Annotated in this window: 44 protein-coding genes, 2 tRNA genes and 4 pseudogenes (1 of these 50 cut by a window edge); 32 read left to right on the top strand and 18 right to left on the bottom strand. The window is 41.5% G+C overall.

The window, feature by feature from the left end; genetic code table 11:
* Together oapA and epmB are read right to left on the bottom strand one after the other, a co-directional pair.
* Positions 1 to 20: the 5' end (the start) of an opacity-associated protein OapA gene (oapA, locus tag CFY87_RS03000; RefSeq protein WP_236757329.1), read on the bottom strand. 1306 nt of this gene lie to the left of the window's left edge; the window shows 20 of its 1326 coding nt (coding positions 1–20); the start codon lies at positions 18 to 20; its stop codon lies off the left edge, out of view.
* A 91-nt stretch (positions 21 to 111) separates the two neighbouring features.
* Positions 112 to 1125 carry an EF-P beta-lysylation protein EpmB gene (gene epmB / locus CFY87_RS02995; RefSeq protein WP_094945812.1) on the bottom strand — a complete coding sequence of 338 codons (1014 nt, stop codon included), beginning with the start codon at positions 1123 to 1125 and terminating at the stop codon, positions 112 to 114.
* Positions 1126 to 1158: 33 nt separating this feature from the next.
* On the opposite strand from epmB, the gene efp reads away from it, so the two are divergent.
* The 5 genes from efp to uhpC all read left to right on the top strand — a co-directional run bounded on the left by efp (position 1159) and on the right by uhpC (position 6810).
* On the top strand, positions 1159 to 1725 hold the full coding sequence (gene efp / locus CFY87_RS02990) for an elongation factor P (RefSeq protein ID WP_094945811.1): 567 nt from the start codon (positions 1159 to 1161) through the stop codon (positions 1723 to 1725).
* A 219-nt stretch (positions 1726 to 1944) separates the two neighbouring features.
* Positions 1945 to 3324: a hexose-6-phosphate:phosphate antiporter gene (gene uhpT, locus CFY87_RS02980; RefSeq protein ID WP_094945809.1), complete on the top strand. Its 1380-nt coding sequence runs from the start codon at positions 1945 to 1947 to the stop codon at positions 3322 to 3324.
* 91 nt (positions 3325 to 3415) lie between these two features.
* The gene (locus tag CFY87_RS02975; RefSeq protein ID WP_094945808.1) at positions 3416 to 4021 is read left to right on the top strand and encodes a response regulator; all 606 of its coding nucleotides are present in this window, start codon (positions 3416 to 3418) and stop codon (positions 4019 to 4021) included.
* Positions 4022 to 4032: 11 nt separating this feature from the next.
* Positions 4033 to 5538, top strand: a complete 1506-nt coding sequence (uhpB, locus tag CFY87_RS02970) for a signal transduction histidine-protein kinase/phosphatase UhpB (RefSeq protein WP_094945807.1) — start codon at positions 4033 to 4035, stop codon at positions 5536 to 5538.
* A gap of 3 nt (positions 5539 to 5541) precedes the next feature.
* Positions 5542 to 6810 (top strand): MFS transporter, encoded by a 1269-nt coding sequence (gene uhpC / locus CFY87_RS02965; protein ID WP_094945806.1) that lies wholly within the window; start codon positions 5542 to 5544, stop codon positions 6808 to 6810.
* A gap of 12 nt (positions 6811 to 6822) precedes the next feature.
* Here the strand turns inward: uhpC and CFY87_RS02960 are convergent, their stop codons facing one another.
* Complete coding sequence (locus CFY87_RS02960; protein WP_094945805.1) at positions 6823 to 7329, bottom strand: DUF2301 domain-containing membrane protein; 507 nt, start codon at positions 7327 to 7329, stop codon at positions 6823 to 6825.
* Positions 7330 to 7454: 125 nt separating this feature from the next.
* Here CFY87_RS02960 and CFY87_RS02955 point away from each other — a divergent pair, with 125 nt between their 5' ends.
* Positions 7455 to 7793 (top strand): carboxymuconolactone decarboxylase family protein, encoded by a 339-nt coding sequence (locus CFY87_RS02955; protein ID WP_094945804.1) that lies wholly within the window; start codon positions 7455 to 7457, stop codon positions 7791 to 7793.
* A gap of 51 nt (positions 7794 to 7844) precedes the next feature.
* On the opposite strand, the gene lpxH is transcribed toward CFY87_RS02955, so the two are convergent.
* Positions 7845 to 8558, bottom strand: a complete 714-nt coding sequence (lpxH, locus tag CFY87_RS02950; protein WP_094945803.1) for a UDP-2,3-diacylglucosamine diphosphatase — start codon at positions 8556 to 8558, stop codon at positions 7845 to 7847.
* 108 nt (positions 8559 to 8666) lie between these two features.
* Here lpxH and CFY87_RS02945 point away from each other — a divergent pair, with 108 nt between their 5' ends.
* On the top strand, positions 8667 to 9392 hold the full coding sequence (locus CFY87_RS02945; protein ID WP_094945802.1) for a 1-acylglycerol-3-phosphate O-acyltransferase: 726 nt from the start codon (positions 8667 to 8669) through the stop codon (positions 9390 to 9392).
* Between the two features lie 27 nt (positions 9393 to 9419).
* Positions 9420 to 10830, top strand: a pseudogene (locus tag CFY87_RS02940) (multicopper oxidase domain-containing protein).
* A 109-nt stretch (positions 10831 to 10939) separates the two neighbouring features.
* Here CFY87_RS02940 and CFY87_RS02935 read toward each other — a convergent pair.
* Positions 10940 to 11029 (bottom strand) — tRNA-Ser (locus tag CFY87_RS02935).
* A 172-nt stretch (positions 11030 to 11201) separates the two neighbouring features.
* On the opposite strand from CFY87_RS02935, the pseudogene dauA reads away from it, so the two are divergent.
* Positions 11202 to 12287: pseudogene (gene dauA / locus CFY87_RS02930) on the top strand (C4-dicarboxylic acid transporter DauA); the annotation flags it as partial.
* Positions 12288 to 12429: 142 nt separating this feature from the next.
* A tRNA-Ser gene (locus tag CFY87_RS02925) sits at positions 12430 to 12519 on the top strand.
* Between the two features lie 183 nt (positions 12520 to 12702).
* On the opposite strand, the gene infA is transcribed toward CFY87_RS02925, so the two are convergent.
* On the bottom strand, positions 12703 to 12921 hold the full coding sequence (infA, locus tag CFY87_RS02920) for a translation initiation factor IF-1 (RefSeq protein ID WP_013746899.1): 219 nt from the start codon (positions 12919 to 12921) through the stop codon (positions 12703 to 12705).
* A 540-nt stretch (positions 12922 to 13461) separates the two neighbouring features.
* Here infA and CFY87_RS12095 point away from each other — a divergent pair.
* Both CFY87_RS12095 and rfbB read left to right on the top strand, forming a co-directional pair.
* Positions 13462 to 14240 (top strand): annotated as a pseudogene (locus CFY87_RS12095) (sugar transferase); the annotation flags it as partial.
* Positions 14176 to 15231: a dTDP-glucose 4,6-dehydratase gene (rfbB, locus tag CFY87_RS02910; RefSeq protein WP_094945801.1), complete on the top strand. Its 1056-nt coding sequence runs from the start codon at positions 14176 to 14178 to the stop codon at positions 15229 to 15231. The pseudogene CFY87_RS12095 and the gene rfbB, both read left to right, overlap by 65 nt.
* A gap of 34 nt (positions 15232 to 15265) precedes the next feature.
* Here the strand turns inward: rfbB and CFY87_RS02905 are convergent, their stop codons facing one another.
* Positions 15266 to 15955 carry a hypothetical protein gene (locus CFY87_RS02905; RefSeq protein WP_094945800.1) on the bottom strand — a complete coding sequence of 230 codons (690 nt, stop codon included), beginning with the start codon at positions 15953 to 15955 and terminating at the stop codon, positions 15266 to 15268.
* Between the two features lie 155 nt (positions 15956 to 16110).
* Here CFY87_RS02905 and pepB point away from each other — a divergent pair, with 155 nt between their 5' ends.
* The 10 genes from pepB (at position 16111) to hflC (ending at position 25999) form a co-directional block, all read left to right on the top strand.
* Positions 16111 to 17409, top strand: coding sequence for an aminopeptidase PepB (gene pepB / locus CFY87_RS02900; protein ID WP_094945799.1), 1299 nt, complete (start codon positions 16111 to 16113; stop codon positions 17407 to 17409).
* Between the two features lie 12 nt (positions 17410 to 17421).
* Entirely contained in the window at positions 17422 to 17847 is a 426-nt protein-coding gene (gene ndk, locus CFY87_RS02895; protein WP_094945798.1) for a nucleoside-diphosphate kinase, read from the top strand.
* Positions 17848 to 18154: 307 nt separating this feature from the next.
* On the top strand, positions 18155 to 19306 hold the full coding sequence (metK, locus tag CFY87_RS02890) for a methionine adenosyltransferase (RefSeq protein WP_094945797.1): 1152 nt from the start codon (positions 18155 to 18157) through the stop codon (positions 19304 to 19306).
* Between the two features lie 74 nt (positions 19307 to 19380).
* Positions 19381 to 19887: a SprT family zinc-dependent metalloprotease gene (locus CFY87_RS02885; RefSeq protein ID WP_236757328.1), complete on the top strand. Its 507-nt coding sequence runs from the start codon at positions 19381 to 19383 to the stop codon at positions 19885 to 19887.
* Between the two features lie 59 nt (positions 19888 to 19946).
* Entirely contained in the window at positions 19947 to 20540 is a 594-nt protein-coding gene (locus CFY87_RS02880; RefSeq protein WP_094945795.1) for an opacity family porin, read from the top strand.
* Between the two features lie 167 nt (positions 20541 to 20707).
* Positions 20708 to 22588 carry a molecular chaperone HtpG gene (gene htpG / locus CFY87_RS02875; protein WP_094945794.1) on the top strand — a complete coding sequence of 627 codons (1881 nt, stop codon included), beginning with the start codon at positions 20708 to 20710 and terminating at the stop codon, positions 22586 to 22588.
* Between the two features lie 79 nt (positions 22589 to 22667).
* Positions 22668 to 22928: a DUF5339 family protein gene (locus CFY87_RS02870; RefSeq protein WP_094945793.1), complete on the top strand. Its 261-nt coding sequence runs from the start codon at positions 22668 to 22670 to the stop codon at positions 22926 to 22928.
* 94 nt (positions 22929 to 23022) lie between these two features.
* Positions 23023 to 23775 carry a 4'-phosphopantetheinyl transferase family protein gene (locus CFY87_RS02865; protein ID WP_094945792.1) on the top strand — a complete coding sequence of 251 codons (753 nt, stop codon included), beginning with the start codon at positions 23023 to 23025 and terminating at the stop codon, positions 23773 to 23775.
* Between the two features lie 86 nt (positions 23776 to 23861).
* On the top strand, positions 23862 to 25115 hold the full coding sequence (hflK, locus tag CFY87_RS02860) for an FtsH protease activity modulator HflK (protein ID WP_094945791.1): 1254 nt from the start codon (positions 23862 to 23864) through the stop codon (positions 25113 to 25115).
* Entirely contained in the window at positions 25115 to 25999 is an 885-nt protein-coding gene (hflC, locus tag CFY87_RS02855; protein WP_094945790.1) for a protease modulator HflC, read from the top strand. The genes hflK and hflC overlap by 1 nt, the downstream gene beginning before the upstream one ends.
* 74 nt (positions 26000 to 26073) lie before the next feature.
* Here hflC and CFY87_RS02850 read toward each other — a convergent pair whose 3' ends face one another.
* The 4 genes from CFY87_RS02850 to CFY87_RS02835 all read right to left on the bottom strand — a co-directional run bounded on the left by CFY87_RS02850 (position 26074) and on the right by CFY87_RS02835 (position 30762).
* The gene (locus CFY87_RS02850; protein ID WP_094945789.1) at positions 26074 to 26349 is read right to left on the bottom strand and encodes a hypothetical protein; all 276 of its coding nucleotides are present in this window, start codon (positions 26347 to 26349) and stop codon (positions 26074 to 26076) included.
* Between the two features lie 92 nt (positions 26350 to 26441).
* Positions 26442 to 27497 (bottom strand): ferric ABC transporter ATP-binding protein, encoded by a 1056-nt coding sequence (gene fbpC, locus CFY87_RS02845; RefSeq protein WP_094945788.1) that lies wholly within the window; start codon positions 27495 to 27497, stop codon positions 26442 to 26444.
* A 107-nt stretch (positions 27498 to 27604) separates the two neighbouring features.
* The gene (locus tag CFY87_RS02840) at positions 27605 to 29662 is read right to left on the bottom strand and encodes an ABC transporter permease (protein ID WP_169711604.1); all 2058 of its coding nucleotides are present in this window, start codon (positions 29660 to 29662) and stop codon (positions 27605 to 27607) included.
* A 59-nt stretch (positions 29663 to 29721) separates the two neighbouring features.
* Positions 29722 to 30762 carry an ABC transporter substrate-binding protein gene (locus CFY87_RS02835; RefSeq protein WP_094945787.1) on the bottom strand — a complete coding sequence of 347 codons (1041 nt, stop codon included), beginning with the start codon at positions 30760 to 30762 and terminating at the stop codon, positions 29722 to 29724.
* A 202-nt stretch (positions 30763 to 30964) separates the two neighbouring features.
* Here CFY87_RS02835 and udk point away from each other — a divergent pair, with 202 nt between their 5' ends.
* From udk to CFY87_RS02795, 8 genes and pseudogenes are all read left to right on the top strand, one after another.
* Entirely contained in the window at positions 30965 to 31609 is a 645-nt protein-coding gene (gene udk, locus CFY87_RS02830; RefSeq protein WP_094945786.1) for a uridine kinase, read from the top strand.
* A gap of 8 nt (positions 31610 to 31617) precedes the next feature.
* Entirely contained in the window at positions 31618 to 32202 is a 585-nt protein-coding gene (gene dcd / locus CFY87_RS02825) for a dCTP deaminase (protein WP_094945785.1), read from the top strand.
* 13 nt (positions 32203 to 32215) lie between these two features.
* Positions 32216 to 33535, top strand: coding sequence for a hypothetical protein (locus CFY87_RS02820; protein WP_094945784.1), 1320 nt, complete (start codon positions 32216 to 32218; stop codon positions 33533 to 33535).
* A 79-nt stretch (positions 33536 to 33614) separates the two neighbouring features.
* Positions 33615 to 34805 (top strand): sugar transporter, encoded by a 1191-nt coding sequence (locus CFY87_RS02815; protein WP_094945783.1) that lies wholly within the window; start codon positions 33615 to 33617, stop codon positions 34803 to 34805.
* 293 nt (positions 34806 to 35098) lie between these two features.
* On the top strand, positions 35099 to 36691 hold the full coding sequence (locus CFY87_RS02810) for an L-lactate permease (RefSeq protein WP_094945782.1): 1593 nt from the start codon (positions 35099 to 35101) through the stop codon (positions 36689 to 36691).
* A 78-nt stretch (positions 36692 to 36769) separates the two neighbouring features.
* Positions 36770 to 37502, top strand: a pseudogene (locus CFY87_RS02805) ((Fe-S)-binding protein).
* A gap of 1 nt (position 37503) precedes the next feature.
* A complete protein-coding gene (locus CFY87_RS02800; protein ID WP_094945781.1) occupies positions 37504 to 38916 on the top strand; it encodes a LutB/LldF family L-lactate oxidation iron-sulfur protein in 1413 nt (470 codons plus the stop codon).
* Positions 38916 to 39629 (top strand): LutC/YkgG family protein, encoded by a 714-nt coding sequence (locus CFY87_RS02795; RefSeq protein WP_094945780.1) that lies wholly within the window; start codon positions 38916 to 38918, stop codon positions 39627 to 39629. The genes CFY87_RS02800 and CFY87_RS02795 overlap by 1 nt, the downstream gene beginning before the upstream one ends.
* 461 nt (positions 39630 to 40090) lie before the next feature.
* Here CFY87_RS02795 and CFY87_RS02790 read toward each other — a convergent pair whose 3' ends face one another.
* Both CFY87_RS02790 and CFY87_RS02785 read right to left on the bottom strand, forming a co-directional pair.
* A complete protein-coding gene (locus tag CFY87_RS02790) occupies positions 40091 to 41590 on the bottom strand; it encodes a YadA C-terminal domain-containing protein (protein ID WP_094945779.1) in 1500 nt (499 codons plus the stop codon).
* A 14-nt stretch (positions 41591 to 41604) separates the two neighbouring features.
* A complete protein-coding gene (locus CFY87_RS02785; protein ID WP_094945778.1) occupies positions 41605 to 47871 on the bottom strand; it encodes an ESPR-type extended signal peptide-containing protein in 6267 nt (2088 codons plus the stop codon).
* 283 nt (positions 47872 to 48154) lie between these two features.
* Here CFY87_RS02785 and CFY87_RS02780 point away from each other — a divergent pair, with 283 nt between their 5' ends.
* Positions 48155 to 49324: a phosphoglycerate kinase gene (locus tag CFY87_RS02780; protein WP_094945777.1), complete on the top strand. Its 1170-nt coding sequence runs from the start codon at positions 48155 to 48157 to the stop codon at positions 49322 to 49324.
* A gap of 91 nt (positions 49325 to 49415) precedes the next feature.
* Positions 49416 to 50495, top strand: coding sequence for a class II fructose-bisphosphate aldolase (gene fbaA, locus CFY87_RS02775; protein WP_094945776.1), 1080 nt, complete (start codon positions 49416 to 49418; stop codon positions 50493 to 50495).
* Between the two features lie 94 nt (positions 50496 to 50589).
* Here the strand turns inward: fbaA and CFY87_RS02770 are convergent, their stop codons facing one another.
* The 5 genes from CFY87_RS02770 to CFY87_RS02750 form a co-directional block, all read right to left on the bottom strand.
* Entirely contained in the window at positions 50590 to 50823 is a 234-nt protein-coding gene (locus CFY87_RS02770) for a zinc ribbon domain-containing protein (RefSeq protein WP_094945775.1), read from the bottom strand.
* A gap of 150 nt (positions 50824 to 50973) precedes the next feature.
* Entirely contained in the window at positions 50974 to 53796 is a 2823-nt protein-coding gene (locus CFY87_RS02765; RefSeq protein ID WP_094945774.1) for a lactoferrin/transferrin family TonB-dependent receptor, read from the bottom strand.
* A 194-nt stretch (positions 53797 to 53990) separates the two neighbouring features.
* On the bottom strand, positions 53991 to 55595 hold the full coding sequence (locus tag CFY87_RS02760) for a transferrin-binding protein-like solute binding protein (protein WP_094945773.1): 1605 nt from the start codon (positions 55593 to 55595) through the stop codon (positions 53991 to 53993).
* 94 nt (positions 55596 to 55689) lie between these two features.
* Positions 55690 to 55929: a hypothetical protein gene (locus CFY87_RS02755; protein WP_094945772.1), complete on the bottom strand. Its 240-nt coding sequence runs from the start codon at positions 55927 to 55929 to the stop codon at positions 55690 to 55692.
* 203 nt (positions 55930 to 56132) lie between these two features.
* Positions 56133 to 57590 (bottom strand): porin family protein, encoded by a 1458-nt coding sequence (locus CFY87_RS02750; RefSeq protein ID WP_094945771.1) that lies wholly within the window; start codon positions 57588 to 57590, stop codon positions 56133 to 56135.
* Between the last annotated feature and the right edge of the window lie 81 nt (positions 57591 to 57671).

Here is a 57671-nt window from a genome sequence, read left to right as displayed (position 1 = left end):
TTATTGTTTTCTGTTGTCACGGTGATTACCTTAATGCTAACGAGTAAATAGGAGGCACATGAAAAGTGCGGTCAATATTTTTTCTATTCTAAAGGATATTTTGCAAATTTCCTATGCTGTGTACAACGTTTTATTCGTTTCATGAGCAATTTCACGCGCCAGTTTTGGCACGAGATAACCCGAAGTGATACTTTGTAATTTTTTGTAAATTTTTAATGCTTGCTCATCGGTTTGGTAAAAATGGCCGGCGCCTTCCACTTTATCCAGTAAATGCAAATAATAAGGCAAGATGCCGATAGCAAATAATTTATCGCTAAGTTGCTTTAAAATATCCGCGTCATCATTAATGTCTTTCAATAAAACCGATTGATTTAACAAGACGACATCGGCTTGTTTTAGCGCTTGCATGGCTTGTGCTAAACGTGCGTCAATTTCATTGGGGTGATTAATATGCGTGACCAAAATCATTTGCAGCCGACTTTCTGCCAGTAATTGACATAATGCGGGCGTAATGCGCTGCGGAATGACAATTGGCAAGCGGGTATGTAGGCGTAAGCGTTGTAAGTGCGGTATATTTTCCAGTTGTTTTATGAGCCAATCCAACTCATGATCTTTTGCCATCAAGGGATCGCCGCCGGAGAAAATTACTTCTTCAATTTCCTCATGTTGACGAATATAATTCAACGCTAAACGCCAATTTTCTTTATTGCCTTTGTTTTGTGCGTAAGGAAAATGACGGCGGAAACAGTAGCGACAATTGATGGCGCAACTATTTTTTACCATAAATAGCAAACGGTTATGATACTTGTGCAAAATATTTGGCGCTGCAGTATGCTGTTCATCTAAGGGATCTTTGCTAAAGCCCTCCATGGTTAAAAATTCTTGTCGCGCGCTCATGGCTTGCAGGAAAAGCGGATCGTGCGGATTGCCTTTTTCCATTTTTTCCACAAAAGGCAGCGGCACGCGCAAAGGAAATAAACGACGCGCCTCAATATCTTGTTGAAAGTCCGCTAAGGGCAATTCGAGGTAATTTAATAAGGTTTTTGGATCGGAAATCGCCGTTGCGAGCAAATCGATCCAATTTTGCTCTTCTCTAATCGGGATATTTTGGGTTAAAATACACACTTTTATAAAACGTACTCTTATTTTGAGGATAATATGGCTACATATACTACCAGTGATTTCAAACCGGGTCTAAAATTTATGCAAGATGGTGAGCCTTGCGTGATCGTTGAAAATGAATTTGTGAAACCGGGTAAAGGACAGGCTTTTACGCGTACACGCATTCGTAAATTAATTTCAGGTAAAGTATTGGATGTGAACTTTAAATCAGGCACCTCCGTTGAAGCGGCAGACGTGATGGATCTAAACTTAACCTATTCTTACAAAGATGATGCATTTTGGTATTTTATGCATCCGGAAACCTTTGAGCAATATTCTGCTGATGCAAAAGCGATTGGTGATGCAGAAAAATGGTTATTGGATCAAGCAGATTGTATCGTGACATTATGGAATGGCGCGCCGATTTCTGTAACCCCGCCAAACTTTGTAGAATTAGAAATCATCGAAACGGATCCGGGTTTGAAAGGTGATACCGCCGGTACCGGCGGTAAACCGGCAACATTAAGCACCGGTGCGGTAGTAAAAGTTCCACTTTTCGTACAAATCGGCGAAGTGATCAAAGTGGATACCCGTTCAGGCGAATACGTATCACGCGTAAAATAATGTTTATTGCCTCTTAAGCGACAGCAAAAATGCCGACCGACGAGTCGGTATTTTTCCGTCTGTTATTATTAAAATGTGATCTTTATCACAAAATTGTTGCTATCTCCCGCATTTTAGGAATATTTCCTATCTTTCCTACGCCATTCTCTCAAGGCGATTTTTCCCGCATTGATTACCATAAGCTCATCTTTTTTGAATTAAGAAAAATCGAGGAAAATGATGTTTAAATTTTTAGAAGAAGTCAGACGCCCTGTCTTAGATCTTCCTGTAGAAGAAAGACGCAAAATGTGGTTCAAACCGTTTATGAAATCCTATTTGGTAGTGTTTATCGGTTATATGGCAATGTATTTGATCCGTAAAAACTTTAATATCGCACAAAACGATATGATTGAAACCTACGGCTTGACTAAAACTGATTTGGGGTTAATCGGTTTAGGTTTTTCTATCACCTATGGGATTGGTAAAACGGTGGTTTCTTATTATGCGGATGGTAAAAATACGAAGCAATTTGTTCCGTTTATGTTGATTTTATCCGCGCTTTGTATGCTGGGCTTTAGCGCCAGTATGGGCGGTGGCGGCGTGGCGTTATTTTTGATGATCGCGTTTTATGCCTTAAGCGGCTTTTTCCAAAGTACCGGCGGTTCATCCAGTTATTCCACCATCACCAAATGGACACCCCGCAAAAAACGCGGCACGTTCTTAGGTTTTTGGAATTTATCGCATAACGTAGGCGGTGCTGCGGCAGCGGGGGTAGCTTTATTTGGTGCCAACGTATTGTTTGACGGTCATGTAATCGGAATGTTTATTTTCCCGTCAATTATCGCGTTAATCGTCGGTTTTGTGGGATTGCGCTACGGTTCAGATTCTCCGGAAGCTTACGGTTTGGGTAAAGCGGAAGAATTATTCGGAGAAGAAGTGAGCGAAGAAGATCGCGAAGCGGAAGAAAATCAATTAAGCAAATGGCAAATTTTTGTGCAATATGTGCTACGCAATAAAGTGATTTGGTTACTTTGTTTTGCTAATATTTTCCTCTATATCGTACGTATCGGTATCGACCAATGGTCGCCGGTGTATGCATATCAAGAGTTGGGTTTCTCTAAAGATGCGGCGATTTCCGGTTTTGCCTTGTTTGAAGTGGGCGCTTTGGCGGGAACCTTCTTGTGGGGATATTTATCTGACTTAGCCAATGGACGTCGCGGTTTAACAGCTTGTATTTCATTGATTTTAATCGTGTTTACTTTAGAGTTCTATCAACACGCTACCAATGAATATATGTATCTTGGCGCTTTGTTTGTCCTTGGTTTCTTGGTATTCGGTCCACAATTGCTTATCGGCGTTGCGGCAGTGGGTTTCGTACCGAAAAAGGCCATTGCAGTAGCTGATGGCGTAAAAGGCACCTTTGCTTACTTAATCGGCGATAGTTTTGCAAAATTAGGTTTAGGGATGATCGCTGACGGAACTCCAATTTTCGGTTTGACCGGTTGGTCCGGTACCTTTGCGGCATTAGATGCTTCTGCGGTGATTTGTATGGCATTATTAGGGTTTGTTGCCATTGCGGAAGAAAAGAAAATCCGTAAAAATAAAAAAGCAGTAAAATAAGAGAATGATGGGAAAAGTGCGGTAATTTTTTACCGCACTTTTTTTTACTGATAGAATACGCCATTGTCAAAAATAAACATAGGATAATGAAATGATCAACGTGGTATTAATTGACGATCATATGATCGTGCGTTCCGGTTTTGCACAATTGCTTGCTTTAGAAGAAGATATTCAAGTTATCGGCGAATTTGGTTGTGCCAAAGAAACGCGCCAGAATTTACCTCGTTTAAAACCGAATGTTTGCATTATTGATATTTCCATGCCTGATGAAAGCGGATTGGAATTATTAAAAGATATTCCCTCCGGCATTCATTGTATTATGTTAAGCGTCAATGATTCTGAATTAACCGTGAAAAAAGCCTTAGAATTAGGCGCCAAAGGTTATTTAAGTAAACGTTGCAGCCCGGACGAATTAATTCAAGCAGTTAGAACCGTTTATGCCGGCGGGGTTTATTTAATGCCGGAATTAACCGCCAAATTAGTCTCCTCACGGCAAAGTCATCCGGTTGAACAGTTAACTAAGCGAGAGCGGGAAATTTGCGAATTATTAATTTTGGGATTGGATGCTAAAAAAATTGGCGAAAAATTAAATTTAAGTTTTAAAACTGTACACGTACATCGTGCCAATGCCATGAGCAAATTAAATGTGAAAAATAATGTGGAACTGGCAAATTTATTAAATCAACAACGAACCTAAAATTTACGTACATGAAGTCCATTTTTACCGCTTTTTATGCTTGGTTTTTGATCGTTTGTACCTATTTTTGTTTATGGGTGATTTCCGATTATTTATTGCCGGACGTGCTGTTGGGATTATTATTTTTACCCTTTGCTTTACGTTGCGGAATTGTGTTGCATACGCCGCTTAAATATTGGATTGTAAGCTATGGAGCGGAGTGGTGTGTTTTAATTTTGTTGGGACTGTCTTTCCCTGAAAATGATTATTTCCAATTATTTTTATTAAGTGCGGTCAGTTTTCCGTTAATTTATGCGGTTTATCTGTATTATTATGGTTCGCAGTGGAAAATACTTTTGCTGCAATTAGGCTTAATTATTATTTTAAGCCTAACAAACAGTTTAATTATTTTTTCCTCGGCATCTTCCTTTGCTTTTTTAGTCAGTTTCAGCAGCGGTATTTTAATTATTCCTGCATGTTATTTAATCAATGATTTTTTATTTTGCCGAAAATGGTTACCGTTAACTGCCACTTTAGTGAAAAAGCCCGTCACACTTAGAACAAAACATATTTTTCTTTATATTGTGCTTTTTATTTTAAATATTTATATTCAAACGACTTTACCGGAAACCTTTTACCGTTTTGCCTTATTTTGTTTGGCAATTCCCATTATTTTATTGGCGTTTCAATATGGCTGGCAGGGGGCGTTTTTAGGAACGCTACTAAATAGCATTGCACTTATCAGTACCACTCACCAATTTTCCAACGTGGCCTTAACCGATTTATTATTATCCATTTCATCCCAAACCATCACCGGTATTTTTCTTGGGCTTGCTATCCAACATCAACGCGATTTAAATCGCAGTTTATCGGTAGAATTAAATCGTAACAAAATGTTGACACGTCAATTAGTCAATACCGAAGAAACCGTTCGTCAAGAAATTTCCCGTGAATTACATGATGAAATTGGGCAGAATATTACCGCCATTCGTACACAAGCGAGTATCTTAAAACGCTTGGAAAATCTTCCGCAGCACGAAAAAATTGCCGATACTATCGAACAATTGTCCTTAAATATTTATGACACCACCAAAGGTTTATTAAATCGAATTCGCCCGCGTTTATTAGACGATTTGGATTTGCATCAAGCCTTACAAAATTTATTTATTGAACTGAATTTTGAAACACAAGGAATTCAAACCGCACTTTATTGGCAAAACGAGAAAAATATTCCTTTAGATCATATTTTAGAAATTACTATTTATCGCCTATGCCAAGAAAGTTTAAATAATATTATGAAATACGCTGCGGCAACAGAAGTGAATATTATCATTACCATTGCACAAGAAGTTTCGCTTTATATTGAAGATAACGGAGTTGGATTTGATATGAAAAAAAGCCTAAACGGATTGGGTATTCGCGGTATGCAAGAGCGAGTGAACAGTTTATGTGGCACTTTTAATATTACTTCAACGGAAATTGATCAGGATCCCGTGCATCATGGAACCGTCATTCGTGTGAATTTACCTCGGATATAACCTATGAAAAATCATGAAAATATTGACCGCACTTATCGCTACTGGCGATTGCATATCATGCTTGCTATGTATGTAGGCTACGCCGGTTTTTATCTTACTCGCAAAAGTTTTAATTATGCGGTGCCGGCGTTAATTACCGATTTGGGCATTGATAAAAATGATATCGGCATGATGGCAACTTTATTTTATATTACCTATGGTTTGTCGAAATTTTTCTCCGGACTTTTTTCCGATCGAGCTAATCCACGGCATTTTATGGCATGGGGTTTACTTATTACCGGCGTGATCAATATTCTTTTTGGGCTATCCGACTCAATCGTGATGTTTACCTTGTTATGGATCATTAACGCTTGGTTCCAAGGTTGGGGTTGGCCGGCATGTTCAAAATTATTGACCACTTGGTATTCGCGTAACGAACGTGGACTATGGTGGTCTATTTGGAACACCGCGCATAACGTCGGCGGCGCATTAATTCCGCTAATTATCGGTTATGTTACCTTGCATTATGGCTGGCGTTACGGATTCGGCATTGCCGGCGTGATAACGATTGTGATCAGCCTCTTTTTATTTTTACGCCTGCGAAATACACCGGAATCCATGGGCTTGCCAAGTGTGGGTAAATGGCGTAATGATTCCTTGGAATTGGCGCAGGAAAAAGAGGGGCACCATTTAAGTTGGCGCAAAATTTTGCAGCAATATGTATTTTTAAATAAGTATATTTGGTTGTTAGCACTAAGTTATTGCTTGGTTTATATCGTACGCACCGCCATTAACGACTGGGGCAATATTTATTTAACCGAAAATTATCACTACAATCTGGTTTCCGCCAATAGTGCGCTGTCGCTGTTTGAAATCGGCGGGTTTATCGGTTCCTTGGCGGCGGGTTGGGGATCGGATAAATTATCTTCCAGCAATCGCGGTCCTATGGCGTTATTGTTTGCGATCGGTATTTTCTTTTCGATTTTGGCGCTGTGGTTAATGAGCAAAGAAAATCTGATTTTGCAAGGCAGCGTGTTTTTCGCGATCGGTTTTTTTGTTTTTGGCCCGCAAATGCTAATCGGCATGGCAGCAGCGGAATGTGCCCACAAAAAAACGCCGGGATCGGCGACCGGTTTCGTCGGTTTATTCGCCTATTTAGGCGCTGCGATTGCCGGCTATCCTTTAGCATTGGTGATGGAAGCATTTCATTGGAGCGGCTTTTTTATTGTGATCTCGGCAGCTGCATTTGGTATCGCTTTATTATTGCTGCCTTTTTTAAAAGCACAAAATTAAGGGGATGCGACACTAAATTTCATATTTGGATTTATCGCCAATGTCAAAATGCAGTGGCATACGCCATTTTTGGATAGCTAAGATAGCAAATAGAAGCGCACTGATGGCGGATAACAATTGGCTTAACCGGCACACTTCAAACTGCAAAGCGAACCATAATCCGGCTAAAAAGAGCGGTTGAAAATTTAAACAAAATACGCGAAAGCAGAAATATTCTTTAAAGGCTAATCCGCCGAGGGTAAAAAATGCGGCGCCGAGCGCCAGTTCCAGCTGCCCGAAAAGCGCACAAAGTAATGCTACCCAGCTTGCCATTTGCAGCAGTAAGCGAAAGCGTTTGAGATAAATGTGCAACGATGAAGCGCATAATACCGCTGCGAGCAATATTCCGTTTAGCGCGATGCCCGGTCGGTAGGGTAAAAGCGCGGTCATTATTGCTGCTAAAATAAAGCCGCAACGATAGAGAATGACCGTAAGGTAATCCCAGAAATCCATGGGTGAACGAATATGCGGATCAGCCATCTTTTCTCCTTGTGGGTAAAACCATTTTAAAATTGACCGCACTTTTGGCTTGCATAGTCAACGGGCTGAACGTATCATAACAAGCAACAGACTTAATGATCAACAATCTTATCTTGGAGAATAATATGTTTGCAGATTGGAAAAATGATGTGGCGCACGTAAAACAATCATTTGGTGAGTTAGGGAAAAAATATCCGAAAATGTTACAAGCTTACGGAGCGTTAGATGCAGCGGCAGCGGAAGGCAATGTTTTGGATGCTAAAACGCGCGAACTTATCGCTTTGGCAGTCGCGGTGACCACGCGTTGCGAAAGCTGTATCGGTGTTCATGCCTCGGCAGCAGTCAAAGCCGGAGCGACGGAAGAAGAAGTTGCAGCCGCATTAGCCACGGCAATTGCGCTCAATGCCGGTGCGGCTTATACTTATTCGTTACGTGCCTTAGAAGCTTTTAACGAACAAAAATAATCGTTACATTTAAGCGAGATAAAAAGTGGGTGAATGCCCACTTTTTTGTATTTAAGCGTTCGGCACAAAGCGTAGACCGTTTTCGCTTACTTCCAATATGGAGGCGGTTTTACCCCAATCGCCCAGTACGATGCGTGTAAAATGCGGTGGAATTTTGTGGATATTTTGGCGATGCGTATGCCCGTGAATTAAAAGGTTGACGTCAAATTGCGTAAAAATTTGGCGTACAAAATCGGGATTGACGTCCATAATTTCATCAGATTTGCGTTGTTTATCTTGCCGGCTTTTATGGCGAATTTTTTGAGCAATTTTTAACCGCACTTTTAACGGTAAGCACAAAAAGAGCCATTGTCGCCAAGGTTGGTGGACTTTTTGGCGAAAACGTTGATAGGCAATATCATCAGTACAGAGCGTATCGCCATGACACAGCAGGGTTTTTTTTCCGTATAAATCCAGCACGTGGTAGGTCGATAGCAAGATCAAGCCGCATGCTTTTGCAAAGCGTTTGCCCACTAAAAAATCGCGATTGCCATGAATAAAATAGCAAGGAATATGTTTTTCCGTCAGCTGTTTTATTTGATCTTTAACTTGCGCTATAAGTGGTGACTTTTCATCATCACCAATCCAAAAATCAAATAAATCGCCTAAAATATAAACCGCCTCAGCGTCGGGGGCTTGCTGTTGCATAAAATCGATAAATAAGCGGGTTAAGTGCGGTTGATTTTCGCTTAAATGTAAATCGGCAATAAAATAAGTTTTTTTCATAAGATTAAATACGTTATTTTTGTTTAGATTATCATTTTTTAATGGGATTTATACACAAATTTGCTGATTTTCGCTATACTTGAGCAAAATTTTTTAAGGTATTGATCTATGCTAAAGTTGATTCGAATTATTCTTGTGGTGTTTTGTTGCATCATGATTTGTTTGGTGGGAACGATTTATTCCCTTATTCGCTTTAAAAACGCCAGTAATGTCGGTGTGGTCGCCGGTTGGTTTGGGCGTTTGTATCCGTTATTCGGTCTGCAAGTGGAAAGACGTTTTCCCGCTGAAGCGGACAAGGTCGGGCGCTGCATTTATATTGGAAATCACCAAAATAATTACGATATGGTAACCATTTCCGCTATGGTGATGCCGAGAACCGTGAGCGTGGGTAAAAAAAGTCTGATTTGGATCCCGTTTTTCGGCATTTTATATTGGGCGAGCGGGAATATTTTTCTCGATCGTGACAATCGCACTAAGGCGCATGGTACCATGAATCAATTGGCAGAACGCATTAATGCGGATAATTTGTCGGTGTGGATGTTTCCGGAGGGAACGCGTAGCCGAGGACGCGGGCTGCTGCCATTTAAAACAGGGGCGTTTTATGCGGCAATTATGGCGGGCGTGCCGGTGGTGCCGGTGGTGTGTTCTTCTACTCACAATCAAGTTGATTTGAATCGTTGGCATAATGGTAAAGTGATTTGTGAAATGTTGCCACCGATTGATACCTCCAATTACAGCAAAGAAAACGTGCGCGAATTAGCCGAGTATTGTCATCAAGTCATGCTGCAACATTTGGCAAAATTGGATGCCGAATTACAGCAACCTCAGGCATAATTAAAAGACGGATAAAAAGGAAAATAAATGAATCAATTTTCACGTCGTCAATTATTAAAAACAGCCTTTGTAGCCGGTGGGGTTTCCGCTCTGCCAACACCACTATTGGCAACAGGCAGAATGCCGCTCAGCTTTCCGCCGCTAGTTGAAATTCGACGTGGTAAGCCGATTGTATTAAGCGCTGAAACGACGCAGGTCAAATTAGATGGCGATCATTATGCCGAAGTTTGGGGCTTTAACGGGAATTATTTAGGACCGACCATAAAAATTCGTAGCGGCGAGTTTGCTAAACTCAATTATCGCAATGGCATACCGCAAATTTTATCGCTAAATATTCAAGGACTGCAAGCCGGCGGCGAATTATTGGGCGGTATTGGACGTCATTTCAAAATGGGCGAAACTTGGGCGCCGATTGTTCCGATTAATCAACCGGCGGCGACCTGTTGGTATCATGCTTGCACTCTTGCCAGCTCGGCATATCAAACCTATCGTGGATTGCTTGGGTTATGGATTATTGAAGATGAGGAAAGTCGCAAATCATCATTGCCGAAAAAATATGGCGTAGACGATATTCCGTTAATTTTGCAAGATGGTCAACTCAATGCTGACGGTGTGCAATTATTTCGCCAAAATCAACCGCACTTTTTAGGTAATCGTTTATTTGTCAACGGGCAACAAGCGCCTTATCTGACCGTGCCGCGCAGTTGGGTGCGGTTGCGTATTTTGAATGCGTCTTTATCGCGAAGCTATCATTTACATTTTGATGATGACCGCGAATTTTTGTTGTTGGCAAAAGATCAAGGTTTTCTCCCGCAAGAGCAAACACGAACTTCCATTTTTGTTGCTCCAAGCGAGCGTGTCGAGTTATTGGTGAATTTAAATGATGGAAATAATGCCACCTTAATTAGTGGCAAAAAGCGCGGTCTATTGGATAAGTTTACGCAATTTTTTTGAAAGTAGTGATGCGCTGATGGACAATACCGTATTGGAATTGCGCCCGGAAGGCATGGCGGCGGCATTTTCCGCAAAACCGGCGTTTCAGTCCAATACCTCAGCGCCGACAGTTTTGGCTGCCAAAGGGCAAAAAGAGCGACAATTTTATATTGATGTTTCCAATGGAACCATCAATCAACAACGCCTTGATCCTCGTCGTATTGATGTGAATGCGGCGGTAAACTCAACGGAACGTTGGATTTTAACCGCCAGCCAAGCTACCGGTTTTAAAGTACAAGGCGCACGTTTTGTGATTGAAAGTATCAATGATCACCCCTTGGATCCGATCGAACAGGTGTGGAAAGATAGTTTGTGGATTGAGGGAAAAGTACAAATTTTGATTAATTTCCCAAATCTTTCTTCTAATAATTACCCTTTATTTTTCGGCTCGTCCGATTTGATGTTGGCGGATAAAGGTTGTCTTGGTGTACTCGTAGTACAATGACAGTGATACAATAGCAAATGTGTGGGCGAATTAAATTAATATAAAAGTGCGGTCAAAATTTGCAAAAATTTTTAGAGAAAAATGGAAGCAAGCTGTACGATAATTTGAATGGCGGTGAGAAAGGGATTCGAACCCTTGATGCACTTTCGCACATACACGCTTTCCAGGCGTGCTCCTTCAACCACTCGGACATCTCACCGTTGAAGACAGTGCGAAAATATAAAGAGTTATGGGCAAATCGTCAAGTCTTTTTTTATTTTCTTGCGTTAGAACATAATTTTTAACCAATATTTCCGCTAAAATAAGTTCCTATGAGTTTTTTGTCCAAATTTGGATTGTGATATGTTAAAAAATGGTTTTTGACTAAAAATATGTTTCTTGCTGTCACACCTTTTAGTGCGTTGAAAGAGGTTTTTCGTGAAGGCTATGGGCGTAAACATTTGGGGCGCGATATAATCGCCGGCTTGACGGTTGGCGTTATCGCTATTCCGTTATCCATGGCGTTGGCGATTGCCAGCGGTGTCGCGCCGCAACATGGCTTGTACACCGCTATTGTGGCGGGGATTGTCATTGCGTTGAGCGGCGGCTCTCGTTTTAATATTTCCGGTCCGACAGCGGCTTTTGTGGTGATCCTATATCCGGTGACGCAACAATTCGGTTTAAGCGGATTATTGATGGCAACCTTGTTGTCCGGGCTGATTTTAGTTTTAATGGCGCTCTTTCGGCTGGGGCGTTTGATTGAGTATATTCCGTTGCCGGTTACCCTTGGATTTACGTGCGGTATTGGGATTGTGATTGCGACCTTGCAAATTAAAGATTTCCTTGGTTTGGAAATAGCTGAAATGCCGGCATCTTATGTGGAAAAAGTTCAAGCTATTTTGACCGCACTTCCGAGTATCAATTGGGCGGATACGGTAGTTGGTGTGGTGACTTTAGTGGTGTTAACCCAGTGGTACCGATTGCGCTTATCGTTGCCGGGACATTTGCCGGCGGTGATGGTCGCTACATTGTTGTCTTTGTTATTGATTTATTTGGGATATGATGTGGCGACAATTGGATCAGCGTTTCAATATACGTTAAGTGATGGCTCTACAGGATTTGGAATTCCAAATACATTGCCGGAGTTTGTGCTGCCTTGGAATATTCCGAATGCACAAGGCGAGGTCATTTCATGGAATTTTACTACCTTACAAGCCTTGTTGCCGGCGGCGTTTTCAATGGCGATGTTGGGAGCGATTGAGTCGCTGTTATGTGCAGTGATTTTGGATAATATGACCGATACTAAGCATCATTCCAACAATGAATTGTTGGCGCAAGGTCTAGGCAATATTGCCGCACCGTTTTTGGGCGGTATTACAGCGACTGCCGCTATTGCGCGCTCGGCGGCGAACGTGAAATCCGGAGCGGTTTCGCCGATCTCAAGTGTAGTACACGCCTTTTTTTTTTTTTTTTTCCTATCCCCTGTGTGCCTTGCCTCCCACGACTAAATTGATAAGTTGTAATCAATTATATAAAAATTCTTAATTTATTCACTAAAAGAGAATAATTTTTCTTGACTTGTATGTATAAAGTTCTTATCATTCACCTCGCTTAAATCACGGAGGAATGGTCGAGTGGTTGAAGGCACCGGTCTTGAAAACCGGCGAGGGTTTACGCCCTCCGTGAGTTCGAATCTCACTTCCTCCGCCATCAAATTCTGTATTAAGTCGTAAGTCGATGATTATATAATCACTTACGACTTTTTTATTATCTTAAATTTGACCGGAGTAGAGAAATTTTTTACGCTTCCAATGTCCTGAGTATAAAAAAACTGATGTTGCAATATAACAATATCAGTTCTCAAGATTGCAATGTTGTTGACCGGATTGTCTATTAGCGACTACGGAAAACGATACGTCCTTTGCTCAAATCATAAGGAGTCATTTCAACAGTAACTTTATCACCGGTTAAAATACGAATATAGTTTTTGCGCATTTTTCCTGAAATATGGGCGGTAACTACGTGTCCATTTTCCAATTCCACGCGAAACATTGTGTTTGGTAAGGTTTCTAAAATGGTGCCTTGCATCTCAATACTATCTTCTTTAGCCATTAAATCCTCTAATGTTGTAACAAAAATTCAAAAAAACGGGCAAATTATACTCTTTTAAAGCGCATTCTAAAAGGTTTTTTATGAAATAATTTTAAGGGCATCCTTGATGAAATGGGAAGCAAATGTAAGGAGGTGTAAATTTGGCGGATAGCGCTTGGTTTTTTGTGGTTTAGGATTTAGAATAGGAAAATTTAATTGCTTATGTTATTTTAGTTATTCGGCGCGTAGCGCGGTGCTAATTCTGAAGTTTGTAATAATTAGTCAATTACTATTCGTAATATTTGTGATGATAGTAGATATAATTGTGATGTCATAATTGCTGCGCAAGAACTTGTATTTAAAAAATTAAAGAAATATATCTTCTGCATTCCACCAGCAAGGATAAACAAACATTCGTCATTTTATGAGCATTTGGCTTTTTATGCTTATGATGCTTTTAGATTGAATAAACCTAGACCAAGAAAACTTATTGGTAAATTTCAACGCTTTTACGCATTTGATGAGTTGCTAAAGCAATTGATTATTAGAGATGTAAAATTAAAATATTTTATTGCTTCGAATAGCATTGAAGAATTGAAAAAATTAAATGTTCCAATTATTAATGAAACTTGCCAAAGTAAGTGTCAATTATTCATGCATAAAGATAACCAATTTATTATAGCTTTAGAAGAGGAGGAAGTTGAGCTGCGAGATCAATGGCTACAATACTTTTCCAAATGACATTATCGTCCAGTATCTGTAATTCCTACATTACGAGGATTACCATTATATAGTACTGATATGTCGTTTCTATTTAATTATGACGTAATGTTATTACAGGTAAATAATAATCTTGCAAAGCGTTCTTCACGTATAATGAAGCGTGTTTGGATATTTTAGGTTCATTAATTTTAATTATTTTATTTTCTCCATTATTAATATTGTTTTATTTTCTTATTAAAATTGATGGAGGTCATGCACTATTTTGGCATGAGCGTATTGGACAAATGAGTTTAGTTGGTCCGCGTCCAATTATAAAAGATGAGTTGCCTTATTACAAAGATGATGTTGATTATTATCTGATGGTTAACCCCGGTATGACAGGTTTATGGCAAGTGAGCGGGCGTAATGATGTTGATTATGAAACGCGGGTTTATTTTGCTTCTTGGTATGTAAAGAATTGGTCAATGTGGAGTGATATTGCAATTTTGTTTAAAACAATTTCTGCTGTTCTGTTCGTAAACGAAATGGTGCTTATTAATTTATTTTTAATATATGAAAATTCTCATCACAGGTGGAGCGGGTTTTATCGGCTCTGCGGTCGTTCGCCATATTATTAACGACACCCAAGATTCTGTTATTAATGTAGATAAATTAACCTATGCAGGTAATTTAGCGTCTTTAGAGGCTGTTTCAAATAGTCTACGTTATGCCTTTGAGCAAGTGGATATTTGTGATAAAGCGAAGCTTGAGCGTGTTTTTAATCGGTATCAGCCTGATGCGGTAATGCATTTGGCGGCGGAAAGCCATGTCGATCGTTCTATAGATGGTCCGGCGGCATTTATTGAAACCAATATCGTGGGAACTTATACGTTATTGGAAGTGGCACGTATTTATTGGCATCATTTATCCACTGAGAAAAAAGCGACTTTTCGGTTTCATCATATTTCAACGGATGAAGTGTATGGAGATTTGGAAGGTACGAAAGATCTTTTCACTGAAAGCACACCTTATGCACCGTCCAGCCCCTATTCCGCCTCAAAAGCTTCAAGTGATCACTTAGTGCGAGCGTGGTGGCGTACTTATGGTTTACCTACTCTTGTCACTAATTGCTCCAACAACTATGGCCCGTTTCATTTTCCTGAAAAACTGATTCCATTGATGATTTTAAATGCATTAGAGGGTAAAAACTTGCCGGTGTATGGCAATGGGCTGCAAATTCGTGACTGGTTATTTGTAGAAGATCACGCCCGAGCATTATATAAAGTAGTGACCGAAGGCAAAGTAGGAGAAACCTATAATATTGGTGGATATAACGAGAAATCCAATATTGAAGTAGTGCGTACAATTTGTGGATTGCTTGAAGATCTCGCGCCGGATAAACCTGCAGGCGTAACAAAATACGAAGATTTAATCACTTACGTCACTGATCGTCCGGGGCATGATGTGCGCTATGCCATTGATGCGACCAAAATTAGCAATGAATTAGGTTGGAAACCGCAAGAAACCTTTGAAACAGGTATTCGCAAAACCGTAGAATGGTACTTAAATAATCAAAAATGGTGGCGCCAAGTATTAGATGGTTCTTATAAGGAGTCAATTAGTAAGTGATTTGTTTCACTCTAAAATGCCGCAATGCCGGTCATTAATAATTTTTTATTGAGATGCTGATGATAAAAAACAAAATGGCTAAAATAACGAGCGGTAAGCCGACCCAACCGCCTCGCGCACCTGAAATTACACTCAACAATAGCTCGAATAATACGCCGATGAGGCATAATACCGCACATTTATAATCTTTTTTGATAAACCAATAGATTCCAACGACAACCCTTAACATGGATAAAGTGACAGAAATATTTCCCGATTGGATATGATGGGTGACGTTAGTAAAGGCTTTAGCGCCCAACACAAACTTCTGATAAAGTGCTAGGAAACCGGTGACGGTGGCGCCTATGGGAATGGCGTGAAAGATAAATTGTGGTTTTAGCGGAAATTGAGAGAATAATAAAATCAGTGGGATAAATAATAAGATCCGGCTTGGATTGTCAATTTCACGAAAACCGTCGCCATGTACAACAGCGGATATCACAAAAGTGGCGAAATACAGTAAAAAGGCATAAATAATCCCTTTATCTTCTTTATCCGTTATCCATTTTTGTTTGAATTTAACTAGATAAAGTAAAGGGTAAATTACGCTGATGCCGCTTAAAATCATGGGAACATAGTTATATCCTTTTTTAAACATCAACACAGTGATGAAAAATAATGATGCCAATATATTGATGATTAAGCTGATATGTTGGCGAGAAATAGGGTTCCAACTGAAAGGCATGAGCGATCCTATCGGTTAATGTTCGGTTAATCAAAAATTGTTGCCGCTATACTAAAAGAAAAGGTGCCAAGAAAAACATATACAATATTTTACATACCAAAAATCCGAAAAGCTGGTATAGTTATGGGCAATATTGATTGATGTAGGTGAACAAGATGCAAGTTTCAATTTCTTATGATAAAGCGTCAGCGCAATGGGGAAAAAACGCACTGTTGAGTTTTTCCAATGACCAAGCACGGTTGCATATTAATACAAAAAATGACCGCACTTTAATTCAAAAAGGTGCGCGTAAATTGCGTGAGCAAGGAATTAAAGATGTGGAGCTTATCGGTGATGATTGGAATTTGGAGAACTGTTGGGCATTTTATCAAGGATTTTATACCGCAAAACAAAATTATACCTTGGAATTTCCGCCTTTAGATGATGAGCCGCAAGCCGAATTATTAGCGCGTATCCAATGTGGCGATTTTGTACGTGAAATCATTAACTTACCGGCGAGCGTGATCACGCCTGAGGGCTTGGCGAAACGTGCTGCCGAATTTCTACGCGAACAAGCTGCGGAATATGCCGAGCAAAGTGCGGTCAATTTTGAGGTAATTTCCGGTGACGCGTTGGAAAAACAAGGCTATCACGGTATTTGGCAAGTGGGCAAAGGCGCACAAAATGCGCCGGCACTCTTGAAATTAGATTTTAATCCAACGCAAGATCCGAATGCGCCGGTGTTGGCTTGTTTGGTAGGCAAAGGGATTACCTTTGACAGTGGCGGCTATAGCTTAAAACCGAGTGAAGCAATGAGTTCCATGCGAACCGATATGGGGGGAGCGGCGTTATTAACCGGTGCGTTAGGCATGGCGATTGCCGGCGGTTTAAATCAACGGGTAAAATTGTATTTATGCTGCGCGGAAAATATGGTGAGCGGGAGTGCGTTAAAGTTAGGCGATATTATTAGCTATCGCAACGGGGTGACTGCCGAAGTATTGAATACCGATGCGGAAGGGCGTTTGGTTCTCGCAGATGGATTAATTGACGCCGGCGAACAAAATCCACAACTGATTATTGATTGCGCCACCTTAACCGGTGCGGCGAAAATCGCGGTGGGTAATGATTACCATTCGGTGCTTTCCCTTGATGAACAATTGGTAGCAGAGTTATTTTCGGCGGCAAAAATCTGTGGCGAACCGTTTTGGCGTTTACCGTTTGAGGAATTTCACCGTGAGCAAATCAGCTCGTCATTTGCGGATATTGCTAATATCGGATCGGTGCCGGTGGGTGCCGGCGCCAGTACCGCGACCGCTTTTTTATCGTATTTTGTGAAAAATTATCAACAAAATTGGTTGCATATTGACTGTTCCGCGACTTATCGCAAATCAGCCAACGACCTTTGGGCGACCGGTGCAACCGGAATTGGGCTACAAACGTTAGCCAATTTATTGTTAAACAAAGCAAATCTTTAAAAGGAGGGATGAATGGCGCTTGAGCAAACTTTATCAATTATTAAACCGGATGCAGTGCAACGTAATTTAATTGGACAAATTTTAGCCAAGTTGGAAGGCAACGGATTTACTGTTGTCGCTGCCAAAATGTTGCACTTAACTCAGCTACAAGCGGAAGGGTTTTATGCGGAACATGAGGGTAAACCGTTTTTTGTTGATTTGGTGAAATACATGACATCTGCGCCGGTGGTGGTGGCTGTGTTGGAAAAAGAAAACGCAGTAAGAGATTACCGCACTTTAATGGGAACCACTGATCCTGAAACTGCCGCAGAGGGAACCATCCGCCGCGAATTTGCGTTAAGCAAACAACAAAATTCTGTACATGGTTCAGATAGCGTTGAAAGCGCCAAACGTGAAATTGCTTATTATTTTGCCGATAGCGAAATTTGTGCGCGATAAAGGCTAACCATCTTTATCACCATAATGACCGGCGCATACGTGCGCCGGTTTTTGTTAGCCGGATTTTTTCTACCACAAAAATTAACTACCTTGAAATCAATTCAAAAACGCACCGCACTTTTATTTTTTCCGTCGGCTTTAGTGATGAAGACGAAAATATGGAAGTATAAATCATAGAATATCGTTAAATGAGCTTAAGTATTCCTATATAACCATTTCCTTATCATTAATTCCTTGCCTTTTTAATAAAATAGCGTATTATAGACGTCTAGATGGAAAAACTGCTAAATTAAAGGTTAATACATTTATGTCATCTTATCTTTTTACTTCTGAATCCGTGTCCGAAGGGCATCCGGATAAAATTGCCGATCAAATATCTGATGCAGTATTGGATGAAATTTTAAAACAAGATCCGAAAGCGCGTGTAGCGTGTGAGACCTATGTGAAAACCGGTATGGCGTTGGTGGGCGGAGAGATTACCACATCAGCTTGGGTGGATATCGAAAACTTAACTCGTCAAGTGATTTGTGAAATTGGTTATGAACATTCCGACATAGGTTTTGACGGGCATTCTTGCGCGGTATTAAATGCGATTGGGAAACAATCTTCCGATATTAATCAAGGGGTTGACCGTGAAAATCCGTTAGATCAAGGGGCGGGCGACCAAGGGATTATGTTTGGTTACGCGACCAATGAAACGGATGTCTTAATGCCGGCGGCAATTACTTATGCACACCGTTTAATGGAACGTCAAGCGCAAGTGCGTAAAAGTGGAAAACTGGCGTGGTTACGTCCGGATGCCAAAAGCCAAGTGACGTTAAAATATGAAAATAATCAAATTGTCGGCGTGGATGCGGTGGTTCTTTCTACGCAACATAGCGATGAAGTCAGCCAAAAAGAGGTACATGAAGGTGTGATGGAAGAAATCATCAAGCCGGTATTGCCGGCTCAATGGTTATCCAAAGACACCAAATATTTTATTAATCCGACGGGACGTTTTGTGATCGGAGGACCAATGGGCGACTGCGGTTTGACAGGACGTAAAATTATCGTAGATACCTACGGTGGCGCGGCACGTCATGGTGGCGGTGCCTTTTCCGGTAAAGATCCGTCTAAAGTGGATCGTTCAGCTGCTTATGCCGCTCGCTATGTGGCAAAAAATATCGTTGCCGCAGGTTTAGCGGAGCGTTGCGAGATCCAGCTTTCTTATGCTATCGGCGTTGCGGAACCGACATCAATTATGGTGGAAACCTTTGGTAGCGGCAAAGTGGCAAATGAATTATTGGTCAAATTGGTGCGCGAATTCTTTGATTTACGCCCATACGGTTTAATTAAAATGTTAGATTTAATTCAACCGATTTACCGCCAAACCGCCGCTTACGGACACTTTGGTCGCGAACAATTCCCTTGGGAAAAAATTGATCGCGCGGAAACGTTACGTTCGGCAGCAGGGTTGTAAGCATTGTACAGGTAAATTACACTTGCCTATAAAAAACACGCAAATGGGGCTAATGTAATTAGCCCTACATTTTTATGGATAACGCAAATTTCAGAATTCTAAAAATGCAGGTGCAACGCCGTTTATCGGCGTGTTTAGCCATGGCAGAACAGCATTTCAATCGTTCCTTTTCAATACCTGAAGTCAGTTACGATATTCGCGGCATGAAAGCGGGTGTGGCGTATTTGCCAAAAAATATCATTAAATTTAACCGCACTTTATTGCTTGAAAATCCCGAAGAATTTATTCGCCAAGTGGTTCCCCACGAATTAGCGCATTTGCTTGTGTATCAGGTTTATGGGCGAGTAAAACCCCATGGCGTGGAATGGCAGAAGTTGATGACGCAGGTTTTTCAGTTGCCGGCGCAGACGTGCCATCAATTTGATGTGCAAAATGTACAGGGCAAGACGTATGCATATCGTTGTCATTGCCAACTGCACCAATTGAGCGTGCGACGGCATAATAAAATTCAGCGTGAAAGTGTGGTCTATTTTTGTCGCAAATGTCGTACAAAATTAACCTATTGCGCTGATTTAGGGTGAATTTATGCGGGGACTGTGGTATACTCTGGCAGATTCTTAACTTATAGAGGACGTTTATAATGAAAAAAACAGTACTAGCCATTCTTATGGGGGCGCTTGCGTTTGCTTCAACTACCGTCAGTGCGAATTGGTATGTGCAAGGTGATTTAGGAATTTCAAAAATTAAATCATCGGGTGCGGAAAATGTAGGACTTAGCGAGAAAGAATTTGCTCCAAGCATTTCAGTTGGTTATCGTTTCGTCGATTGGCGTTTAGCCTTAGATTATACCTATTATGGTAAATCGGACTATAGTTTTGGAGCGAATAACAGTTTTGGCAAGGGCAATTTAAAAGTCAATAGCTTTGGTTTGTCCGCAATTTATGATATTAATTTAAATACTGCGATTAAACCTTATATTGGTGCGCGTATTGCTTTAAATAATGTGAAATGGAACGAATATTTGGTGGAAGAAAACAGCAATGGTCAAACAACTCGTTCTTCAAACAGCGATAATACCGGCAAATTCGGTTTTGGTGGTTTTGTCGGCGCAACGTATGAATTTTACCCAAATTGGTCTTTAAACGGTGCTCTGGAATATAACCGTTTAGCGAAAATCAATGATGTTAAAATTAATCAATATGGTGCTAAAGTCGGGCTTCGTTACGAATTCTAATTATTGACTTGTCTTTTTTGATAAAGTGCGGTGAAAAAAAATATTCAAGTTTTAACCGCACTTTTTTGTGAAAAAAAATCCTACCTTACTTGAAATTTCCGTTTGTGTACTTATATCAAAGCTGTTCATGTTAAAAATGAGTAGTAATTTGAAAAAAGGAAATAATTATGGCACAAAATCAAGAAACACGCGGTTTTCAATCCGAAGTGAAACAATTGCTTCAATTAATGATCCATTCGCTTTATTCCAACAAAGAGATTTTCTTGCGCGAATTAATTTCTAACGCCTCTGATGCGGCAGATAAATTGCGTTTTAAAGCGTTGTCACAACCGGAATTATACGAGGGCGACGGAGATTTAAAAGTACGCATTCAATTTGATGCGGATAAAGGCACGTTGACCATCAGTGATAACGGAATTGGGATGACGCGCGAACAGGCAATTGATCATTTGGGAACCATTGCTAAATCCGGAACGAAAGAATTTTTGACCGCACTTGGGCAAGATCAAGCTAAAGACAGTCAGTTGATCGGGCAATTTGGGGTGGGTTTTTATTCCGCGTTTATTGTGGCAGATAAAGTGAGCGTGAAAACGCGTGCAGCAGGCGAAAGCGCAGAACATGGCGTACTTTGGGAATCGGCAGGCGAAGGTGAATATTCGGTTGCGGATATTGAGAAAAAAGAACGCGGTACGGAAATTACTTTGCATTTGCGCGAAGATGAAAAAGAATTTTTAAATGAATGGCGTTTGCGTGACATCATCAGCAAATATTCCGATCATATTGGCTTGCCGGTAGAAATTTTAACCAAAGAATATGGCGAAGACGGTAAAGAAAGCGGTGTTAAATGGGAAAAAATTAACAAAGCGCAAGCCCTTTGGACGCGCGCTAAAGGCGAGATTTCTGATGAGGAATATCAAGAGTTTTATAAACATTTAAGCCATGATTTTGCCGATCCGTTGTTATGGGCACATAATAAAGTTGAAGGGAATCAAGAATATACCAGTCTTTTATATGTGCCGGCAAAAGCGCCTTGGGATTTGTTTAATCGCGAGCATAAACACGGGTTAAAACTTTATGTACAACGCGTGTTTATTATGGATGATGCGGAACAATTTATGCCGAATTATCTGCGTTTTATGCGCGGGTTAATTGATAGCAACGATTTACCATTAAATGTATCGCGCGAAATTTTGCAAGATAATAAAGTGACCGCGGCATTGCGTAAGGCATTGACCAAACGTTCCTTGCAAATGTTGGAAAAATTGGCGAAAGATGACAAAGAAAAATATGCACAATTTTGGCGTGAATTCGGTTTGGTGTTAAAAGAAGGACCGGCGGAGGATTTTGCCAATAAAGAAAGTATTGCGAAATTATTGCGTTTTGCTTCGACACATAATGACAGCAGCGAGCAATCTGTTTCATTGGAAGATTATGTATCACGCATGAAAGAGGGGCAAAAAGCGATTTATTATATTACTGCCGACAGCTATGTAGCAGCGAAAAACTCGCCACATTTAGAGCTTTTCAATAAAAAAGGCATTGAAGTGTTGTTATTATCCGATCGCATTGATGAATGGATGTTGAGCTATTTGACCGAATTTGACGGAAAAGCGTTGCAAACGATTAGCAAAGCGGATTTGGATTTGGGCGATTTGGCGGATAAAGAGGAAAGCGAGCAAAAAGCGCAAGATGAAGCCTTTGGTTCATTTATTGAACGGGTGAAAACTTTATTGGGTGAACGCGTAAAAGAAGTACGTTTGACGCACCGTTTGACTGATACGCCGGCGGTAGTATCCACAGATAATGACCAAATGACCACGCAAATGGCAAAATTATTTGCTGCTGCGGGACAGGCGGTGCCGGAAGTGAAATATACCTTTGAATTAAACCCGGAACACGCGTTGGTGAAAAAAGTGGCGGATATTGCTGACGAGGAACAATTTGCCGATTGGATGGAATTGTTGTTGGAGCAAGCAATGTTGGCAGAGCGTGGCGCATTGGAAAATCCGATGGCGTTTATTAAACGTGTAAATCGTTTGTTATCTTAAAAATTTAGGTTAGAATGTAACGGTTATCGCGGAGCATTGATTTAAGCGCGATAACCGTTTTTTTATTTAAGGATAACTTATGAAAAAACTGCTGTTCGTGCTTCCGCTGTTATCATCGGCTTGTTCCGTAATGAGCCTTAACGCAGAAAAATTATCGCTGAGTTGCCAAACCTATTTTAAATATATTGACAATAGTGTGGCGCAGTCTACCTTACCGGAAGCGGAGTTGACCGCCATGAAAGCAAATTTTGCCAATAGCAGACATCAATTAAGTAAAATATCTGTAGAACAACAAGAACGCATTTGTTCCGTTAGATTAGCGCAATTGGCGAAATATTAGGGCAAAAAGTTCGTTGCAGTGTAAAACCGTTATCAAAAATTCTATTATCCCTCTATAATAAAAGCCAGATTTTTCCGGCTTTTATTTTTATATTATGACGACCTTATTCGCCTACGCCAATATTCGACAACCCTATCCTTTTGCGCAATTGCCCTCGGCGCTTATTCCTGATTATTTGCAACAGGTTCCTCGCGGTAATGCGCGGGTTTTACAACGTCACCAATGCCGACGTTTGGCACATTTTTTATTATATCAATTGTTACAACAAGCCAATGTTGATGTGCAAATATTAAAGCAGCTTGCCCGCAGCGCAACTGGGCGCCCATTTCTTCCAATCAACGGGCTTGATTTTAATATAAGTCATTCTGATGATTGGGTTGCGGTGGCGCTGCATACGGTTGAACATGGGCAAAGTGCGGTTGGAATTGATATTGAATTTCCTAAAAAAGCACGCAATTTCACCGCGCTTTTACAACATTTTGCTGCACCTTCGGAGCTAGAATGGTTTACGCGGCAAGATGACTCGGAGGCGGCATTTTATCAAATTTGGTGCGGACGCGAGGCGTTGTTGAAATCGCAAGGCGTGGGCATTGTGAAATTATCCGAAGTTTGTCATGATCCCATAGGATTACAACTGCATTCGGCATATTGCCCGCCCGGTCAGTTGTTGTTTAGTGCGAAATTGCCTTTTTACTTGGCACTTTTTATTTCTTCCTCATTTTCTTCTGTTGGGCATTGTGTGCTATGTTTAGCGTGGAATGGCGAAAAATTGGTCAAAAAAGATCTTCATGCACCACTGATTTATGCGGTGAATAAAAACAAAAATATTTTACTACTTTCCCTTTAAAATCGTAAAAATACCCTCAAATAGATTAGACTTAGCACTAGATTTTGTTTAGACTTGTAACAATTTTTTGACAAACGGAGAAAATAATGTCATTAAACAGTTCAGATCAAGATCCTTGGAGCAGACCGGGGAGTGGGCAATCAAAGCCTGAAAATAATCAACCTAAGAATGATCAAAAGCCAAGTTGGTCAAGCTCACAAGATGGTTCTTCTTCGCAAGGACGCAAAGAGCAGTCGCCGCCAGATATTGAAGATGTATTCAATAATTTATTACGCAAATTGGGCTGCAATAAATCGGGTGGTCAAGGTAATAATGGCGGCAGTCAAGGTTTTAATCCAACTAAGTTGTTGCCGATTGTGGCTATTGCCGGTGCGATTATTTGGGGCGTGAGCGGGCTTTATACGGTAAAAGAAGCGGAACGTGGTGTGGTAACCCGTTTTGGTCAGTTACACGCTATCGTACAACCGGGGTTGAACTGGAAACCGACCTTTGTTGATCGTGTGATTCCGATTAATGTAGAGCAAGTTAAAGAATTAAGAACGCAAGGCTCAATGTTGACTCAAGATGAAAATATGGTACGCGTGGAAATGACGGTGCAGTATCGGGTGCAAGATCCCGCTAAATATTTGTTTAGCGTTACTAATGCAAATGACAGTTTAAACCAGGCGACGGATAGTGCACTTCGCTATGTGATAGGTCACATGACAATGGATGATATTTTAACCACGGGGCGTGCAATTGTGCGTGAAAATACGTGGAAAGCCTTAAATGAAATTATCGCCTCCTATGACATGGGTCTGGAAGTGTTAGATGTGAACTTCCAATCAGCGCGCCCGCCGGAAGAAGTAAAAGCTGCATTTGATGATGCAATTAAAGCGCAAGAAGATGAACAACGCTATATTCGCGAAGCGGAAGCCTATGCACGTGAACAAGAACCGCGTGCGCGTGGAGATGCTCAACGTATAGTGGAAGAAGCTACTGCCTATAAAGAGCAAGTGGTATTGAATGCACAAGGGGAAGTGGAACGCTTCCAGCGTTTGTTGCCGGAATTTAAAGCTGCGCCGGATTTATTGCGCGAACGTTTGTATATTCAAACCATGGAAAAAGTGATGGCGAATACGCCGAAAGTGATGTTGGATGAGAGTAATGGGAATAATTTAACCGTATTACCTTTGGAACAGATTTTGCGCACTAAAGCAGCGCCAAAAGCAACGTTAACGGCACCGCAAGCCACATCGTCCAGGGTACAAAGTGCGGTTAATTCTCGTACGATTTCAGAAGTGCCGGCATCGATGGAAAAACCACAAACTATTGAAGGTCGTCAAGGGAGATTTAACTAATGCGTAAATTTTTAACTCCAGTCATTATTGTATTAATCGCCTTGATTTACTCGAGTATCGTGATTGTATATGAGGGTAGCCGCGGGATTATGTTGCGTTTTGGCAAAGTACAACGTGATGCAGATAACAAAGTGGTGGTGTATAACCCGGGTTTGCATTTTAAAATTCCGTTTATTGACAATATCAAAGTCTTAGATGCGCGTATTCGTACCCTTGATGGTGAAGCCGATCGCTTTGTTACCGTTGAGAAAAAAGACTTGTTGGTAGATTCCTATGTGAAATGGCGAATCAGCGATTTCGGACGTTTTTATACTGCCACCGGTGGTGGTGATTATGCTCAAGCATCTAATTTGTTGCGTCGTAAAGTTAACGACCGCTTACGTTCAGAAATTGGTTCCCGCACGATTAAAGATATCGTTTCCGGTACGCGTGGTGAATTAATGGCAGGAGCAAAAACCGCCCTTAATACAGGATCGGACAGCACTTCTGAATTGGGGATTGAAGTGATTGACGTACGCGTAAAACAAATCAACTTACCGGATGAAGTTTCTTCGTCGATTTACCAACGGATGCGCGCAGAACGTGATGCGGTCGCGCGTGAACACCGTTCACAAGGAAAAGAAAAAGCGGCGTTTATTCAAGCGGATGTGGATCGTAAAGTAACGTTAATTTTAGCTAATGCGGGTAAAACCGCTCAAGAATTGCGCGGTGCCGGAGATGCGACAGCAGCGAAATTATACAGCGACGCGTTCAGCCATGAACCGGAGTTTTATAGTTTCGTCAGAAGCATGAAAGCCTACGAAAATAGCTTTGCCGGCTCGGATAATTTGATGATATTAAAACCGAATAGCGAATTCTTCCGCTTTATGCGAGCGCCTAAGTAACCCTTGAATTAAGCCAAAATAAAAGTGCGGTCAGAAATAATCAAATTTTTGACCCACCCCAAAAAGTTGAACAGTTATTCAAAGGACTGATCTTGATATTTTATCAGACTCAGTCTTTTTAGTTTTATCCGCCGTCTTGCTGAGAAACCTTGATAACTTTGCATTTGGTAATGCATAAACACATTTTGCAATACAGAACCGCTAACGTCTAAGTACTTATATTGAGAAATCTCAAGTCTAACGGTTTTATTAGATAAATTAAAATGTCGAAGCGTGAGCGAAGGATTTTTGTGATGTTTGAAATAGAAATTCACGGCTTTCTGTTTGGATGCTTGTTTGTATTCAGCCATAAAAATCTGCACCTTAATCAATTGGAAAGTGAGACCAACTTTTGGGGGCAGATCAAAATAACCACAATTTTATTGATTACTGGGTGATTAACTTATTCTTTTTTCAACAAAAAGACTCCATGTTCGGCTAAGTGAATATATGCCTCGTTTAAGGTTGGATTGAAATTATCAGGGGTTGCGTTAATCAACAGATCTTTACCTCCCCAATCGGCGATAATTTCCCAGTGATTTCCCATATATACTGAATTTTTTATTTCACAACGTTGCGCGCTATCACCTGTCGCTTGCAAGGTGATGGCTTCTGGGCGAAGACCCACTAAGCACTCACCATCCGGTAAACCAAATTGTTGACTCTCCGACAATGGAAATTGATAACCGTTGACGGTGACTTGATTTTGTTGCAAATAACCGTCAAAAATGCTACTTTCGCCCATGAAATTCGCTAAAAAAAGAGAGTTTGGATGCAAATAAAGCTCTTTTGCCGGCGCTTTTTGCATAATTTTCCCTTTGTGCATAACGATCACTTCGTCGGAAACCGCAAAGGCTTCGGTTTGATCGTGAGTCACATAAAGGCTGGTAATACCTAAGCGTTGTTGCAACTCGCGAATCTTTTCGCGCATGGAGCGACGTAAGTTGGCGTCTAAGTTACTTAGCGGTTCATCAAACAATAACACTTTCGGTTTTAATACTAACGCACGGGCGAGCGCAACGCGTTGTTGTTGACCGCCGGAGATTTGATCCACGTAACGATCTTCAAAGCCACTTAAATCTACTAATTCCAAGGCTTCTTTGACACGTTGTTTGCGTTCTTCACTGCCAACGCCTTGCATTCTTAATCCGTATCCGACATTATCCCCAATGGACATATGGGGGAAAAGAGCATAGGACTGGAACACAATACAAATATCTCGGTTTTGGATGGACGATTTGGTGACATCTTCGCCATCAATAAAAATTTGCCCTGATGTTGGGCTTTCAAGCCCCGCCACTAAACGGAGAACGGTGGTTTTACCGCAACCGGACGGCCCCAATAAAGTGACCATCGTGCCGCGTTTAATTGTCAAATCCAAATTATCAATGACCACAGCTTTACCGAAAGCTTTGGTGATATTTTTTAAGACTAGGAAATCATCGTTTTTTACTGTCATAATTTGTTACTGCCTTTTGGTAGGAGCTAATTACATTAACCCTATTTCAATGTTTATTTACGGGACAAAGGTGATTTGCCCCTACATTTATAAAAGTGCGGTCAATTTTAATCCGCTTTTTTCGCCTTAGATTTTGCGATACGCGTATCGCCGACAATCCGGTCGAAGAATAAGATAATTGCCATCATCACTACGATTAAGATTGAACCGTAAGCAATGGCAACACCGTATTCACCGTCTTCTACACGGTTTAAAATATATGCGGTTGCGACGCGTGTATCGGCGGTAACCAAGAAAATAATTGCGCTTACGGTTGTCATGGCGCGTACGAAGCTGGTGACTAAGGCGGATAATAATGCCGGTTTTAATAATGGGAACACGATAAACCAGATTGTTTTGAATGAAGAACCTTTTAATGAAAGTGAGGCTTCATCAAGGGATTTATCCAGTTGCCCAAGACCGGCAATCGCTGCACGCATTCCAATGGGTAAATCGCGCATTACCATTGAGATAATAATGATGATACCGGTTCCTGTGATATACATTGGTGCGTTATTAAACGCAAGGATATAAGATACCCCGGCAACGGTTCCCGGGACAGCAAAACACAGCATAGTCAAAAATTCTAAGGTTTTTTTACCTTGGAAATCTTTGCGCACCACAATATAGGCGATAAGTAAGCCAAATAATGCCGTTAATGGGGCGGCAATAGCCGCATAGATTATTGTATTAATGAGTGATGGCCATGCGCCGTCACTAAATCCTTGTCCGAACATCATAGTGTAATTTTTTAGCGTCAGAGTATAGTCAACGCCCCAGTTCACCGTAAAGCTACCGTAGAAAATGCTGCCATAAAGTACCACGTTGAAGATAATCCAAAATCCTAACATGAAGATAATGCTATATTTGACTCCATTGGGTAATTCTTGTACGTCTCCTCGATAAGATTTACCGGAAACCGTTACGTAAGAGCGATTCCCAATCCAGACATACTGAATAATGAAAATTAATAAGGAGAAAATTAATAACAGGGAGCCTAGTGTACTGGCAGAGGCATAATCCAATTGAGAACCGGCAATATAGAAATAGATTTGTGTCGCGATAACATCAAAGCTACCGCCTAACACTAACGGATTGCTAAAATCCGCTAAAGATTGGATAAATACAATCAAGAATGAATTCGCTAATGCAGGGCGGAGAAGTGGAAAAATAATGTAATAAAACGTTTGATAACGATTTGCCCGCAATGTATAAGAGGCTTCTTCAATTGAAGGATGGATAGATTTTAACGCGCCGTCTAAAATCATAAATGAAATCGGTGCGAACGCTAGAATTTGCGCAATAGCAATACCGGAAAAACCATAGAGCCAGTTGTAATTCGTAAACCCGAAATGATTGCTTAAAAATTCAGTGACATAACCGGATCTTCCCAACATCAAAGTGACACCAAGTCCCACCACGAAAGGCGGTGTGACAATCGGTAAAATGGAGAAGATTTTACCAATAAATGCAGTACGTCTTGCAATTCGCGTAGTATATAATGCAAAAGCTAAACCGAAAACAGTGGAAACCAAACCGACAAAACCGGAAAGTGCAAGAGAATTTGTGATAACGCGAATAATGTAATTCTGATTAAGTATGTGCAATACTTGTTTTGGTGAAAACATATCTCCGTCGTAAAACATGGAGACAAAAATAGCAATTGTTGGATAAACAATAAAGAAAAAGATCAATAATATTATGCTGATAAGTGAGGCAAGGATAAACTTATCCCCTTGCATAATTTTTAATTTTGCCAGTGATAAGGTTGCCAATGCAGTGAGTGTTGCTATCAGGATAATCACCGAATATCCCATGCTGATTTTATAAATGGTCGCGCTGATAAAACAAAATAAAGCGATAGCAGCGACCAAAGATAATTCAACTTTAGCTTGTTTTTGTTGCGAAAGTTTAAAGTGCGGTAAAAATAAAAAGAGAATTAACGGCAGAAACCATAAGATGGTAAGATTCACCGATGACCATCCCATTGCCTCCCAAAATTCGTCGCCGGTACTTTCGAATAATCCGTAGTCCAATGCGGTGGACGGAAGAATTAAAAACGCAATCAGGGATAGAATGACCCAAAAAGTGGATGTTTGTGTAATTGGTAATTTCGCGGAATTCATAATGCCTCGCAGAAAGAAAAGAAAGAATGTGACGGACAGCCACATTCTCATAATAAGGATTATTTAGCTAATTTAATCTCATCAACCCATTTTGTAATCAAGCGCTTACGTTCATCAGCCGCGCCGAATTTTTCAAAATCGTAGTCGATTAGGGTCAATTTTGTCGGGTCAAAGGCGGTTGGTGACTGTTCTGCGGTAGTATTGGTTAAGGTTTGAAGTGAATTCCCTTTTTTCCATGCCGCTTCCTGTCCTTCTTTGGATAACGCCCAATCTACAAATAATTTTGCATTCTCCATATTGCGCGCACCTTTAATAATACTAACGCCACCCAATTCATAACCGGTACCTTCGCAAGGAACAATCATTTCAATTGGCGCACCATGTTGTTTTTCCAGCGCATAATCGTGTAAAAAACCGATTCCTACCGTGGTTTCAGCGCGTGCAGTGTTACGAGAAGGTGCAATGCCTGATTTGGTATATTGGGAAATATTTGGATGTAATTGTTTAAAGTAATTAAAGGCTTCATCTTCACCCCATAATTGGACGAAAGTGGCGATGGCGGTATAAGCGGTGCCGGAGCTTTGCGGGTCAGCAATTTGAATTTCACCTTTCAGACGCGGATCGGTTAAATCTTTCCAGCATTTTGGTACTTCAGTGATGCCGAGTTTTTTCAAGCGTTCAGTGTTAACGCCGAAGCCTAAAATTCCCATATAAATTGCTGAACTTAAGTTGCCTTTTACTTTTGCCGGATCTTGGAAACGTTCTACCAATTGATCCACATTCGGTGAACGATAGGCTTCCAATAAGCCTAATTCCCCGGCTTGTGATTGCGGATCCAAGGTTCCACCATACCAAACATCCGCTTGCGGATTATTTTTTTCCGCATCAATTTTGGCAAAGGTACTGCCCGAACCGTTACGAATAAAAGAAACTTTGACATCATGTTTTTCACCAAAGGCATTGGCTTCCGCTTCGCACATTTCATTGGTCGCGCTACAATACATCACCAAGCGCCCTTTCGCGTTTGCTTGTGCGCTAAATACTAAACCCGCGGTTAAAAGTGCGGTCGAAATTACAAAAGAAATTGCTTTTATTTTCATTGAAACCTCCCAGCTCCTTGAATTTGGTTAATACTGATATACAGATATTTACAATATCAATTTAGCGCATATTACGCCAAATTGATGGTGAATACCGTGAAGTTTTTCACAAAATAAAAATTTATTTTTATTTTATAAAAAATCGCTTTTTTTCTTGTTTTTTATTTATAATGCAGATTGTTTTTTTACAAAGGTTTGTATTATGTCTGAATCGTCTTCTTGTATCATTATTGCTATTGCCGGAGCTTCTGCTTCCGGAAAAAGCCTTATCGCAACAACGATTTATCGGGAACTTTGTGATGAAATCGGAGAAGGTGCGATAGGCATTATTTCCGAAGATTGTTATTATAAAGACCAAAGTCATCTTGCTATGCAGGAGCGAATAAAAACCAATTATGATCACCCGAATTCTATGGATCGTGATTTGTTGATTGCCCATTTAAAATCACTAAAAAGCGGTCAATCGGTAGATATTCCGGTCTATGATTATGTTGAACACACGCGTAAGCAACAAGTAACGCATTTTGAACCAAGAGAAATCATTATCTTAGAAGGTATTTTACTTTTAACTGATGAACGATTACGGCAAGAAATAAATGTTTCTATTTTTGTTGATGCGCCACTGGATATTTGTTTTATTCGTCGCCTAAAACGCGATATGCAAGAACGCGGGCGTTCGCTGGAATCGGTGATCGAACAATATCGCGCCACGGTTCGTCCCATGTTTTTACAATTTATCGAACCGTCGAAACAGTATGCGGATATCGTGGTTCCGCGCGGTGGTAAAAATCGTATTGCCATCAATATGTTAAAAGCACAAATTCGACATTTGCTAGGGAAAAAGTAGAGAAAATTATGAGATTATGTGATACCGATATTGAGCGTTATTTGGATGAGGGGCGGATTTCACTGGTGCCAAGACCAAGTAATGATAAGATTAATGGCGCGACGGTGGATGTCAGATTGGGTAATTCTTTTCGCGTTTTTCGTGAGCATTCTGCACCTTACATTGATTTAAGCGGTCCCAAAGAAGAGGTTTCAGCACAATTAGATGCGGTGATGAGTGAGGAAATTATTATTGCCGAAAATGAAGCCTTTTTCTTACACCCCGGTGATTTAGCTTTAGCCACAACATTGGAAGAAGTGACCTTGCCGGCGAATATGATCGGCTGGTTGGACGGACGTTCTTCTCTTGCGCGTTTAGGCTTGATGGTTCACGTCACCGCACACCGTATCGATCCGGGGTGGCATGGTAAAATTGTGTTGGAATTTTTTAACTCCGGCAAATTGCCATTGGCATTACGTCCGAATATGATCATTGGTGCCTTGAGTTTTGAAGTCTTAAGCGGCGAGGCGGCAAGACCTTATAATCGTCGGCAAAATGCGAAATATAAAAACCAACAAAATGCGGTAGCGAGCCGCATTGATGAAGATAAATAAGAGGGAAATCAAGATGATAAAGAAAGTGACTGGCGGGGTAATTGTCATCATTTTAGCACTTTCCGCCTTTTTTTATGTGCAAATAAACAGCGCGCGCGAGCAAGTTATCGCCCTGCTCAATAAGCAGCAAATTCAATTTTCCGCGCTTAATTTGCATTTTTTCCCCAGTCCGCAAATTTCCCTTGAATCTCCGCATTTTTCTTATCAAGATCAACGCATTGGTTTTAAACAAGCCACTTTGAAACTTGCCCTATTTCCTTTGCTTGGCGGGCGTTTTGTTCTCGATCGACTGCAATTGACGCAAGGGAATTTTTCCGCCACAGATTGGATTTTGCGTGATGTAGAATTTTCCGATACTAATTTATCGTCGGATAATTGGACATCCTTTGTGGAAAGTCTCAAAAATCCGTTAAATTTCGACCGCACTTTGGCGGAAATTCATTTTCATCTCAACGGAAATCTTAGCTCGTCGGCGCAAGATGAGCTGCATTTTTCTGCAAATATTACCTTAGGAAATCGCCGGTTAGTGGTAAGTGCGGTCAAAATTTTATTAGATTTGCAAAAACCGACGTATAACGGAAATCGTCAATTTGATATAGCGTGGCATGAGGGAGGAATTGAACGGACAGATGCGGCGAAGTATGTGATAGCAATTCAAGATCTGAACCTCAATCAGGCGTTATTAGGATCGCCGAAAATCGTGTTGAATACTGCACGCCAAGAAGTGTCTGTCACGCAATTATGTCAAGATTGTATGATCACAGGGCGTTGGCAAGAACATTCAGATAAAAAAATAACCGCACTTTTGTGGCTGAATGCCATGCCGTTAGATCGCGTATTAGCTGCGGTGAAGCTACCGGTGGTTGCCGGTGGAAGCACTGATTTTTCCGCTGCAATGTTGTGGCAAGACGGAAATTTGTTGGAAAGTGAATTTTATTCAGAAACTCATAAGGGAGAATTGCGAGGTTTAAATTTGCTTTCCTTAGCCGGTCAATATTTGCCGATCAATTATGATGAGCAGGTGTTGCAAAGTAAAAATATGGATACGGCGTTTAACACATTAACCGTGCAATCCCGTTGGGAGGGCGGAAAATTGCTGTTTGATAATATTGAATTGGATACTTCAACGATTGTGGTGCAAGGTCGCGGAATATCCGATTGGTTTACTATGCAATGTGATGTCACTTTGAATATTGGATTGCGTGAGTATCCGAAATTTGCGTTGCCTATCCGCTTTTTTGATCGCTGTGATTCGCCACAATATGAAATTAAATTTAATAAAGATTTCCGCGATCAGCTGCGATCTTTATTGCGGGAAAAATTGCTCAATTAGCCGGAAATAGTCGGAAAAAGTTTACATTCTTTGCTCAAATGATAAAATAAGCCTTTATTTTTCTCGGACTTTATTGCTCATGTTGTCGCCTAAAATTGTCAGACGCGTTAAGCTCTGGCGAGTGATTTGTATGGCATTTTCTGCCTTTATTTTTAATACCACTGAATTTATCCCTGTCGCGTTGTTGTCAGATATTGCGAAAGGTTTTTCCATGCCCGTGTCGCAAGTTGGTTTGATGATCACGATTTATGCTTGGATCGTTTCGTTGTTATCACTGCCGTTTATGTTGCTGACCGCCAATTTAGAGCGTCGTAGTCTATTGATTAAACTCTTTATTTTGTTTATTGCCAGCCATATTTTATCTTCGGTTGCCTGGAATTATTGGGTATTACTGATTTCGCGTATTGGCGTGGCAATTGCTCATTCGATTTTCTGGGCGATTACCGCCTCTTTGGTGGTGCGGTTGGCGCCAAAAGATAAAAAAGCTCAAGCGTTGGGTTTATTGGCGATGGGCAGTGCATTGGCTATGGTTCTTGGTTTACCGTTGGGCAGATTGATTGGGCAAATGTTTGGATGGCGTGTAACATTTGCCTTGATTGCCGTGGCAGCAGTGATGATTTTGTTATTTTTGTATAAATTATTACCGCACTTAGTGAGCAAAAATGCCGGAACTGTTCGTAGCGTGCCGATATTATTTAAGCGTCCTTTTTTGGTAGGACTATATATTTTAACCATTATTATTATCTCTGCACATTTTACCGTGTATAGTTATATTGAACCCTTTATGCTACATATTAGCCAAATGCCGGCGGGTTTAACAACGGGAATATTATTAATATTTGGCTTATCCGGTATTGCTGCCAGCTTATTATTTAATCGTTATCATCGTTTTGGACCGGCTAAGTTTTTATTATTGTCCATGGGAATTTTAACCGCGGCATTATTTTCTTTATTGTTCTTCAGCCAGCAACACATGTTGTTATTTTTCTTGGTTTTTATTTGGGGGATTGGTATTGCCGGCGTCGGGTTAAGTTTGCAGGTACGCGTATTACAATTAGCACCGGATGCGACGGATGTGGCAATGGCGATTTTTTCCGGTATTTATAATATCGGGATTGGTGGCGGCGCCTTAATCGGTCAGCAAATCATGACCGGTTTAGGGCTAAATTATATCGGTATTATCGGCGGTACATTAGCAATGATTGGGGCAATTTTCTTTTTAGTTATTCACTTAAAATATCGCTATTTACCGATTAAAGCTATTCATTAATCCTTATTTAGGCGAATGAACAGTGCGTTTTTGAATAAAGTGCGGTAAAAATTTAAATCGTTTTAATTGATGAAAACTGATTTTTTGATGAAATATTATTCATATTCACTTAATATTTTTTAATATTTCAAATAATGTTATATTTTAGTAAAAATATTGTGATCTTTATCTTTTTTTTTTTTTTTCCTATCCCCTGTGTGCCTTGCCTCCCACGACTACGAAAGTTTAAAATTAGATTAGAATATGTCTCCTTGAATAACACAAAATAATCTCTTTTATGTAGGAGTGTCTTTATGGCTCTTTTTCTTAGTATCTTTCCTATCGTTTTATTAATTTATTTGATGGTAAAACGTAACGCCCTTCCGTCTTATGTAGCGTTGCCTTGGATTGCGGTGGTGGTGTTAATTATTCAATTAATTTTCTTTGGTACAGATATCAAACTTGTTAGTGCCAATATTGTGTCCGCGTTAGTCGCAGTGCAAACACCGATAACCGTTATTTTCGGCGCGATTTTATTTAACCGTTTTTCCGAAGTTTCCGGCGCAACGGATACGTTGCGTAAATGGTTGGGGAGCATTAACCCGAACCCAATTGCGCAGGCGATGATTATCGGTTGGGCATTTGCGTTTATGATTGAAGGGGCGAGTGGCTTTGGTACGCCGGCAGCGATTGCGGCACCAATTTTAGTTGGCTTAGGTTTCCCTCCGTTGAAGGTCGCGATGTTGGCATTGGTGATGAACTCGGTACCGGTTTCTTTCGGTGCGGTAGGGACGCCGACTTGGTTCGGTTTTGGTCCGCTAAACTTGCCGGAATCACAAATTTTGGAAATCGGTTCGATGACTGCATTAATTCACTCGTTTGCTGCGATCGTGATTCCTGTGATGGCATTGCGTTTTATTGCCACCGGTAAAGAAATTCGTCAAAATATCGTTTATATTTATTTATCCATTTTCTCTTGTATCATTCCTTATTTCTTATTGGCACAAGTCAATTATGAATTTCCGTCTTTGGTAGGCGGCGCAATCGGTCTGTTTATTTCTGTATTTTTGGCAAATAAAGGTATCGGATTGGCGAAAGTAGAAAATAAATTAAGCAATACCACGACAATAGGTGAGGTTGCTAAAGCCTTATTCCCAACCGGTTTATTGATTATGATTTTGATCGTAACCCGTTTGCAACAATTACCGTTTAAAGAGATGATGAACGATATGACCTCTTTATTCAGCGTGAAATTAGGCTCTTTAGGTGTATTTGATATTAGCCAAGGTTTAGTATTCAGTTTGAAAAACATTTTTGATACGACAATCAATGCCAATTACAAATTACTGTATGTACCGGCATTAATTCCGTTTGTTGTTTCCGTGTTAATTGCCATTCCGGTCTTTGCACTTTCTGCCGGCAATGTTAAAGAGATTTTCTCAAGTAGCTTTAAACAAACGCGTAATCCATTCCTTGCTTTAGTCGGTGCATTGATCATGGTGAACTTGATGTTGGTGGGCGGTGATAATTCTATGGTAAAAATCATTGGACAAAGCTTTGCTGATGCAACCGGTGAATATTGGACATGGTTCGCCTCTTATTTAGGCGCGGTTGGGGCATTCTTCTCCGGTTCAAATACCGTCTCTAACTTAACATTCGGTAGCGTACAATTATCAACCGCTCAAATTACCGGACTTTCTGCTTCTGTTGTGTTGGCGTTACAATCTGTCGGCGGTGCAATGGGGAACATGGTATGTATTAATAATATTGTTGCAGTAAGCTCTGTATTGAATATTAACAATAAAGAAGGGGCGATCATTAAACAAACTGTTGTACCAATGGCGGTTTACGGTATTATTGCCGCAGTTATCGCCTTGACAGTCATTCCATTATTTTATGGGGTATAATAGAAATTAAATTTTTCAGGTATAAGTATCAGGATACTTATACCTGTTCTTTATTTTAAAGCAGTTATTGGAGTAATTATGAACGTGAATTTTTTTGTGACCTGTATTGCTGATGTGGTCAAATCAGGTGTAGCTAAAAATAGCGTGTTATTGCTGGAAAAGCTAGGATGCAACATTAGTTTTTTTAGAAAAACAAGGATGCTGTGGGCAGCCGGCGATTAACAGTGGCTATACCAAACAGGCGCTTGAGGGGATGAAAAACTTAGTGCAAACCTTTGAGGTAAATGATTATCCGATCGTTGCTCCGGCAGGTTCTTGTGTATATGCGATAAAAAATTATCCACAATATTTTGAACGTTTTGATGAAGCCCTATGGGCAGAGCGGGCGAAAAAAGTCGCAGAACGTTTTCATGACCTCACTGATTTTATTGTTAATACCCTTGGCGTTACTGATGTGGGCGCATACTTACCCGGCAAAGCGGTCTACCATCCTTCGTGTAGCTTATTTCGTAAATTAGGTATTGTGGATGAGCCTATTACCTTATTACAAAAAGTTAAGGGATTGCAGTTATTACCGATTAAAAATCAGGAAACTTGCTGTGGCTTCGGCGGTACTTTCTCGGTAAAAATGGCTGAAATTTCAGGGGAAATGGTTAAGGAAAAAGTTGAGCATCTTTCTGAGGTTGAGCCGGATTATTTAATTGGTGCGGACGTGAGTTGCTTAATTAATATTGGCGGGCGTTTACGTCGTGAAGGGAAAAATATTAAGGTAATGCATATTGCCGAAGTGTTGATGCAGGAGGGTAATTAAAATGACATTAAAAACCAGTAATCTTGCATTTAAACAACGAGTTGACGAACAAATTCACAATGAAATTATGCGTAAAGCCATTGTGATGGCACAGGAGCGTATTGGCACTAATCGTCAAAATATGGCAAATGAATTAGGGCATTGGGAAGAATGGCGTAATTTATCCAAACAAATCCGTAATCACGTTTTAGCTAATTTAGATGCGTATTTGTATCAATTGAGCGAGAAAGTGATGCAAAATGGCGGTAAAGTGTTTTTTGCCGAAACCGCAGAAGATGCCACTAACTATATTCGCCAAGTAGCGTTAGCCAAAAAGGCGAAGAAAGTTGTTAAATCCAAATCCATGGTGACCGAAGAAATCGGCATGAACCACGTATTGGAAGCGGAAGGCATTAAGGTCGTTGAGACGGATTTGGGTGAATATATTTTACAAATTGCCGGAGATAAACCCTCTCATATTGTGGTGCCGGCAATTCATAAAGATCGTTATCAGATCCAAAAAGTATTACAAGAAAAATTAGGTTATGACGGTCCCGAAACGCCGGAAGCGATGACTTTATTTATTCGTCAAAAAATTCGTGAAGATTTCTTAGAGGCGGATATTGGGGTTAGCGGTTGTAACTTTGCGGTACCGGAAACAGGTAGCGTTTGTTTGGTGACAAACGAAGGGAACTTACGTTTAGCCACAACTGTGCCGAAAACACATATTGCGGTTATGGGGATGGAACGTATTGCGCCGACTTTTGAAGAAGTGGATGTGTTGATTACAATGTTGGCGCGCAGTGCGGTTGGGGCAAAATTAACCGGCTATAATACGTGGTTAACCGGACCTCGCCTTGAGGGGGAGACTGACGGTCCGGAAGAATTCCACTTAGTGATTGTCGATAACGGACGCTCTAAAATTCTAGAAAGCGAATTTAAAGAAGTTTTACGTTGTATCCGTTGCGGGGCTTGCTTAAATACCTGTCCGGCATATCGTCAAATTGGCGGTCATGGGTATGGTTCTATCTATCCGGGGCCAATCGGTTCCGTTATTTCTCCATTACTTGGCGGATATAAAGAATTTAAAGAATTGCCATATGCTTGTTCGTTATGTACCTCTTGTAACTCAGTTTGCCCGGTAAAAATTCCGTTAGCACAACTCATTTTGAAACATCGTGAGCATATTGCTCAAAACGGAATGACGCCGAGTGTAGAACGGTTATCTATCTTTGGCTTTAATTTTGCGAATTCGCACCCAACCTTATGGAAAATTGGCGTTAATGTTGGCGCGAAAATGGCAGCAAAATTGATCAAAAATGGTAAAGCACCTGTGCAAATCGGTGCATTAGCGGAATGGACAAAAGCGCGTGATTTGCCAAGTGCAGAGGGACAAAGTTTCAGAGATTGGTTCGACAAAAGAGGGGCAAAATAATGGATTTGCAAAATAGAGAGCATTTTTTAAATAAACTTGCGGAGAAAATGGGACGTCCACGCCAACTGGTTCCGGAACCAATGCCGAAATGGGAAAACGATTATCCGAAAACGCGCTTAACCGAATTATCACAAGTCGAGCGTTGCCAAGCATTCCTTGATTTTGCTAAAGTCATGATGGTAGATGTGATTGAAACTAAACAAGAAAATGTTCAAGCAACGGTGATTGCAATATGTGAAAAATACGGTGGCGGTGAGGTAGTGTTAAATAACGATAGCCGTTTAGAGGTCTTAGGATTAACGCAGGCGATTTGTGAAAAATACACTACTCATATTTGGGATCCGGCAAAAGGCGAGGAAAATCTAGCACAGGCTGAAAAAGCGAATATCGGCATTGTTTATGCGGAATACGGATTGGCAGAATCGGGCGGAATCGTACTTTATTCCGATAAAGATCGCGGACGTTCGGTCAGTTTATTGCCGGAAAAATCCATTGTGGTATTACGCAAAAGTACCGTTCTTCCTCGCGTTGCGCAATTAGCAGAAATATTGCATGCTAAAGCACAGCAAGGCGAAAGAATGCCTTCTTGTATCAATATCATTTCCGGTCCAAGTTCCACTGCAGATATTGAATTGGTAAAAGTGGTTGGTGTCCATGGACCGACAACTAAAGTTTATGTGGTTATTGATGATTTATCTGATCGTGCAACCTAAGTCCTTTAGAGCGTAGATATAAGGCACAAAACGGAGTATAATCATGCATGCTAACAATACGCTTAGGCTTTCTCAATGACGGCATTTCAGGCGAGGACATCGCCGTAGCGCTTGTGAGGTGAACCGCATAAGCGGTCTCAAGCCAAGAACCCACCGAGAGTAGCCCACAGTTTACTGTGGGAGCTGGTAGGAATCCCCCATCTTTAGGCAGGGGAGGATGTCAAAATCGTTGATTGCATATAATAAAAATCCGGCTTAGGTCGGATTTTTTGTTCGCTATGCTCAGGAAAAAGCTCGTGAACATAAAAGCAATAAAAGCGATTATTTCCTATTGAATAAATCAACCTTGCTTCGAGCTTAGTAACTTTTATTTCGTTTGTAAGCATAACACTTAATAAGGATTGATTTTGTGATAAAAAAGCAGTGATTTCTCACTGCTTTTTACGGTCATAGTGCTCAGGCTACCACGTCCAGCCGACACCCACGCCACCGCCGAAATCACCGACAGAGTTACTGTTACCGTGTAATTTCAGTGTTATCTTACCATTATCGCTTAGGCGAGAATAGCCTATCGCTACCGCATTTCTGCCTTTGTAAGTCCCTGCGGACAACGCAACAGTCGATTTACCCGGGATCGCTACTGTAGGCAAAGCGGCAGCGGCATTTGCTCCAGCGATGCCTGCCTGCAAGTTGCGATTATTGGTACTGATGACATTATCCAAGCGATTAATGGCAGCGCCCAATTGACTGTCCACATAGTTTTTATTGGCGATCGTTTGTCCCGAACTGTGTGGACTCAGATCGGAAACCAAAGCTTCACCCCGTTCGGAGACTTTAATAATCTCTTGTTCACCCATTCTTAAGGCGCGGGATTTGCCGTCCAAATTCAGTCCCAGCGCCCCGTTTTCATAGAATGCTAAACGGTTTTCGCTTAATTTGGCTTGTTCTTTGCCGGTTTTGTTTTGGACGCTTAATCCGCTACTATCCAATCGTGCTTGTTTGCCGTCCACTTCACGAGTCTCAAAAGAGGTCATGTTTTTCAACTTGTCGGACAGTTTGACTTCCAGTCCCGTCTCGGAGGCTTCCACTTTAATGTTGCCCGCCGCCGTGGTCGCACTGTTAAACTCGCCCTCGCCTTTGATGGTCAATTTCTCGCCTAAATTTTTATGAACAGGCACGCCGTCATTGCCCTCAAAATTTAAGCCCGCTTGTCCTAAGGCTTGTAAGTCTTGCAAGTTTGCCCCGCGGTGAACATCGACGCTTGCATCGCCCGACAATAATTTATTGACAGCGCCATCTTTTGCTTTTAAGGCGGTTTGATAGGCTTCTTGCTTCGTTTTTAATATGCCTTGTGCCGATTCAACCTCTTTTTTCGCTTTATCCAATTTCGAGTTAATGTCGGCTAATGTTGATTTTTCGCCCTCGATCTTAGCTTTGGCTTTCTCTTTCGCCGCTTTTTCCTCCGGTGTAGTTTCCGGCATGAAAGACAATGCGGTTTCAAGAGCGTCAATGGCGTCCTGTTTCGCCTCTTTTGCTGTTTGTAGCGTCAACATATCGTCTACTTTTTTCGCCACCGCCTGTGCTTCGGTTTTCACTGCTTCGCCTGCATTTTTCACGTTTTCGGCATGCTCTTTCGCTTTGTCGGCATCAATACCCAAACCGCTTGCCACGTTGCCCAGCACCACAGGTTTATCGGTTTCACCACCGGTATTGACCAACGAAAGTTGCGGATTGTCCACTGCTTTTGGTGCAACTTGACCATTAGCAGCAGATTTCACGTTACCTTTATCGTCCACGTCAGTCGCTTTATAGTATTTACCGTCGTTGGCTTTGACCAAACGATTACCGTCTTTATCGGTAAATACCACAGTTCCAGCCTCACCATTGCGTAAAGCGTTGGCTTTATCATTGGCGTTTTTGCCGTTTAATCCATCTTTAGCAGTTAAGCCTTTATTAGCCATCGGTGTTTTGCCATCTAATATTTTTTTTTTTTTTTAGCTGCCTGCAAAGCACTATGCACCGCTTTGGAGCTCACCGCTCTTTCATCGTGTTCGGAAACCTCATCCGCTTTATTTAGGGTTAAAGTTAATTTTGCTCCATCTCCCTCTTTTTCGACTTTCGTTTTAATATCCTTTTCCTTCTTGCCTTTATCATATTTATTGGCTTCCGAACTGTCGATCGTCAATAACTTGTCTAAGTTGACCAGTTCTGTTTGATTTTCTTCATTTCCTTTGAATTTAAGCCCTCTTTCGTCTACATATTTTTTATTGGCGGCGTCATACTCGCCTGTTGGCGTATCGACAAAAATAATCCGTCTTTTGGTATCTGTACTCCCCACGGATACAGTTTTCGCCTCACCTGTTGAACCTTTGCCTAAAATAACCGCATCGTGAATTTTTTCATCCGCCGTTATATTAGAACCGATGGCAACGACTTCTCTCCCTTTGATATCGTTATCCGACCCGATGACATAGGATTGAACACCGGATACAGTATTAGTCTCACCGATGGCGATCGATGATTGACCTCCTACAACATTTTTTCTTCCTAAAGCAACACCGTCTATAGACGTAACATCCGAATCTTTACCAATAGAGATTGCTCCGGCATTTTTCGCTCCGGCATTTTGACCAATAGCAACCGCTCCGGCATTTTGAGCGATGGCTTTATCCCCCACCGCAATTGAGCCTTCGCCCTCTGCTTTGGTCTCCGGATTATCGGAAATTTTCACTGAGCCTGTTCCCATACCTTTTAGGTAATCAATCACCGCTTTAGCCTGTACTAATTCCGTCGTACTTTTTTTACCATTTTCAAGGTTTATTTTGCTAATACCGACATTTTCACCAAATTTAGATTGGTTACCACCGATATTCGAGCCATCTACTTTCAAGAAGTTTTTGTCTAGGGTCGCTGTTGAGGTATATTTCTTCAACTCTTCCGCTACCGCTTTTGAGGTGACCACTTTTTCATCACTTTCTAAAACTTTATAAGCTTTATTTAATTTCAGGGTAATGTTACCGATATTTGCTGTTGTTGTAATATCCCCATTTTCGCCTTCAATGGTTATTTTAGCACCAATTTGTCGGGTGAACTCACCTGTATTACCTGCAAATATCAATCCTTTATTGACAGTTGCGATTAACGAGTCAATCGCCCCTTTAAAGGTTGTTTGTGCTTTAACTGCTGTATCCGTTCCGCTTTCATCTTTCAATTTATCAAACGTCGAGGCTTTAAACGTTTTCGTGACAGGATCCACTTCCCCACCTAAAATATCCGTGCCTAAATTACCGAACACACGGATAACTTCGGCAAGCTGTGAGCCATTGATGGCGTCGGTGGAATCATTACTGACTTTGCCTGCAGCAACATGGGTAATAATACGTTCCTTGTCATCACTGCCCACACTGATCACGGATTTTTTATTCTGCTCAGTATCATCAGCACTGACCCCGCCCGTCCAGTTAAATTTCAAGCTGTTTTTTATGCCGACATTGATATCCGCTCCGTTAAATGCGGTGCCTTTTTCTTCCAAGGTTGAGTCTTTACCTATAGCGAGTTTATCACCCTCCACCGTGATGACACCCAATTTGTCTTTCACGCCTTGTGTCAGTTTGACGGTCATTTCTGCACCATTTGTTACTGTTTCGGTATAATCTTTCTCACCTTTAATCGTGAGGGTCTCGCCCAATTTACGAGCGATGTCAACACCTGAATCGCCTTTAAAGGTTAAGCCCTTATCCACAATGGCTTTGGCGACTGTAGATAAGTCTTTTACATTGACGGCGTTGCTATCATTATCCGGAGTTCCCGCGAGAACTTTGTTGGTAATTTCCGTACTATTCCCGCCATTGGCTGGCAAGCCTAAACCGCTGTTCACCCCCTTAAGTTGTTTATCATTTAAGTGTAAGCCGCCAGTTTTGAACGTGGCTTCAACCCCTTGAGATGAAATTTTAAGACCCTCTTGATTTGCAAAATCAATTTGCGGTGCAGTGCCATTGTCGGCTTTACCGCTAATCGAGGTGATATTTTGTAACGTGTCATTTAATTTAAATTTCACGACGCCTTTATCTTTAACTTCTGCGGTGATATTATCGCTGTTTGTAAAATTAAACCCGTCCGTCAATTTGACCTTTTGTTCGCTCGTGCCATTCGCCTTATAGCTTATTTCCGCATTGTTTAATTCCTGCGTAACCTTGCTAATCTCCGTATGCACCGCTTTGGAGGTAACGACTTTATCATTATTTGCCTCCACTTTATCGGCTTTATGTAAAGCAAATATAATCGCATTATTTTCGGCTTTTGAGGAGAGATCCGTACCGTCTCCCTTGATGTTGACGGTCACACCGAGTTGGCTGGTGAATGCTGTTCCCTCATTGCCCGCGAATTTCAAGCCTTTATTGATCGCGGCGATACTCTCATTAATAGCATCTCTAAATGTTTGTGGTGATTTATTTTTACTTCCCTGATAGTTCACAGCAGTAAAGGTGGATTTTTTAAATCCTGTTTTATCATTATCCGCTTTCTCCGCGCCCAATACGTCAACCGCTAATTTAGAAAACTCATCGGCGACGGCGTAGAGTTGACTTCCGTTAATGGCGTCGGTGGAAGCTGACGTTACTACACCTGCGGCGACATGTTTAATCTGTCTTTCTTTATCGCTATCGCCTATGCTGACGACGGATTTATCGCCTCCAATACCGGCTGTCCATGCAAATTTAACGTCTTTACTTGATTTAGCTTCACTTGGTGCGATTTCTTTCTTAGTCGCTTTCGACCCTTTACCTAAAGCGATTGAATCACCTGCCGCACTTTCTACTTTTGCTTCATGCCCCAATACGACCGCACTTTCAGCTTTGGATTCTGCCGAAGTTCCGATCACTACGCTGTTTTTGGCGTCTGTTGCCTTGGCTCTATTTCCTAAGATAACTAAACCGCTGATTTTACCCTGAACCGTCCCTTTTGCAATAATATTATTCCCCAATGCCAACACGTCGTCACCATTTTTGATTTTCGTTTTATTCCCGAGAACCACCGACCACGTAGCGTCTTCGATGACTGTTCTCCACTCATCATTCGTCGGAGAATTATCCGCTTTCGACCGCTCATCTACCGCTCCGATGACAATCGAGCTTTTCGCATTTTTTAATTTCAGCCCGCTACCGATAGCAACCACAGCATCTTTTCTAAATTTTCTGTCTTTCTCTTCTTGCTCAATATTAATATTCGATCCCACAACAACCGAATTTTTTACATTCGTACTCAAGCTGTGTCCGACCAAGACCGCAGAATCCGCACCCGTTTGTGCTTCTACATCCACACCGATAGCTACGGAATTTGCCGCTTTTGCTCCGTCATTGTTGTAATTTCCCTTGTTTTTACCTTCATCATGTACGGATAAGAAATGTAATTTTGAATCATTTAATTGCTTAAAGGTAACAGCGTCTGTGTCGTTGTTTCCATCTTGTAAGCCGGTGATTTTTTTGCTGTTTAGCGTCAAACCATCATTGGTAAATTCAATTTTCGTACCGCCGTTTTTGCCCATAACAGAAGCAATGCCTGTTAAAGCCTCTTGCAGCGATATTTTTACCTCATTGGTCGAAGCCTTTGTAGAGATATTGGTGTCGCCCTTAATATCCAGTCGATTCGTTACTTTAAAGTCTCCGCTATCCCCAGCCACATTAAAACTGGTAGCAACATTTTGAAATTTATCATCTACGTATTTTTTATTAACTAATTCTTTATTATCTGTAGGTGCATTCTCATTATCCAACATCACCTTTTTAAAGGTCGGAGTGTCGCTTAAGCCGATAGTAAATACCGCTTTTGAATTGGTGTCCTCTAATGTCAATTTCGTTTTTAAATTTGTACTTTTATGGGTTGTTTGAATATCACCAGCTTTAATCTCTAACGTCGAGCCAAGATAAAACGGTGTGTTCTTGGCAATATTTGTTGAGTCACCATCGCTAAACTTATACCCAGAATTAATCGCATTAATCGTATCCGTTAAAGCATCTTTAAAGGTTTCTGTTACCCTCTTTCCACCATTGACATAATTCACCGCTCCAAAACTAGGTCTTTTTAGTGTCGTATTTTGGTTTAACTCAACCCCCAATACATCTTTGACGCTATATAATTGATTCCCCGTTACCGCTTGATCGGATCCGGATTTAATCTCGCCGTCTAAGATATGGGCAAATTTGATTTTTTTACCCATATCACCGAGCGAGTATTCTTTACTGGCTTTCATTTCCGTTCTTGTTTTTTCATCCTCCCCTTTTGGACCGACGAAAACGTTATTTGCATCAATATGACCTAAATCTTTATAAGGCGTGCCGTCTTTTTTCACATAGGCTAATGCTTTTAATTGCCCGATAGTCGCGACGTCACTATCCAACGCTCCGGGTGCGACCCCGATGATTCTTCTCAATCCCAGCTTGTTTCCGTCTTTTGTCCAACCGACGGACACGATACCGGCTGATTTATCGGTTCTTAAGTTATAGCTTGACCCCTCGGGAACATAGGGTTCTAAACTAATAGCGTCTTTTCCGGTTAAGGTTGCTGTATTTTTGTTAGTATCTTGATAAAAATATTTTGTATGTGATTTATAACCCAAGGCAACTGAGTTATCCATGGTCGCTTCGGTTTCATTACCGATAGCTAGCGTGTTTAGACCATTTCTTTTATCACTATTAGATTCATTTTTCACCGCACTATTGATACCAATGGCGATACTATTGTTCCCTTCAGCACGAGATAGCGATCCCAACGCCATTGATTGTTCCCCTATCGCCTTGGATCCATAACCTAGTGCGGCTGTTTTTTCTGCTTTAGCATAGGCATACGGACCGATGGCAATTGAACGTTCACCTTTAGCATACACTTGACGACCTAAAGCGAGTGCATTTTCACCATAGGCAAGTGCATAATAACCAATAGCCAGCCCTCCCGTTTTTGTATTAGAATTAGCTTTCTCTTCACCAGAGCCTTCTTGCCCTACGACTTTAGGCTTAAAATAATCATTAGGTTTAGCAGTGTCCAATTCATCCAATTTACCAACCGTACTTACATCGTCATATATAGCCGTAACACCGAACACACTTTCTTTCGTTTTTTCTTTAAAATTATCAGAAGTTTCTACATTAGATAATGCTCGTGTACCAATAGCTATAGAGCCAAGTCCACCAGCATAAGATTCTAACCCATACACTATAGAACCATCGGAAATAGCTTGAACACCGTTACCAACTCCAACACTTCCTGATTTATATACATAAGTTTCATTTCCAATAGCGATCGATTTCTCACCAAATGCCATAGAAAATGCCCCCAAAGAGGTAGAATAGTTACCAATTGCTAATGCTAACGTTCCCATAGCCGTAGAATCATTACCGTAGGCAATACTTCTCGATCCAATAGAAATAGCATTATGACCTCTTGCCCAAGTATGGGATTTTTTTAATCTATTTTTACTTTCTTGATCGCCATTTTTAAAAGAGAGATAATTCTGATAATCATTTATTTCTTCTTTTGTCGTTGCATAATCAGCCGTATACAAGAAATCTTTTCGTTTATCATGTACTAACCTCCAAACATCGTAGCTTAACGCACGCTCTGCTCTGTTATCTTTCCCATCTCCTTTGGCATTATCTGAACCTATAGCAATAGAGTTATCCCCCCAAGCAGTGGCTTCGTTTCCTATCGCCGTAGAACTATCGCCATTAGCAAAAACCCTATACCCAATGGCTGTCATTTCTTGATTATAATCATCAACATTACTTTTATTGACATTGCTACCCGCAATAGCTTTATATCCTATTGATGTCGCACCATGTCCACCAACAACAGTACGTGAACCTACGGCAACAGTATGTTTAAAGCTCGCATTATTTTTGCGCGCTTTATTAACCTCCAGCCCTGCGGTATTTTCTTTTTTAGTAATTAATACAGATTCTTTGTTTTTTCCTTCGTGCACACCATCTTTATATGGAGCAATGTAAGACCCTTCCCCTTGATCCCAATGATACACATTATCGTTGTCACCATACGCCACACTCGACAACAGCCCCAACATCAACAACGCCAATGGTAAGACTTTAAACGCCCCTAAATTTCCGCCGAAAAACACATCGCACTTCGGCTTTTCCCCCGAACTGCTCGCCACTTGGCGGTTGCTGGCTAATTCAGAAACGGCTTTGGTTTGACCCGTTGTTACATCGTATTTGGTTTTGAAGATTTTGTTCATAGAAATTCTCTTATTGAATAGTAATTGCGTTGTGCCGAACCTAAGTGCGGTCGGCAAAGAAAAATAATCGGAATGTTATCACCCCCCCCGACTTTCAAGCGTTTTTTACCTGATCGTGCCGTAAAGCCCCGTCCTTTAGCGCGGGGATATTTAAGAAATAATTATTTAATAAAAAAATAATGGTGATAATTTGATCTAGACCAGTTACAAGCTAGTCGTAACTGGGTATAATGCCTAACAGTTTTCGTAAAATTTTAATCTTAATCAAGCAAAGAGGTAAATTATGTCAGTAATTAAAATGACCGACTTAGATTTAGCAGGTAAACGTCTTTTCATTCGTGCGGATTTAAATGTGCCGGTAAAAGATGGCAAAGTAACATCTGACGCACGTATTCGTGCAACCATCCCAACATTGAAATTAGCATTGGAAAAAGGTGCAAAAGTGATGGTAACTTCGCATTTAGGTCGTCCGACGGAAGGGGAATTCAAACCGGAAGATTCTTTACAACCTGTTGTTGATTACTTGAACAATGCCGGCTTCAAAGCGCGTTTAGTACAAGATTACTTAGAGGGCGTTGAAGTGGCTGATGGTGAAGTTGTGGTATTGGAAAACGTTCGCGTAAACAAAGGCGAGAAGAAAAATTCTGAAGAATTAGCGAAAAAATACGCCGCACTTTGTGATATCTTCGTGATGGACGCATTCGGTACGGCACACCGCGCGGAAGGTTCAACTTATGGCGTGGCACAATTTGCACCGGTAGCTTGTGCCGGTCCTTTATTAGCGGCGGAATTAGAGGCGCTGGGTAAAGCATTAAAAGAACCGCAACGTCCAATGTTGGCAATTGTCGGCGGTTCAAAAGTGTCCACCAAATTAACGGTACTGGATAGTCTTTCAAAAATCGCCGACCAATTAATTGTGGGCGGTGGTATTGCCAATACCTTTATCGCTGCGGAAGGGCACAACGTAGGTAAATCTTTATACGAAGCAGATTTAATCCCTGAAGCACAACGCTTGGCAAAAGCTACCAATATCCCTGTGCCGGTAGATGTGCGTGTGGGTACAGAATTCTCTGACAGCGCGCCAGCCACTGAAAAATCGGTATCTGATGTCCAAGCTGATGAATCTATCTTCGATATTGGCGATAAATCAGCAGAAGAATTGGCGAAAATCATCAAATCTGCAAAAACTATTCTTTGGAATGGTCCGGTAGGTGTATTTGAATTCCCGAACTTCCGCAAAGGGACTGAAGTGATTTCAAATGCTATCGCTGAAGCCACTGCAAATGGTGCATTCTCTATTGCCGGCGGCGGCGATACTTTGGCGGCGATCGATTTATTCGGTATTGCGGATAAAATTTCTTATATTTCAACCGGTGGCGGTGCGTTCTTAGAGTTTGTAGAAGGTAAAGTATTACCGGCGGTTGAAATTTTAGAAAAACGTGCAAACGGTTAATTTCTTGTAGGGTACATTGTGTCCCTACTTAAATATCCACGGACACACGCAATGTGTCCCTACTGATTGTTAACATCATAAGGAAACAAAAATGGCAAAACTATTAGACATTGTAAAACCGGGTGTAGTGACAGGTGATGACGTTCAAAAAATCTTCGCTTATGCTAAAGCAAATAACTTCGCTATTCCTGCGGTAAACTGCGTGGGAACTGACAGCGTGAATGCCGTTTTAGAGACAGCGGCGCGCGTTAAAGCACCGGTGATTATTCAGTTCTCAAACGGTGGTGCCGCGTTTTATGCCGGTAAAGGAATTAAACCAACCGGCGGTACACGTGCTGATGTGTTAGGTGCCATTGCCGGTGCAAAACATGTTCATACTTTAGCGGAAGAATATGGTGTGCCGGTCATTTTACATACCGACCATGCGGCGAAAAAATTATTACCATGGATCGACGGTTTATTAGAGGCAGGCGAAAAATATTTTGCAGAAACCGGTAAACCTTTGTTCTCTTCTCATATGTTGGATCTTTCGGAAGAACCGATGGAAGAAAATATGGCGATTTGTCGCGAATATCTTGCACGTATGGATAAATTAGGCATGACCCTTGAAATCGAAATCGGAATTACCGGTGGTGAAGAAGATGGTGTTGATAATTCAGGCGTGGATGAGTCTAAACTTTATACTCAACCGGAAGATGTCCTTTATGTTTACGACCAATTAAGCCCAATCAGCCCGCGTTTCACTGTGGCAGCGGCATTCGGTAACGTGCATGGCGTGTATAAGCCGGGTAACGTGAAATTAAAACCGTCTATCTTAGGTGCGTCACAAGAGTTCGTATCTAAAGAACGTAATTTACCGGCGAAATCTATCGACTTCGTTTTCCATGGCGGTTCCGGTTCTTCACAAGAAGAAATTCGCGAAGCTATCAGCTATGGTGCCATTAAAATGAATATCGACACCGATACTCAATGGGCAACATGGGATGGTATTCTTCAATACTATAAAGCCAACGAAGCCTATCTTCAAGGTCAATTAGGTAACCCGGAAGGGCCTGATGCACCGAATAAAAAATACTACGATCCACGCGTGTGGTTACGCAAAGCGGAAGAATCCATGTCTAAACGCTTAGAACAATCTTTTGAAGATTTGAATTGCGTTAACGTATTATAACTTCAGCTTTTGAGCTAACAAAAAGGGTATTGATTTTTGATCGATACCCTTTTTTTGGCATGAAAACGTGTTAAAAAATGACCGCACTTTTGAGTTATCCATGTTGCCATAAGGCGGCAATGGCGATAACAAAGACAAAAATTGCCAGCCATGTTAAATGCAATTTGACGCTTTTGCGGTTAATTTCTTGATTGGCTAAACGTCGTTGCTCCAGTTTTTGCTTATATATTTCCAAATCTTGTGGTGCAAAGGAAAAACCGCAATGAGGACAAGCGAGTGCGTTTTCACTGATTTTACGCCGACATTCCGGACAACGAACTAATGCCATAATTTTTCCTCTTAATGGTCAAGATAGCGATAAGTAATAAAAAAATACCGAAAGCTGCTTGAACCTGCATAACAAGACTTCAAGCAGCTTTATTTATACGAACAAATCATCTTAACCGTTTTTTAACCCGATTGCAGGCAGTTTTTTTAATTAAAACTTCATTTCCATACTTAACGTAAAGTTTCTGCCCGGTGCGGCAAAACGTGCCGAATGCGTGCCTCGGTCTTGATTGACGGCATTGGCAGCGGACTGACGCACACTTTCCCATGTGCTATATTTACGATTGGTTAAATTATAGATACCGGCTCTCAACGTGAATTTTTCTTTCCAAGTGTAGTATGCCGTCAAATCGTAAATATACCAAGCTCGGGTGCGTTTACCTTTAATCTTAACCGTATTGCCCCCACCGTACACTTTACTGCCGGTCAATTCGTCATTGCGTTTAGCTTTAGAATAGGTAGCACTTAAATTAAAGCCCCATCTTCCCTCCGGGTCGTCATAACCTATGCCTGCCACAAAACGACCGGGCTGAACAGCTTCCAATGTCGGTTCGGCAACGATGATGTAGCCTTCGTACAACTTACGTTTTTTTATTTTGACACGGTTATAGGCAAAATTGGAATATAACCCTTCAGGCAGCTTGTCGCTGACACCTGCCCAGTCGATTTTGCCCAAAATATTGATGCCGTTGAGTTTTACCTCTTGGGTGCTGTAAAAATCGGTTACATAACCCAATCCCTTGACATGTTTATCTGCACGGGCAAGCAGGTTTTTATAGTTGTTTTGGAAGAAACTGGTCTCTATCACACCAAAATCGCCCTGAACGGCCAAACCAATTTCTTGGTTAAAGGCTTTTTCGGCGTCGAGCTGTTTGCGGTTCAAGAATTCTGCTTGAGTGTACGGATTGTCTTTTCCGGCAGCTCCTGTACGTACGCCGTAGAGTTCATAAAAAGCGGGGACGCGGAAGCCGTTGGAAACTCGGTAAGACACAGTCACGTGTTCAGTGGGGTAAATACTGAGTCCGGCATTCCAAGACCAATTGCGGTAGGTGCCGCCTTTAGTCCATAGGTCGATAGCGCGAAAGTTATGGCTGTCATAACGTACCCCTAGCCCCAAATCGACGTAATCACCAAAGGCAATATGGTCACGCAAGGCAATATAATGTTGCTTGCCTTTGATAGCACGTGGCGTGCAGTCGCGTTCATCGCCTTCTGCGTTATTGCAGAGATTGATTCTTTCCAATGTAGGAGATGTTTTTTCACGCTCGTAAATCTTCGGGTCATCATATGTACCTTTGCCGCTTATGTGTTTATAGTCCGGCATTTTAGCGTATTCGGAATAAAAATCGCTGCGTTTCAAAGTGGAATTGTGCGTACCGAAGCCTGCCGCCACCGACAAGTTATGCGCCGTCCCCCCCAAATTAAACGCCTTTTCCCAGTTTAATTGCACCAGATTGAGAGTCTCTTGATAGCTATTCTTCTCCGTACGGTAACGTGACCAAGGTTTTCCCAAGTCGGCACGACAACGTTCTACATGTGGATATTCGCTACACGCGGTTTCATGAAGGCGACTGGTTAATTGAAGATCTTGGTGATCAAAACTCACCGTCAACTTATCTACCCAAGAATTTTTTTCAGGATTTTCATAACGGTAGAAAACGCCGGAGCGATTTTTAGTGTGGCGTTCGTCAAAAAATTTGCCTCTGGCATAACGCGCCCCACGAAACCCGCCATTCCCTAGACCAAATACCAATCCCTCTAACGGATTGGAGGAAGTAGTTATCCCTTTATTCTTGATTTGAAGGTCTCGACACTTACCGTCCGGACAAACATCGTCATAGGTATAATAAGCACGCTGGGTCATATCGTGAATATCATAACGCTGCTTCGTATGCTCCAACACACCGCCGACATAATGATTGGACGAGAAACGGTAACCGCCCTTCCAGAAGAAAGAGCGACTTTGGTAGTCCATCGGATTAGGGCTGATGCGGTCAGGACCCGTATAATCTTTGGCAGAGGCGGTACGTGTCGGATACGGCATTTTAGCAGCCTGCGCCTGCTCTTCGGGGCTTAATTCCGAGCGTGGTTTCTGCCGGTCGTTATTCACTTCAGCCTTGGCTCGGCGGCAACTCATGTCCTTAGACGGACATTCGTCGGCATTGATGTAATACGTATTCGACCGTTGACCTGAATTAGCATTGGAACGAAGATCCCACTCGTCAAAATACCCCTCCAACGGACGGTAAGTATGTTGCACTTCTTCGGCGGCAGGATGCACGCGAGTTTCCTTCCCTTTACGATGGGTAAATATCGCCAAACTGTCAAAACCGCCGACACGGAACGCACCGGCAACAGATTGGGTAAACTGACTGTTTTTGCTGCTGTAAGCCGTTTTGCTGTCCAAGCCCCAGTTTTGTCCCTCTTTAATCACATCATCCGCCTCTTTGGTACGAAAACCTACCGCACCACCCAAAGCACCGCTACCGTATTCTGCCGAGCTGGAACCTTTACTCAACTCAATCGACTTAATATTCTCATATTCAATTTCATTAATCGCGCCGCCGTTAGCACCTGACCCCAAGGTCAAATACGACTGCGCCTGTCCCAAGCCGTCCACCAGTATCGCAACACGGTTTTTATCAACACCGCGCATCGCATAGCCTGACGTTGCGCCACGCCCCTGCTCCACCACCGAAATTCCCGGATCATAACGGGTTAAGTCGCGGATATTCAAAATCAGTTCTTTATCAATGTCTTCACTGCTTTTGACCACCTTACCCAAACCGGTGACTTCATTGTCGTGTCTGCTGATATGGTGTTTGGCTTGCACATGGATAGCGTCCAACTCCTGCAGTGCTTCTGTGTTGCCACTCGGTGATTCAGTATCGGCAACCACCTCAGTAAAAGGTAAAAAAATCGTGCTGACAGCCAATGTTATCAGCTTAAGTTTAAACAAAGGTTTTGTAGACATTTTTTTCGTTCCGTGTAAGTAAAAGACGGATGGGTCATGCTTTCTCAACAAAGCCGAGCGATTTACCACTGCAACATCACACCGTCAACAACGACAGGCGGCGGATTTGACAAACTTTTTCAAGCAGGTTGAGCATATCAGCAGATACCCATCCTGCTACCTGAAATATGTTTCAGGTAGCTAGAGTTAAGATTTCATTTCTGTTGCAATAGTTCTTGGCGTTTCGCACCGAACACCCCGCCGACTTTATCGCCCGTGCCATTCGATGTGATGGTACCGCCGATTTCTTCTGCATTCGGACCGTAGAATGCGCCCTCAATATTGGCATTGGCGAAGGTTACTTTGGTACCACCAGCTATACTGCCTTTATCTAACTGAAAGCCGTCATTTTGGGTTTTAGCCATGCCGGAGAAGCCGTTATCTGTAATCGTGCCACCGTCTAACGTGAGTGCAGGGGTAATACCGTCGGCATCAAAAAATTTGCCTGCAACTGTCTTACCACCAAAATCAACATCAAATTCAGCACGGCTTTTAGCATGATTGCCGTTACGAGAATCGCCAGGATCGACAGTACCTACTTTGTTATCCTTACTTGAAAAATAAGCTTGCCATGTACCAAGGTATTTTGCGTTGCCTTTTTGTTTCGCCATATCGGCAAGCGAAGTACGTTCGCCCGTTAGGAAGAGATAACCGTTTTTAAATATGGAGATAGAGCTGTTTGAAGCATTGTTTTCTGTTGTTTGTTCCCCATAGCTGCCGAATTTCACATACGCCAAATTACTGCAACATACGGTAACTTTGTATTTTTTGTGGTTTTCATGGTTGTTCTTGCTTAGCTTGCTACCGTCTATGGTGGTAATAAAATCATTCTTACCTGCGTTGTTTGCGTTTGTGCCGTTGCCGGTCGTGTTATTGGCTGTATCCTGTGGCAACAAGGGGAAGTGTCTGCCGTCCAACACTAAATACGCCGCATTGCCGAAAGTATCCATATCGGTTCTTTTCAGGAACTCACTACCATTTTCCGGATTATCCGTACTGATTTTAACGGCATCAAATAAGGTTTCCACCGGTACATCTGTACCGCCATTTTTTGTCTCACGTTTTGCACCGAAGACAACAAACAGGGAATTGTCATCCGTCAAGAATTTACCTGCCAGTTCCTCGGCTTTGGGACCAAAGAACCCGCCCTCTAGACGGCTTTTAGCATCTTTACCGAAAATGGTGTGATCTTTTTCTGTTGCCATTGCTGAACCGACAAAACGGTTGCCGTGAATCTTTGCCTCAATGGTGTAGCGCTCTGTTGGCTTTGGATTAGTAGAGGAATCAATTATCTCACCATTACTGATCAATTTCCCAGTTAATTTTTTATTCCCAAAATTCGCCTCAAAAGTCGCCCAATGCTCCATAGGTTTATCTTTGAACTTGCGATTTACCCGTTCATCCAAAGATGTCGCTCCCACATGATTACCCACTGTATTACTATAAACGTAAGGGGAAAAGTCACCAGCAATTGATCTTCGTTCATTAGAAGCATCGCTAACAAAATCCCAATAACCTGTATAAGTGGCTGTTTGCGTAGGCATACGGGTCGAAGGCTGATGTCCTTGATAAAAAACATACCCCATTAACCCTGCATTATATTGTGTATTTTCTTTCACCCTTATATCAAATTTATTAGATCCTAAAACATAACCAGAGCGAACATAGGTCAGTGATCGTTGGTTAGGCTGTTTTTCATTATGAGAATATATAATGCCTTCATCTCCCAACTCCGTGTTGTTTTTATCAAATTTTGGCATTTTTTTATTTTTTCAGAAAAAACTGTAGGAATTTGGTTTAATGCATGATGAATAGATTCAACTTGACCAATGGGTACTTTATCTTGTTTTGCCTTTAAAAACACATTCCTACGCGGAATCTCTGTCGCATAACCAGGGCGGGTTGGTTGATTTCTTCTACTGTTTCTTGCTGCCGTTGTTTGGTCGGAACATCTTGATAAGTGGGACTGGAACTACCCGAGGAGGGAGAGGTATGCTCGACGTCGTCTAAATCAAAGCTACCTTTGCCGGAAGAGCAGGCAGAGAGCAAAGCCACACTCAATACCGAAAAGCCTAATAATTTGAAAGAGGTCATTTATCTATATCCTTTCTTATAAAATAATATATAAATAATAATGATTTTTTTTTTTTTTTTTTCATTTTTAAATAATTACAAAAGTTTTTTAAAAAATCCCTCCTACCGAAAAAACAATGCCGCTTATTAATTTCCTTAAACGGTCGCGGTTATTGTAACGACACAACGGTCAGAGCAATTAGAGCGTGCTGTTTTGCCTGTATTCAAAACTGCTTATTAATTTCCAGAAACAGGCGCTGTTTGTTGTAACGGAACAATGGTATGTTACTATCCGTTTTAGTGTATGACCATGTTAACCGTGGTGTTAAACCTTGCCAGTGTAGGGCACGATGCCATACGCTGACCTGTACGCCCAACTCTCGATTACGTTGGGTTTTGTTGAAAAAGCCTGCACTGCGATAGTTTTTTTTGCCATAAGAAGTAATCAAGCGTGTGGAAAGTCCTTTCCAGTCTTGCAACCAGCCCGCCCGTACCCCGATACGGTCAAAAGAATCATCGCCATCTCGTGCGTTATTGCGATGCCAGTCTATTCCTCCAAACCAAGCTTGACTCGGATTGTGTTGATACACCGCCGATAAAGAAACAAAGTGCGTATTACCGTTTAAATGCTTACGTGTCCGATAACGATTTTGTGCCGTTTCAGCTTTCAGACTCCCCTGCCATTTGGGACTGAATGTGTGCGTCGCTTCCAATGCAATGCCACGACTGTTGGAAAAACGTCGTAAGGTTTCATTGCCTTTCTTGCCCCCTGCATACCACGCTTGCTCAAAAAATGGCAGAACAGTAATGCTATTTTTAGCATTTTGATAACCGATACCTATTGAAGCACGCACATTGACTTCGTTGAATCGTTTGTTGTTCCAATAAAATTTACTGTTGCTGTCTAAACGCCATTCGTTAAATAACCCATTTTTCCAAAACCATTTTTTGTTTATGCCCAGATTGACGGCTAACCCTTGACCTGACTCAGCCTGATCACCTCGCCAACCTCCGCCCAAATCAGGATTTTTAGGAGCGTTGTTAATATTTTTGTCGTTGATATACGTTGTATTACCGCTGAATTGCCAATGACTCTGTCGATGGATATACAGCAAAACCGCTTCAATTTCTTGGGCAAGTCCGGCGGGTAGCTGATTTTCGCTTTGCACCTTGCGAAACTGAGCTTCTGCCGCATCGAATTCTTTATTGGACAATAAGGCGGCGGCGGTCTGTAAACGCAAAACCGACCAATCAGGTTGTTGTGCTAAGGCTTGGCGGTATAAACGCACGGACTGTGTATATTGATGACGCCAACGCGCAATCAGGGCTTTTGCCCAAAGGTGAAAAGTGGGGTCTTGCAGGTTTTTAGGTAACTTTTGATAGTGCGGCAACAGCAAAAAGGTATTCTCTCCATTGCCTTGCAATAAAGCCGCCATCAAGGCACGCTCAAGTAAATCAGGATGTTGCTGTAACTGGCTTTCGCTTAATGCAACCGTTTGCTGTGGCTGAATGTTCGGCACAACGGTTTGTGTAGGTTGTGTCGGCAAGGCATCTTGAATGTTTTCACGTACCCGCTCATCTGCAATGCGGTGATCGTCCAAATGTTCGCTCGGACTTTTGGGACTGTGCGCCAGTACGGAAACCGGAAAAAGAAGAAGAATGGCTGATAAAGTGAGTTTCATTATTTCAATCCTTTTTTATAGCATGGATAGCCGAATTTGGGGTACAAGTACGTAACCGGTAGCGGCTATGCAAGCGACATC

The sequence above is a fragment of the Actinobacillus seminis genome (assembly GCF_002263215.1).
Lineage (GTDB): Bacteria > Pseudomonadota > Gammaproteobacteria > Enterobacterales > Pasteurellaceae > Actinobacillus_B > Actinobacillus_B seminis.
Note: the sequence above shows the minus strand (reverse complement) of the source record. Positions and strands in the feature narration are given on the sequence as shown.

Bases quoted from the DNA above. Each gene is read 5' to 3' on its own strand.
- efp (WP_094945811.1), top strand. From the start codon at position 1,159: ATGGCTACATATACTACCAGTGATTTCAAACCGGGTCTAAAATTTATG.
- uhpT (WP_094945809.1), top strand. From the start codon at position 1,945: ATGTTTAAATTTTTAGAAGAAGTCAGACGCCCTGTCTTAGATCTTCCT.
- CFY87_RS02975 (WP_094945808.1), top strand. From the start codon at position 3,416: ATGATCAACGTGGTATTAATTGACGATCATATGATCGTGCGTTCCGGT.
- uhpB (WP_094945807.1), top strand. From the start codon at position 4,033: ATGAAGTCCATTTTTACCGCTTTTTATGCTTGGTTTTTGATCGTTTGT.
- uhpC (WP_094945806.1), top strand. From the start codon at position 5,542: ATGAAAAATCATGAAAATATTGACCGCACTTATCGCTACTGGCGATTG.
- CFY87_RS02960 (WP_094945805.1), bottom strand. From the start codon at position 7,329: ATGGCTGATCCGCATATTCGTTCACCCATGGATTTCTGGGATTACCTT.
- CFY87_RS02955 (WP_094945804.1), top strand. From the start codon at position 7,455: ATGTTTGCAGATTGGAAAAATGATGTGGCGCACGTAAAACAATCATTT.
- lpxH (WP_094945803.1), bottom strand. From the start codon at position 8,558: ATGAAAAAAACTTATTTTATTGCCGATTTACATTTAAGCGAAAATCAA.
- CFY87_RS02945 (WP_094945802.1), top strand. From the start codon at position 8,667: ATGCTAAAGTTGATTCGAATTATTCTTGTGGTGTTTTGTTGCATCATG.
- infA (WP_013746899.1), bottom strand. From the start codon at position 12,921: ATGGCTAAAGAAGATAGTATTGAGATGCAAGGCACCATTTTAGAAACC.
- rfbB (WP_094945801.1), top strand. From the start codon at position 14,176: ATGAAAATTCTCATCACAGGTGGAGCGGGTTTTATCGGCTCTGCGGTC.
- CFY87_RS02905 (WP_094945800.1), bottom strand. From the start codon at position 15,955: ATGCCTTTCAGTTGGAACCCTATTTCTCGCCAACATATCAGCTTAATC.
- pepB (WP_094945799.1), top strand. From the start codon at position 16,111: ATGCAAGTTTCAATTTCTTATGATAAAGCGTCAGCGCAATGGGGAAAA.
- ndk (WP_094945798.1), top strand. From the start codon at position 17,422: ATGGCGCTTGAGCAAACTTTATCAATTATTAAACCGGATGCAGTGCAA.
- metK (WP_094945797.1), top strand. From the start codon at position 18,155: ATGTCATCTTATCTTTTTACTTCTGAATCCGTGTCCGAAGGGCATCCG.
- CFY87_RS02885 (WP_236757328.1), top strand. From the start codon at position 19,381: ATGGATAACGCAAATTTCAGAATTCTAAAAATGCAGGTGCAACGCCGT.
- CFY87_RS02880 (WP_094945795.1), top strand. From the start codon at position 19,947: ATGAAAAAAACAGTACTAGCCATTCTTATGGGGGCGCTTGCGTTTGCT.
- htpG (WP_094945794.1), top strand. From the start codon at position 20,708: ATGGCACAAAATCAAGAAACACGCGGTTTTCAATCCGAAGTGAAACAA.
- CFY87_RS02870 (WP_094945793.1), top strand. From the start codon at position 22,668: ATGAAAAAACTGCTGTTCGTGCTTCCGCTGTTATCATCGGCTTGTTCC.
- CFY87_RS02865 (WP_094945792.1), top strand. From the start codon at position 23,023: ATGACGACCTTATTCGCCTACGCCAATATTCGACAACCCTATCCTTTT.
- hflK (WP_094945791.1), top strand. From the start codon at position 23,862: ATGTCATTAAACAGTTCAGATCAAGATCCTTGGAGCAGACCGGGGAGT.
- hflC (WP_094945790.1), top strand. From the start codon at position 25,115: ATGCGTAAATTTTTAACTCCAGTCATTATTGTATTAATCGCCTTGATT.
- CFY87_RS02850 (WP_094945789.1), bottom strand. From the start codon at position 26,349: ATGGCTGAATACAAACAAGCATCCAAACAGAAAGCCGTGAATTTCTAT.
- fbpC (WP_094945788.1), bottom strand. From the start codon at position 27,497: ATGACAGTAAAAAACGATGATTTCCTAGTCTTAAAAAATATCACCAAA.
- CFY87_RS02840 (WP_169711604.1), bottom strand. From the start codon at position 29,662: ATGAATTCCGCGAAATTACCAATTACACAAACATCCACTTTTTGGGTC.
- CFY87_RS02835 (WP_094945787.1), bottom strand. From the start codon at position 30,762: ATGAAAATAAAAGCAATTTCTTTTGTAATTTCGACCGCACTTTTAACC.
- udk (WP_094945786.1), top strand. From the start codon at position 30,965: ATGTCTGAATCGTCTTCTTGTATCATTATTGCTATTGCCGGAGCTTCT.
- dcd (WP_094945785.1), top strand. From the start codon at position 31,618: ATGAGATTATGTGATACCGATATTGAGCGTTATTTGGATGAGGGGCGG.
- CFY87_RS02820 (WP_094945784.1), top strand. From the start codon at position 32,216: ATGATAAAGAAAGTGACTGGCGGGGTAATTGTCATCATTTTAGCACTT.
- CFY87_RS02815 (WP_094945783.1), top strand. From the start codon at position 33,615: ATGTTGTCGCCTAAAATTGTCAGACGCGTTAAGCTCTGGCGAGTGATT.
- CFY87_RS02810 (WP_094945782.1), top strand. From the start codon at position 35,099: ATGGCTCTTTTTCTTAGTATCTTTCCTATCGTTTTATTAATTTATTTG.
- CFY87_RS02800 (WP_094945781.1), top strand. From the start codon at position 37,504: ATGACATTAAAAACCAGTAATCTTGCATTTAAACAACGAGTTGACGAA.
- CFY87_RS02795 (WP_094945780.1), top strand. From the start codon at position 38,916: ATGGATTTGCAAAATAGAGAGCATTTTTTAAATAAACTTGCGGAGAAA.
- CFY87_RS02790 (WP_094945779.1), bottom strand. From the start codon at position 41,590: ATGGCTAATAAAGGCTTAACTGCTAAAGATGGATTAAACGGCAAAAAC.
- CFY87_RS02785 (WP_094945778.1), bottom strand. From the start codon at position 47,871: ATGAACAAAATCTTCAAAACCAAATACGATGTAACAACGGGTCAAACC.
- CFY87_RS02780 (WP_094945777.1), top strand. From the start codon at position 48,155: ATGTCAGTAATTAAAATGACCGACTTAGATTTAGCAGGTAAACGTCTT.
- fbaA (WP_094945776.1), top strand. From the start codon at position 49,416: ATGGCAAAACTATTAGACATTGTAAAACCGGGTGTAGTGACAGGTGAT.
- CFY87_RS02770 (WP_094945775.1), bottom strand. From the start codon at position 50,823: ATGGCATTAGTTCGTTGTCCGGAATGTCGGCGTAAAATCAGTGAAAAC.
- CFY87_RS02765 (WP_094945774.1), bottom strand. From the start codon at position 53,796: ATGTCTACAAAACCTTTGTTTAAACTTAAGCTGATAACATTGGCTGTC.
- CFY87_RS02760 (WP_094945773.1), bottom strand. From the start codon at position 55,595: ATGCCAAAATTTGATAAAAACAACACGGAGTTGGGAGATGAAGGCATT.
- CFY87_RS02755 (WP_094945772.1), bottom strand. From the start codon at position 55,929: ATGACCTCTTTCAAATTATTAGGCTTTTCGGTATTGAGTGTGGCTTTG.
- CFY87_RS02750 (WP_094945771.1), bottom strand. From the start codon at position 57,590: ATGAAACTCACTTTATCAGCCATTCTTCTTCTTTTTCCGGTTTCCGTA.